The sequence below is a fragment of the Streptomyces sp. NPDC090798 genome, assembly GCF_044768965.1.
In the GTDB taxonomy this organism is placed as follows: Bacteria; Actinomycetota; Actinomycetes; order Streptomycetales; family Streptomycetaceae; genus Streptomyces.
In genome coordinates this window covers 339061-396731 of sequence record NZ_JBIVXA010000009.1, presented here as the reverse complement: position 1 = coordinate 396731, position 57671 = coordinate 339061, and the positions used below count along the sequence as shown (strand labels likewise).

Here is a 57671-nt window from a genome sequence, read left to right as displayed (position 1 = left end):
GCAGCAGACCGTCCTTGCCCGGGAGCAGGGACACGAACGCGCCGAAGGTCGTCGTCTTCACGACGGTGCCCAGGTAGCGCTCGCCGACCTCCGGCATGGTCGGGTTGGCGATGCCGTTGATCGTGGCGCGGGCGGCCTCGGCGGCCGGGCCGTCGGCGGCACCGATGTAGATGGTGCCGTCGTCCTCGATCGTGATCTCGGCGCCGGTGTCCTCCTGGATCTGGTTGATCATCTTGCCCTTGGGGCCGATGACCTCACCGATCTTGTCCACGGGGATCTTGACGGTGATGATCCGCGGGGCGTTCGGGGACATCTCGTCCGGCGTGTCGATCGCTTCCATCATCACGTCGAGGATGTGGAGGCGGGCGTCGCGGGCCTGCTTGAGGGCCGCGGCCAGGACGGAGGCCGGGATGCCGTCCAGCTTGGTGTCGAGCTGGAGGGCGGTCACGAACTCCTTGGTGCCGGCGACCTTGAAGTCCATGTCGCCGAAGGCGTCCTCCGCACCGAGGATGTCGGTGAGGGCGACGTAGTGCGTCTGGCCGTCGATCTCCTGGGAGATCAGACCCATGGCGATACCGGCGACGGGGGCCTTCAGCGGCACACCGGCGTTCAGCAGCGACATGGTGGAGGCGCAGACCGAGCCCATGGAGGTCGAGCCGTTGGAGCCGAGGGCCTCGGACACCTGACGGATCGCGTAGGGGAACTCCTCGCGGGTCGGCAGGACCGGCACGATCGCGCGCTCGGCGAGCGCGCCGTGGCCGATCTCGCGGCGCTTCGGGGAGCCGACGCGGCCCGTCTCACCGACGGAGTACGGCGGGAAGTTGTAGTTGTGCATGTAGCGCTTGCGGGTCACCGGAGAGAGGGTGTCCAGCTGCTGCTCCATGCGGAGCATGTTGAGGGTGGTGACTCCCAGGATCTGGGTCTCGCCACGCTCGAACAGCGCCGAGCCGTGCACGCGCGGGATGGCCTCGACCTCGGCGGCGAGCGTACGGATGTCCGTGACGCCGCGGCCGTCGATACGGACCTTGTCCTTGATGACGCGCTCGCGGACCAGCTTCTTGGTCAGCGCGCGGTACGCGGCGGAGATCTCCTTCTCGCGACCCTCGAACTGCGGGAGCAGCTTCTCGGCGGCGATCTCCTTGACGCGGTCCAGCTCGGCCTCGCGGTCCTGCTTGCCGGCGATGGTGAGCGCCTGGGCGAGCTCGCTCTTGACCGCGGCGGTCAGGGCCTCGAGGACGTCGTCCTCGTAGTCGAGGAAGATCGGGAACTCGGCGGTCGGCTTGGCGGCCTTCGCGGCGAGGTCCGACTGCGCCTTGCACAGGACCTTGATGAAGGGCTTCGCGGCGTCGAGGCCGGAAGCCACGACCTCCTCGGTCGGCGCCTCGGCGCCGCCCTTGACCAGCTGGATGGTCTTGTCGGTGGCCTCGGCCTCGACCATCATGATCGCGACGTCGCCGTCCTCCAGGACGCGACCGGCGACGACCATGTCGAAGACGGCGTCCTCGAGCTCGGTGTGCGTCGGGAACGCGACCCACTGGCCGTTGATCAGCGCGACGCGGACGCCGCCGACCGGGCCGGAGAAGGGCAGACCGGCCAGCTGCGTGGACGCGGAGGCGGCGTTGATCGCCACGACGTCGTACAGGTGGTCGGGGTTGAGCGCCATGATCGTGGCGACGACCTGGATCTCGTTGCGCAGGCCCTTCTTGAAGGACGGGCGCAGCGGGCGGTCGATCAGACGACAGGTGAGGACGGCGTCCTCGGAAGGACGGCCCTCGCGGCGGAAGAAGCTGCCGGGGATCTTGCCGGCGGCGTACATCCGCTCCTCGACGTCCACCGTGAGGGGGAAGAAATCGAGGTTGTCCTTGGGCTTCTTGGAAGCACTGGTGGCCGACAGCACCATGGTGTCGTCGTCCAGGTACGCCACGGCGGAGCCGGCGGCCTGCTTGGCCAGGCGGCCCGTCTCGAAGCGGATGGTGCGGGTGCCGAAGGAACCGTTGTCGATAACGGCCTCGGCGTAGTGGGTCTCGTTCTCCACTAGCGTTTTCTCCTCGTCTTCGTCCCGTCCTGCCCGTGTGGCAGGGGGACGGTGGCGGAGAGGCGCTCCGTCTGGTGCGGGCCGGTCTTCGATCGAAGCACCCGGGATCTCATTCCCCCGGGGGCCACTACCGAGGACCGGCGGCGGCGAGGTGCGCGTCTCCTCGTTCGTTGACGTGACGGTCCCTACCCGGCGGGTACGGAGTCATCACGCTGTGTCGTACGTGCTGTGTCCTGCGTATTGCGTTGTGCTACCACACTACAAAGCGTCGGTGACACTCCGCACGTACAGAGACGTACGGCAGTGCTTGCGGCAATGCTCACGGCAGCGGCACGTACGGCAAAGGGAGCGGCTCCCAAGAGGTGGGAACCGCTCCCTTCACGGCGTCTTACTTGGCGCCCGCCGCACCGCGGCGGATGCCCAGGCGGTCGACCAGCGCACGGAAGCGCTGGATGTCCTTCTTGGCCAGGTACTGCAGCAGCCGGCGGCGCTGACCGACCAGGATCAGCAGACCACGACGGGAGTGGTGGTCGTGCTTGTGGGTCTTGAGGTGCTCGGTCAGGTCCGAGATGCGGCGCGAGAGCATGGCGACCTGGACCTCGGGGGAGCCGGTGTCGCCCTCCTTCTGGCCGAACTCACTGATGAGCTGCTTCTTCGTAGCGGCGTCGAGCGACACGCGTACTCCTCGTAGTCTTTGATGTGCCACCGAGTGCCCCTGGTCCACATCTCAGGGGAGCTTCCGTTACTCGGGAGGCGGGGATCCGCTGGGCGCGGCCTCCAGAGCCATGGGCTCCGGGGGTGCGTACACAAACGGCCGTCACACAGCGTACCAGCCTGGCCGGATGCGTCTGTCCGGGTCCCCGAACCTTCCTGGTGACGCGGACCTGGCCACTAGGGTGACCGCACAGGTCATTCGTACGTGGGGAAGGGGCGCTTGAACATGGCCGAGGCAGCGGACGCAGCGGGCGTAGCGGACAAGGACATCGCGGCGGAGACGGACGCCGACGTCAAGGCGCGCAAGGAGCGGGAGAAGGACGAGCTCTACGCCCTGGACATCTCCGACGTCGAATGGCACAGCGCGCCGGGTACGGAGGAACACGAGGAGCGGGTCGAGATCGCGTACCTCCCCGAGGGCGCGGTGGCCATGCGTTCGTCCCTCGACCCGGGCACGGTCCTGCGGTACACGGAGGCGGAGTGGCGGGCCTTTGTGCTGGGCGCGCGGGACGGGGAGTTCGATCTGGAGCCGGGGCCGCACAACGGGGGGCTCGCGGCGCAGTAGATGACGTCCTGAGGGACGGAGACGGGGGGGGGGGGGGGGGGGGGGGGGGGGTGGGGGGGGGGGGGGGGGGTGGGCCCCCCCCCCCCCCTCCCCGTTCTCGGCTCGGTGATCAGCTGGTCATGGACCGGGCCGCGCCGTACACGTCGAAGACGGCGAGGGCCAGCGGAATCAGGGTGAGCAGTACGAAGCCTTCGGCGATTTCCAGGAAGCGGCCCCAGAACGGGGTGAGGCCACCGCGCGGCAGGATCAGGCCGAGTGCGGTGACCAGCGCTGCCGCCGCCGCGATCGCCGCGACGAGCCAGATCGTGCGGATGTCGAGGTCCGTACGGTCGCCGGTGAGGGCGTCGCGCATCAGAGCGTGCGGCGGGTTGAGCGCCAGGCCGAGGCCGAGCAGGACGAGGGCGCCGAGGCCTGCGGCCAGGACGGGCGCGACCTGGGTGGTGTAGCGGAAGAGGTGGGCGCGCATCAGCATGGCGACGCCGGTGGCGAAGGCGAGCAGCTGTGCCCAGACGTCGTCGGAGAAGCCGAGTACCGCCGAGGCGCCGACGGCGAGCAGCGCGCAGCCGCCCACGAGCCCGACGAGGAGTTCCTGGCCGCGGCGGGCCTGCGCCTCGATGCGTTCGGCGTCGACCGGCTCCGGCGGGGCGGGATCGGCGGCGTACGCGCTGCGCGGAGTGGCGTTCGGCGGGTCGAAGCCGATCGGCAGGCGGGCAAAGCGCATGGACATGCCCGGCAGGAAGGCCAGCGCTCCCACGGCGACGGGTGCGCACAGCGCGGCGATCTCGGTGGGCGTCCAATGCACGAGCAGTGCCACGAACACCACGACCAGGGCGATGGCAGAGGCGAACACGAAGGCGACGAAGGGGCCGTCCCCGCGCGGCGAGCACAGGGTGAGGACCACCGAGGCCACCAGCACCGCGGCGCAGGCGAGCAGGAACTGCAGCTTGCCGATGCCCTCGCCGCCCGCCAGTGACAGCAGCCCGGAGCCCGCCACGCCCACGTTCGAGAGCGCGCCGAGTCCCAGCGCGACGGCGGAGGCCCGGTCGTCGTAGATCCGCGCACGGATCGCGGCGAGGACGACGAGGAGTACACCGGTGACGCCCGCGAGGATGCCGGGCAGGCTGTGCATGTCGTGGCGCGGGTCGGCGGTCCAGGCGACGAAGGCGAGCAGCGTCGGCAGGACACCGCCACCGACGAGCCCCGCGGCGCGCGTCAGGTCGCCGCTCCACAGGGTGCGTTCACGGGTGACCGCGGATGCGACCGCCTCTGACACGTCGTCGAAGACGGCGGGGGGCAGCGACTCGGAGAAGGGGCGCAGGGTGAGGAGTTCGCCGTCGAGAATCCGCTGCGCGGCGAAGGAGCGCGAGCTGTCGAGGACAGCGCCGTCGCGGCGTACGAGGTGGTATCCGACCGGAGCGCCCTGGGCGGGACTCTGCTGGGAGAGCCTGAGGATCTCCGGATAGATGTCGGCGACCGGGATGTCGTCGGGCAGCGCCACGTCGATCCGGCTGTCGGGCGCGACGATGGTGACCCGGCAGAAGCCGAGGCCCGTGCCCGCCCCGTGAGGGGCCCCGGGTCCCGGCCCTGCGGCTCCGGTGGTTGTCGCGGAGGCCGTCATGCTCACCTGCTGCTCCCCCTCAATGATGGTCCTGCGTCTGGGATCTCGGTCATGCTCTCGCGTCCGCGCCGGTTCCGCGGACGTGATGGCGCCGCGGCTGCGGTGGTTGTGCGGACACGGTGTGAAGGTCCTGCGTCTCTTTGTCCGGACCGCCCGGCCGGCGGTGCGGCAAGGCGGCGGAACGAGGTCCGTGCGGCCGGTTCTTGGGCTCCGCACCCCACCACATCGCGCGGAATGCCCTGTTTTTCCGGCCCCGTTCGCGTGTGCTCGGGCGAACATCCGGCACCTTACCGCCCACCCGTCTCCCATGAAGTCAGTAGTAAGTCAGTAGGATCACGCGGCGGCCTGCGTCCGCCTGACACGGGGCGGCGGGCGGAAGACCCTGGGGCCGGCAAGGGAATTGGTGAGCAGTGAGCCAAATCATCGTCAAGCGCCCACCTCGGGCGCTGCCGTCGGAAGTGCCCACGGAAGAGGTCGTCCTGCAGCCGCCGCCGGAGCTTCCGCGCGGGCATCAGGAGAGCGTCCTCATGCAGTTGCTGCCGACGCTCGGCATGGGCGGCTCGGTGGTCTTCTTCTTCACGAACGGGCAGCCGTTCATGAAGATCATGGGCATGGTGATGATCGCGTCGACGGTGGCCATGTCCATCGCGATGGTGGTCCGCTTCCGTCGCGGCTCCCAGGGCCAGCTCGCGGACATGCGCCGCGACTATCTGAGCTATCTGTCGCAGATCCGACGCACGGCCCTGGACACGGGCAAGGCGCAGCGCGACGCCCAGTACTACCTGCACCCCTCCCCCGAGCAGCTGTGGGCGCTGGTCGCCGAGGGCAGCCGGGTGTGGGAACGGCGGCCGGGGGACGAGGACTTCGCCCAGGTGCGCATCGGCCTCGGACCGCAGTCGCTGGCCACCCCGCTGGTCTCCCCCGAGACAGGTCCGGTCGAACAGCTCGAGCCGCTGACCGCAGGCGCCATGCAGCGTTTCGTGGCCACCCACGGCGTCCTGGACTCGCTGCCGATGGCAGTCTCGCTGCGCGCCTTCTACCACGTGACGGTCAGCGGTGATCCGCAGTCCGTACGTGCCTCGGCGCGTGCTTTGGCCGGTTCGCTGGCCTCGCTGCACTCGCCCGACGACCTGACGATCGTGGTCGCGGCCGGGCGTGAGGAGCTCTCGCACTGGGAGTGGGCCAAGTGGCTGCCGCACGTGCAGCTCTCCGACGCGGTGGACGGCGCGGGCAGCCGCCGGCTGATCGGCAGTGACTCGCGCGAGCTGGAACAGCTGCTGGCCACCCGGCTGACGGGGCGCCCACGCTTCCACCCGAACGCCACCCCGCTCCCGGACGAACCACACATCGTCGTCGTACTCGATGGCCTGTCGCTGCCGCCGGACTCCGTCCTGGCCGCCCCCGAGGGACTGCAGGGGGTGACGGTCGTCGAGGTCGTCCCCGACGACCTGTCGGGAGCCCGCGGTGACCTCTCCATCGTCGTGCAGCCGCACGCGCTGCATCTGGAGTCCGGGCACGGCATCGTCTACGAGGGCACACCGGACGCCCTCTCCTACGAGTCCGCGGAGGCGCTGGCGCGGCAGCTGGCGCCGCTGCGCGTGGCCTCGGGCGGGGACGACGACGAACCGCTGCTCGCCAACCTGGAGTTCACGGATCTGCTGAACCTCGGAGACGCGGCCTCGGTGGACACCAAGCGCACCTGGCGGGCGCGTTCGCTCGCCGAACGGCTGCGCGTGCCGATCGGTGTCGGCGAGGACGGGCGGCCCGTGATGCTGGACCTCAAGGAGGCCGCGCAGGAGGGCATGGGCCCGCACGGGCTGTGCGTGGGCGCGACGGGTTCGGGCAAGTCGGAGCTGCTGCGCACGCTGGTGCTGGGTCTGGCGGTGACGCACTCGTCGGAGACGCTGAACTTCGTCCTCGCGGACTTCAAGGGTGGTGCCACCTTTGCCGGGATGGCGCAGATGCCGCACGTGGCAGCCGTGATCACCAACCTGGCGGACGACCTGACGCTGGTCGACCGCATGGGCGACTCCATCCGCGGTGAGCTCAACCGCCGCCAGGAGATGCTGCGCGACGCGGGCAACTACGCGAACATCCACGACTACGAGAAGGCGCGGGCGGCCGGGGCACCGCTCCAGCCGATCCCGTCCCTCGTCCTGGTGATCGACGAGTTCAGTGAACTGCTGACCGCCAAGCCGGACTTCATCGAGATGTTCGTGCAGATCGGCCGCATCGGCCGTTCGCTGGGCGTGCATCTGCTGCTGGCCTCGCAGCGCTTGGAGGAGGGCCGACTGCGCGGTCTGGAGACATACCTCTCGTACCGGATCGGCCTGCGGACGTTCTCCGCCGCCGAGTCGCGTGCTGCACTGGGCGTCCCCGACGCGTACGAACTGCCGAACGTGCCCGGTTCCGGCTTCCTGAAGTTCGGCACCGACGAGATGGTGCGTTTCAAGGCGGCGTACGTCTCCGGGGTGTACCGCACGGGTCCGACCCGGTCCTCGCTCGGCGGCGCGCTGCCGGTGGACCGGCGGCCGGTGCTGTTCACCGCGGCGCAGGTGCCGGTGCGGTACGTCGCCGTGCCCCAGCAGCGCGAGGAGACGCCGGAGACGGACGACGCCCTGGCCGACACCGTGCTCGACGTGATCGTGCGCCGTCTGGAGGCGCAGGGCCCGGCGGCTCATCAGGTGTGGCTGCCGCCGCTGGACAGCCCGCCGTCGCTGGACGGCCTGCTCCCGGGACTGGCCGCGGTGCAGGGACGCGGGCTCACCCAGCCCGGCTACGAGGGGGCAGGACGACTCGTCGTACCCGTCGGTCTCGTCGACAAGCCGTACGAGCAGCGCCGCGACCCGCTGTGGGTCGACTTCTCGGGCGCGGCCGGCCATATGCAGATCGTCGGCGGTCCACAGTCCGGCAAGTCGACGCTGCTGCGTAGCCTGATCGCCTCCTTCGCCCTCACCCACACCCCGCACGAGGTGCAGTTCTACGGCCTCGACTTCGGCGGTGGCGGCATGGCGGCGGTGGCCGGACTGCCGCACGTCGGCGGCGTGGCCTCGCGCCTCGACCCGGAGAAGGTGCGGCGTACGGTCGCCGAGGTGTACGGCGTCATGACGCGCCGCGAGGAGTACTTCCGCTCCTCCGGCATCTCGTCGATCGCCGAGTTCCGCACGAAGCGGGCGCGCGGTCAGATCTCCGTGACCGACCAGCCGTGGGGTGACGTCTTCCTGGTCATCGACGGCTGGGGCAACTTCCGTGCGGATTACGAGGCCGTGGAGAGCGTCGTCCTGGACATCGCCGCACGGGGCCTCGGCTACGGCATCCACCTCGTCCTGACCGCGTCCAGGTCGATGGAGGTCCGGGCGAACCTCAAGGACCACCTGATGAACCGCCTGGAGCTGCGCCTCGGCGACACGATGGACTCCGAGCTGGACCGCAAGGTGGCGGTGAACGTCCCCACGGGCGTGCCCGGCCGCGGCCAGGCGCCGGGGAAGCTGCACTTCATGGGCGCCGTTCCGCGCATCGACGGTCTGACGTCGGACACGGACCTCGCCGACGCGACGGCGGCGCTGGCGACGGAGGTGTCCCGCCACTGGCAGGCGCCCGGCGCACCCGAAGTCCGGTTGCTCCCCCGGGAGTTCCCGGCGCAGCAACTGCCTCCGGGCGGCCACTCCCCGCGGCGTGGGGTGGCCTTCGCGCTCGACGAGGACAATCTCGAACCCGTCTTCGTGGACTTCGAGCAGGACCCGTTCTTCCTCGTTTTCGGAGAGAGCGAGTCGGGCAAGTCGAACCTGCTGCGCCTGCTGATCAAGCAGCTGACCGAGCGCTACTCGGGCGACGACTGCAAGCTGTTCGTGGTCGACAACCGGCGCTCACTGCTGGATGTCACACCGTCGACGCACCTCGCCGAGTACATCCCCATGTCCAACGCCATGGACCACCACATGAGCGCGCTGGCGGAGCTGATGCAACGCCGGACACCGACGGCAGACGTGACCGCACAGCAGCTGCGGGAGCGGAGCTGGTGGCGCGGCCCGACGGTGTACGTCGTGGTCGACGACTACGACCTCGTGTCCACGTCGAGCGGGAACCCGCTGGGCGGGCTGACCGAACTGCTTCCGTTCGCACGGGATGTGGGCGTGCGGTTCATCATCGCCCGGTCGAGTGCCGGCGCGGGGCGCGCTGCGTACGAGCCGTTCATGCAGCGGATGAGGGAGCTGGGTGCGCAAGGTGTGGTGCTCGCCGGCGATCCGGGCGAGGGAGACGTGCTGGGCGGCGTGCGGCCTCGGCCGATGCCTGCCGGGCGGGGCGTCTTTGTCTCTCGTAGGCGGGGAAAGCCTCTGGTTCAGACCGGGTTGATGAGTGTGGAGTACTGATGAAGCGCACGCGAAAGTCTTCGCACTCGACAGCTCCGAGGCGACAGATCTGCTCCATTGGTACGTTGAAGTAGCCCGGCGGCCGTCGGCGCGACGGCCGCGCGCACGGGGACAACGGGGAGGATTCGAACGTGGCTTGGGACGAATGGGAGCGGCTGAAGAACCAGGCAACACAGAAGCGATCCGCGCGCATGCAACTCAATCAGCTGCCGGCCGACGGTGGCGGTGGCAGCACCCCGCAGGGTGATCTGACCGTTGACCAAAAGGATCTCGCCGCGATCGGCGACCGAGCCTTCAAGCTGTGGGAAGACTTGGGCCGGTATGGGCGTGACGCCTGGTCCAGCAGCCAGACAGCGGCGTCGGACCTCAAGACCCAGGGCTTCGAACTGGGTGGGGCTGTCGATCGCGTGCAGATCCGCTGGGAAGAACAACTGACGTCGCTCCTCGACGCCTGCGCCCATATCTCCAACCATATGGACTTCACGAAGAAGGCCCATCAGGGCGACGAGTACTACATCGGCGGCCAGATCAGCAGCATCTCCACGCTCGACGAGGGCTTCGACGGGGGGAAGGGGCACTGATGGATCTGGATACGCTCCGTTTCGGGAACTTCGCGTCGCTCAGTACCGCCATAGCCGACTGGACTCGGGTTGTGGGGAACCTGGAGACCCTCGAGAAGAACGCCCGTGAAGGACTCAAAGGCCTGGCGGACAAGGCCAATTGGGCCGGCGTGAACGCCACCGTTTCGCGCGAGTTCATCACCAGGACGGCGGGCGAGTTCACTGACGCCCACACCGAGGCCAGCACCATCCGTAACATCCTCAAGGACACCCACGAGGAGCTCGTCAGCTACCACGAGCAGCTCAACGAGGCGATATCTCGTGGGCTCAGGAAGAACCTCACGGTGATGGACACCGGCAACGGCTCCTTCACCGTCACCATGAACGTCCATCCCGATCGCGCGGCCAAGGGAACCACGGTCCCTGATCACAGCGAACAGGACGTGACCGAGCTCCGCGACGACGTTCAGCGCATTCTCGGCAGAGCCACGCACAGCGACGAGACAGCGTCCGAGGCGCTCCGCGCAATCGTCGAGCTGGCCGAGTACGGGTTCTCCGGCGCCTCGTACGGTGACAGGGATTCGGCGACCAAGGCCCTGGAGGACGCCGAGAAGTACGCGAATCTCATCAAGAACAAGGGAGATTCAATGTCTCCTCAGGAATTTGATGAACTCAACCGGAATCTCGCCGGATACAAGAACGACCCCCTCTTCCAGGAGAGGTTCGCCACCACGCTCGGCCCGAAGGGGACTTTGGACTTCTGGGCCGACCTCTCCGATCCCTCTGACGGCGGCGATCTGCAGCGGGCGCGCCTCGATCAGCTCGGCGAATTCCAGAAGAATCTCAGTCTCACTCTCGCAGGAGCGACACAGTCGGATTCCCCTGCGATGCGGCACTGGGAGGACGACATGGTCCAGCTGGGTGACGATCGCATCCAGACCCGCGGAACACAGGTCTACGGTTTCCAGCTGATGAGCAACCTTATGCGAGTCGGGGATTACAATGACGCGTTCTTGAACAAGTACGGTGACGCCCTGGTGTCAACCGAGAAGAAGATGAAGCTACCGGACCACTACTGGAACGGTGGCGTGGGCGGGCCTCCGATGCCCAAGATGAACTTCATGGGCGACGATTTCGGCCGGGATCCGATGACCGGATTCATGACAGCTCTCTCGAACAGCCCTGACGCCGCCACCGACTTCTTCGACAGGACTGAGCCCCAGGACAACGCCGAATGGGTCCTCAAGGATCGCCCCACCTTCGACGACACCCCCTTGAACAGCGACGACGGAAACCAGTCGCGTGACGCGACAGGGAACGCTCTCGTCGCCGCGGCCACGGGTGTGAACCCCAACGACCCCCACGCCGTTCCAGTGGAGCACACGGCCGAGAACCGGCACGTCCTCGATCGCTCACTGAAGATCATCTCGGGTGTGGGCGACGACTTCGCTCCCGAGATGCGTGATGACATGGCCAAAGTGCTGGTGAACTATGGCGACGAGGTCAATCACACCGCAAGTTCTCTCGCAGATGACCACAGCGATCCAAGACAGCTCGATCGGCATCAGCTGTTGGAAGTGACGAAGCAGGTGTCACGTGATCAGAACGCCTACGGAATCCTCAACGACGGCCTGAACCGGGAAATGGTGCGCGACATCTACGCGGACCATCCGAGCGACCCGAAGGAAACGCTGCTCCGGGCGGGGCACACCGTCGGCTTCCTCGAAGAAGCCCGCTACCAGGCCTTGAAGACGGACAAGCACGACCCCTCGTGGGACGCCAAGTGGCTGTATCACGGCTTCGGCGGTGCCGTGAACTTCATCCCGGTTGTCGGTGATGCCGCACAGCGAGGCGTCGACGCCCTTGCCTACCAATGGCAACTGGACGAGCAGGCACGCATCAACGAGGAGGCCGCCCGGCAGAACGGCGAAGTCTTCACCGCGCGGGAGAACCAACTGCAGAAACTGGCCGACCTGTGGATGGACGCCAACCCGAACTACGACAACAACAACCGGTACACGATTACATCCGAGATCAACGGCGCCGCCTTCGACGGTAATGGCCGTGCTCAGGGACTGGCAGGCGATCAGTGAACAACTGCACTTCTCTGCTTCTGGGGCGGCTCGCGGTACATACGGGCGGATCGCGACGCCGTACGCGACATGCCGCTGCCGCTGTGACCGTAGTCCTTCTGGCGGCGACAGCATGTTCGGGATCTCGCGACTACGCGGTCCCGGACAAGGCATGCGGTGTGGCCGTCGATTCCGACTCGCTGTCCACGCTCCTTCCGAACGGCAAGAAACTCACCGAGAAGTCATACGACGCCGGCCCGGAGAGTCCGCGCTGCCGCCTGCTGGTGGACCAGAAGCTGGTCGTCTACCTTTCGGGAGACGTCGTCGCCGGCGACACCGACCCCATCAAGGTCCAGGACCAGGCACTCGTACGCCTTGGGAGTCCCGCCGCTGCCGACATCGGCGACGACGCCGTGATCGCCGACCGTGGAGCGATGGCCGTCGCCGACTGCACCTACAAGGGAAAACGGCAGAAGTTCGCCGTGCTGATTCAGCTTCAGAAGAACGTTCCTGAGAAGGTTTCCGAACGGCGCAATGCCCTGCGCTCCTTCCTCCGTTCCTATTTCCCGAAGGCCACGGAGAAGCAGGGATGCCGGTAGCGGAGCGCGCGAAGTGCCGCGAGTGACCACGACTCACGCTTCGAAGGACGCCATATGTGGCGCCGCGCCCCCACGGCCGACGTCACCGCTTATCTCTCCGTCGTCCACGTACACCGTGTTCACCTGGGTGTCACCGCAGGTCACAGCAATTCGCCCTGGCCACAGGACCCATCTCGGCTGTGTGCGTGTGAGCGCCGGTGGCTGCCGCTGTGGGCGTCAGCGATAGCGGATGACGTGCAGAGCACGGATTCCGACCTGGTCGAACGCCACGGCAGAATCCGTGGAACCGTCGACCAGCATCACGCCCCGCGCCGTGTGCACCGCGTTCAGCAGCCGGCCGACGGACTCCCGGCCGCGCGCGTCGACTCGACGGACCCAGATGACGGCTCGGGCTTCGACCGGGAAACCCGAGAGTTCGTCCATCACCGTTGCCCAGTCCGCGTGTTCGGTCGCGGAGAGCACGGGCCCCAGGCCGGACAGCGTGGGTTCGAACCATGCCGCGTGACCGGGAGGCGGCGAGACGGGGAATCCCGCGGATCCGGGAGTCTCGCCGGCGTCCCAGCGTTGCAGCCAGTTCCATGGGTCGGAGTTGGGAAGGCCGAACGGAGCGGCTGCTTCCCTGGGTACGACCAGCGCGGCGTCGAGCATGGCGTCCTGCCAGCGTCCGTCGCGCAGATGGCGTTTTGTGTTGCACGCGAAGACCCAGCCTCGCCGGATCTCGTCCTGCGGTGCGGGATCGACCAGTTCGGCTTCTCCGTGATACGCCTGGTCCAGCCAGAGCTGCGCCTTGCGGAGCGCGGACGCGTAGTCGTATGCCTCCGCTTCCCAGGGCCAGCGCGGGGGGTGTGCCCGAGGCACGGCTCGCATGAGGACCAACTCGCGCAGCCCGGACGGGTCGAGCTTCGCCAGACCCCCTACCTGGGCGTCCAGGAACACGACCTGACCCTTGTGATTGTGCGCGTACAGCAGATTGCCGGTCGCCTCGGCGCCGCCCAGTTCCCGGCGGACCCAGACCAGGCCTCGGGTGTCCGGGCCCGGTTCGGCCACCGCCCTGATCACCGAGTCCCAGTCGCTCACCGCCACCTGCTCGAAGGCCGGGAAGTAGCGCCGCGTGAGCCTGGCCCACCAGCCGGGGGCCTCGTCGGACGGCTGCCAGGGCAACGGGGTCGACTGAGCGCCGTCGATGGCGGAGTGCACGGTCACCACGCAACCGCGCGCGTTGATCCTGCGGGCCTGGTCGGCGACCCTCGCGGCCACTTTCTGCGGGCCGGCCGGGTCCAGGTCCGCCAGGGGGTCGCTGGCCGAAGGGTGGAACGGCGAACTCCCGTCCCTCGGGACGACGACCGAGGCCGCCAGCATGGGCGTGCCGGGGTAGCCCGGCTGGGCCAGGGTGCGGCAGGCGAACATCCAGGCGGTGGAGGTCTCGTGCACCGGATGGGGGACGGACAGTTCGACGAGGCCGCGGTAGGTGTGGGCCAGCCAGGCCGCGGCCCGCTGGTCGGGGCGGTCCATGTCAGCAGCCCCCGGAGCGCCGGTCGGCGCCCGGCCAGTCGCCCACCTCGCGTCGGCGCATGTACTCCGCGACGGGAAGTGCGGTCGGCGGCCAGTGCGCCGCCTCACCATGGTGCGGCACGACGACGACGGAGGTGAACGGCGCGTCCATGGGATTCCCGCTCTCGAGGTGCTCCTTCCAGTCGAACCGAATGGCCCAGCCGAAGCCGTGTTCCTCGCACTTGTCCGGGAGCATCACCAAGGAAGCCACCTTGTCCGGATACATCGCCTTGACGAATTCGGCGGCCAATTCGACTGCTTCGGACTTGCTCAACATTTACTTGACTCCGTCGCGATATGGAATATGGCCGATCGACGACACATTCTTTTCGAGTACTCCCAGGGTCCCGGACTGGCCGTCGAGGAAAACCACTCCGTGCGGGGTGTTCACCGCGTTGAACACATGCGCCGAACCATCGGGACGGCTGATGTACATGACGCTCCTCGAGCCCTCTCCCCTGGCCTGCAGGTCGCGAATGATGTCATCGTAGCTCTTGACCATGTCGTAGTGGCCCTTGGGCCTGTCCTTGAGCCCGAGCACCTCCGGCGGCACGTGATCGGGACTCTGCTTCGGGGCCGCGCTGACCTGTTCGCCGTCCAGGTTCCTGTTCACGGCATCCACATTGTGACTGCAGTTCTGGGTGTAGCCGGAATGTCCCGTGTGATTGACATCCTTGAGCCAGGGAAACTGATCGTCGGTGAATTCCTGAGCGAGTTTCGGATCCACCGAGTCGGCGTGGATCGCCTTTTCGGACACATGGTCCGTGCTGCGGGCGAGATTGCTCCAGTCCTTCGGCGCGGCGGCGAGTTCGTCGCCGTACTTCAGCCCATTGGTGGCCATGTTCGCCGCACCGGTCTCCACCCCCTCCCTGACCGCGGTCCGCAGGCCACCTACCGCCAGCCCCGCGCCGTCGGTGCCGATGAGCTGAGGAACGAGCCTGCCGAGGGCTTCCGAGGGGTCCTTCTTGAAACTGTCGATGAGGGCTTCGGGAACGCGCTCCGGGTGCGCGACCGTCGAGACCAGACCCGACAAAGTCATGCTGACGTGCTGCAGGTAATCGGCCGGGTGAGTGATGTTGTAAGGGTCTTCGGGGTTCAGGCCGCGGACGAAGTTGATCAGCCCCGCGCTCCCCTTGATCAGTCCGCCTGCGAAGTGGAGGACCTCGGTGTTGAGCGCGCCGTAGCCGTCGAGCGCGTCGGACTCCAGCCTGTCGAGCGGCGGCGGCTCGGCGGGGGCGTGCTTCAAGGCCGCGGTGATCGCCTGCGTGGCGACCCGACCGGCTTCGTCCCGCTGGCGGCGCGCGTCCGCCAGGATCTGGCGGGCGCTCTGGATGTCGCCGCGGCCGGGGTCCTTGAACTGCTCCAGGGGAGGTCCGGGGTCCTTGTCCGCCTTGATTGCGGCGTTGTACGCGTCGACGCGCTTGTTGTACGCCTCCACCGCCTGCTCGGAGGCCTTCTTGCCCTTCTTGTACAGGTCGATGGCGTCCTGGGCCTGACCCTGCGCCCACTTGACCGTGTCCGCGTAGCTGTCCAGCGCCTTGCCCGCGGCCTCGCAGGCGTCCGCGGCGTGCAGCCACTTGGGGGGATGCATGGCGAACTTCTCGCGGAAGGTGTCGGCAGACTCGCCCTTCCAGTGCGAGGAGTCCAGCGAGCGCATGCCCTGGCCGACCGAGTCGAAGGCGGTGTGAAAGCCCGTCAGGTGCTTGGCGGCGGCCCGGATGGACGCCGGATTGCCGTGCACCAGCTCGTTCGCCTGGTCGGTCTGGCCGAGCTGCTGCTCTCCGACGCTCGCGCCCAGGTCGGAGGCGATGTTGTCGCCGATGTCCTCGACCTTGTCGGCCCAGCCGTCGGCCCCGACGGCCTCCAGACCGTCTCCGACCTTGTGGGCGCCCCACTCGACGCCCTCACCGACGAGCTTCTTGCCCGCGTCGACGCCGTCCTCGAGCTTGCCCAGCCCGGCGTTGACCAGATCCCCGAGCCCCATCAGCCGGCGCTCCCGCCCTGCTGTGCCTGCTGCTGAGCCGCCGCCTGGGCCCGTTCCTCGGGCGACGGGCCGAAGGTGTCGTCGAGCACCTGGTTGTACTCGCTGTCGCTCACCCCGAACGCGCTGTGCAGGTTCTCAGGGTTCAGTCCCATCGGCCCCAGCGTGTGCGAGGTCATCACGTCCCGGCCGGCGTCCTTCCAGCCCTGCTCACTGTTCTGCAGGGCCTGATCGAAGGAATCCTTGCTGTAGTCGGCGTGCGCGAGCGCGTTGTTCCGGGCCAGCTCGCCCCAGCTCATCCGCGTGATCTCGTCCTCGGAGGCGTTCGGGTTGCCCACCAGCGAGTTCGCGCCGACCTTCAGCGTGCCCTCGACGTACTGGTCAGTCTCGTACAAGGTGCCGGCCGAAAGATCCACGGCCTGGGCGAAGTAGTTGCCCTCACCCACCAACGCCCGCACACCCCATTCCCAACGCTCGCAGAACGACTTGAAGGCCGACGTCAGCCCGTCGTGGCCCACTTCCAGCCCGGACAGCTCCAGGTTGGAGAAGCCTCGGCCGAACCCGGCCGCGCTGTCGACGCCCAGTCCCTTGAGCTCGCTCAGGGTCAGCGTGATGCCCTGCGCGATCTCGTCCAGCCCGGTCGCCTTGATGTCCTTGCCGGCGCCGTTGTTCACCACGGTCGTTCACCGCTTCCGTTCGCTTCCGCGTCCACCGCCGCCGCGTCCGGCACGATCCCCACCACCGGCGGCAGGAGCACGCCGTCGTCGCCGCTGCCTACGTCCAGGGCGACACCGCACGGCACGCCCATGGCCGGGATCACCACGTCCAGCAGACGCCACCCCCGCACCGCCATGAAGTCTCGCCGGCCCTTCAGGGCGTCCTGCGCCTCGTCGAACCGGGCGGCGGCCAACTCGTCGGTGAAGACATGGATCCACCGCACGCCGCCGAAGTCGGCAGTCAGGAATCCCTGGCCGCCGACGTCGAGCGGAACGAGGGGGACCAGGACCGTGGTGTCCCGGAAGCGGTCGATCGTGTGCCTGATCCGGTCCATCCGCCGCGCAGCCCCGAATCCGTCGGGCTCGGCCGTGTCGGAGCGGACGGGTCCGGTGGCTGTCTCGGCCTCCGGGGAGTCGCCCGTGAGGTGCGCCTCCGGCTGCCGCCGGGCGTCCCCGGGCTCTTGGGCGGTGCCTTCCCGGATGGCCCCGGTCACATGGTCCGGGGCGGGTTCGGCGCGCTCAGCGGCCTGCTTCTTCAGTTGCTCCCACTCGTCCCAAGCCACGTGTGGATCCTCATGACGTTTCGAAGGTGACGGCTAGTCCGGAAGGGGCCTCGATGTCGCAACGCGGGGTGGGCACCTCCCGTGCGTGCCCACCCCCGGTGCCTCCAGCCAGCCCGTCTCACTCGAAGAAGCTGGCCGCCTTCTTGTCGCCGCCGCGGTAGTCACCGCCGGCCTGGTGCACCTTTTGCGTGATGGAGAGCAGCGCCTGATGGATGGCGCTGGTGTGGTTGTCCCATTCCTTCGACTTCCGCTGGAAGGCGTCGTAGGCGTCGCCGGCCCAGCCCTCTGCCGCGTTGTGGACGCCCTGCTTCAACTGGGTGAGATCGCTCTCGAGTTGCTTGGCCAGGCCGCCGAGTTCAGTGGCGAGCGCGTCCAGGACGCCGTACTTGACGGAAAGATCCTGGAGGTGTGGCGTGCCGGTCATGTTTCCTCATCTCCTTGACGATGTGAGAAGGACCTCACGGTCCGGGGGTGCGACTCGAACCCGTCAGTACAGGTTGAGCGCCGAGGTCTTCGCGCCGGCGTCCACTTCGATGCTGGAGATCGTGGAGTGGAGTTCGTCCTCGAGCCTGTCCTTGTCCTGCTTGGTGAGGTGGATTCCGTTCAGGAAGTCGTCGAGCATACGGCCGATCCCGGCCATGTGCTCGTTGATTTCGTGCTGCTTGGTCTTGAACGCGTTGGCGCCGAAGCCCGTCCAGTTGGCCTCGATCATGTCGATGCATCCCTGGAGCTGCTGAAGGTGCTTCTTGACGTTGTCGTACCGGTCGATGACGTTCGTCTGGAGCTTTTGTACGTGTGCGTCGTCTAGCTTGCGGCCGTCAGCCATCTCGGCACTGCCTTTCGTGAGAAGGATTTGTGTTCCTGGCGCTACACCGGGTGGTGAGGCGCTCGTTCATTGCGCGACCCGTTGTCCCTCACGGGAGGTGGGCCATGACAGTCATACGCCTCGTCGTGAGCGAATCACCGCGAAGGCCCCGCCGCCGATCACCACGACCGCCGCCGCGGCTCCGAGAGCGACCCACAGCGTGGTGTTGCCGGACGAATTCGAGCTTGATCCTGCCGCTGAAGTCTGGCCGCCTGAAGTGGAGTTCGCGGCTTGTGACGAGGTTGATGCGGAAGCCGAGGGCGAGGTGCCGGTGCCGACGGACAGGCCGGGCGTTTTCTTGTTCGTGACGGGGTCGACGTCGGCGGCTCCGGGAACCCCCTTGCCCTTCAGGAGAACCTGCGCCGGACGGATCGTGCCGTACCCGAGGTACCGGCTCGGGGTGCTCTTCGGCCAGTCCCGGCCGGCGGTGTCGATCATCACGCGGAGGACCTGGTTGGCGGTCCACTTGGGGTGGGCGGCCCAGATGAGGGCGGCGGCACCGGAAGTGATGGCGGTGGCTTGGCTGGTGCCATTGCTCTGGGGGCAGTAGGACTTGAACGTCTTGTCACACCAGGTCGGTACGTCCACGCCTGGCGAGGCCAGGTCCACGTACGCGCCGTCCTGCGAGAACTTGGCTACCTCGCCATTTTCGTTGATCGCCGAGACTCCGACCACACCGGGGTACTTGGCGGGATAACCGATGTAGTTCTTTGCGATATCGGCAGCGTTACCCACAGCGGCAATGAGCAGCTTCCCCTTGCTCTGCGCGTACTGCACGGCTTCACGTTCACCGTCGTCCTCAGAATACGTACCGAACGACATACTGATGATCTTTGCGTCGGAATCGGCAGCAGCTCGGATGGCCTTCGCTGAAGTATCACCCTGCTCCTCACCCTTCTTGCCGATTCCGAGGAGTACCGTGCGGATTGGGATGATCTTGGCCCCGGGCGCCACTCCCTTGAGCCCGCCACCCCGGCCGGTCCCTGCGATCAACTCGGCCATCGACGTGCCGTGACCGGTGTAGTCGTCCGTTTCATCGCCGGTGGTTCCCGTGGCGTCGACTCCAGGCAGCACCTGGCCCTTCAACGAATTCGTGTCCGGGTTCACGCCAGTGTCGACGACCGCGACCGAAATGCCCTTGCCTGTGCTGACCTTCCACAGCCCCTGGGCGTTCATCGCGTCCAAGTACCACTGCTGCGCCTGGATGTCGTCGGCAGCCGCGGCAGGGGCCAGCCCAACAGACATGACGGCCAGAGCACCCAGCGTCGCGCCCACGGTGGTCATATGTCTCCGGGCATGCCCAGCCCACAGCGCGGCCCGCACACGGCGTACGCCAGTCCCTGACTTCATGCTTCTGTACGTCCTCGGTCGTTTCGGTCAGTCGGTCGCCGACGGCGCATCGCCGCGCCGCGCGTCATCACGTGAGCGCTCCTTGTCCTCGGCGGAGTGCTGCTGACGCTGCGTTCTCCCACCGGCGGCACGATCAGGGCTGCGGCCCTCCGCGGAACCGGACACCAGGCCAGAACCACCGGACGCGGCTCCGTTGCCCCTGCCGCCGGCCCGACTCGCGGGCGCGCCGACCACACGGTCCGCATTACCTGGAGACCGGCGCTGAGACTGTCCTTGCCCCGTGCCCGACGCCGGGTTGTTCGCACCGATCACTCCGCGCTGCCCCGGCCTTTCACCCGCTGCGCGAGCGCCGGTTGCGCCCTCGCCGCCGATGACCGTGCCGCGTGGAACTCTGGCACCAGTCCCACTCGGGCCCGCTTCAGAAGTGGGCCTGCCTCCGACCACGCCGCCCGTACGCGCAGCGCCCGTGGCTCCGGGGCCCGTCCGTGCCCCAGGCTGACCGGGCACGCCGCCCACACGCCCGCCCGGCGTGCCGCCGGTGCGTGAACCAGTCGTACCCCCGCTTCTGGGCATGCCGCCGGTGACACCCCGCCCCATGGGCGACCTGCCCGTCGCGGACGCAGGCCCACGGGCACCCTGCTGGCCAACCGCGGATGCGCGGCCCAGCGGTCCCGCGGGACCGCGTCCCGTACGGCCTCCGGCAGTGGTTCCCTCAGAGGTGCTAACCCGCCCTTGAGTCGATCCGGGAGTCCTGCCGCCCGCTCCTCCGCCAAGTCCGACAGCGCGCGCGACCGGGCCTCCGAAGGCGGGAGGTACCACGCCGGTCCCCATGGGCGGGAGCATTCCCCCAGAAGGCGCACTGGGTCCCGTTGCTGTGGAAGGGGGGAGAACTGGCGTCGGCTTCGCGGTTTCTGGCGGCAGCGTGCCAACGCTGTTGATCTCCGTACCGACAGTGGGGCGATGCAGATCGACACTTGTGTCCACGGCTGGATGCGCAGAGGGAAGACGGCCGTTCCCGGAATCGCCCTCGCTGTGGGACACATGGCTGCCTTCGCTCGCACCCGCAGCCGCTTGGTGGACTGAGCTCAGGTTCGAGTGGCGCGTGTGCTCATTGGCACCTCCACTCGGTGCCTCGGACGCAGGCGGCATCCCCACATCCGGCATCGACCGAAAAGCCGGCGGGTCCAGCTTCGCCAGTTCGGACCCGGACACCGAGTAGAAGGAGGCGAGGCGATTCATCTGGTTGATCGCCTCTTGCCGGTCCTTCTCGACCCGGACCGCCTCGGCATACTGCTTGTTGCCCTCGAACTGCTGGAGTACCGGGAGCTGCCCCGGCTTCTTCTGGTCAAGGGCAGGGCGCGGGTCCCGGGGTGGCAGCGAGCTGCGCACGGACGCGAGCCCCGTCGCGGCGGCTGTGACCTGCACCCCGGCGCCGTCGGCGTACGTGGCCAGGCTCTCGGTGTGCGTGGCGAGGCCCTCTCCCCACGTCTGGAACGCCTTGCCGGCCTCGCCCTGCCAGTCCTCACCCGCATGCTTGAGGTGACGTCTGAGCTCCACGGCGGCGTCGCTGATCGCCTTGCTCGCCTTCGCCAACGTCTCGCCGGCATGCTCCAGGTCGGCGGGGTTCGCCTGATGGACCAGGTCGATCATGGCGTTGAGCTTGTGGTCCTCGAAGTCCGTGACCTTCCCGTACGTCAGGAGGCGGACGCGCTTGAATCCGAACGCGTCGTGCATCACGTTCGACACCCCGGACACCGCGTCGACCTGGCCGACCTGAACGTCGACGCGCTGCTGGTCAGTCAACTCCTTCGGCGCCTTGTCGTCGCCGCTCACTACTGGAGTCCCTTCGTGGACTTCTTGGCGTCACTCAGCTTCTTCTCACCCTCGCCGGACTTCTCCTGCTGGGCTTCGCTGTACAGGCGGTCGGTCTCGATCTGGATCTCCCAGAAACGGCGGCGCTGGTCGTCATCGAGGCTGTCGAAGCCGTTCTGCGCGCCCTGCGTCGCGATGCCCATGGCCTCGATCTGGAGCCCCAGCGTCTTGGAGAGCTGTGTGATGTGCTCGTGAACCTGCTCGTACTGAGCGAACAGGGCGTCCGCCTCGTGGAAGGGGCTGCCGTGCCCGCTGAGAGAAGTCCGCGAGACGCGGTGCGCACCCACCTTGGAAGCGCTGCCCGCCGAGTCCCCGAACTCGGACAGGAGTTTGTCGATGCGCTGCTTGAACGTCATCAGCACGCCGGCGCCGACCTTCAGGTCCGCAGCTGTGCTTGGCGACGCCCCGCCTGTCATGTCCGCAGGAAGCATGACGCCTTCCCTCCCCGTTTTGTCGCCCGCTCCGGGCGACTGCACCCCTCAAGCGTTCATATCCGCAACGACATCACTCTAGTCGTTTCCTATGACAGCCCCAACTGCTATATGCAACAGCTGTGCTACCACCCAGCGAAGCTTCACTGCTTCTTCACCGCGCCCTCGCGCTCGCCTGAGCCCGTGCCGCCACTCGACACTACGTGGCCCACAGGGCCGCGGACCTGAGTACTCCTACTCATTCGGCGTTGCTGTGTAGCCATTGCGAACTGGCAAGGGACGGGCACCCGTTCGACGATCTACCCCGCACTCCCCACCCCAAGAACCAGCCACTCCCAGGCCTTCTCCTTGGCATGGCTCGGCCCGCTCGCCTGCTTCGTGCCGAAGAAGATCCGTCCGTTCTGCACGACGATGTCGTTCAGCGTCGGGTCTGTGAGCGTCCAGGCTTCGGTGGGCAGATCGAAGTAGAGGTACGGGGTTTCCTTGCCGGTTCGCGGGTTCAGGCTGACGAGTCCCATGGGCGTGATGTGGTCGCTGCTCTCGCGAAGTGCCAGGAGCTGGTCACCGCTCATCCGCAGGGGATGCAGCAATTGGTCGTGACCTGATTCGAACTTCTTGACCGTCTTCCCTGTCGCGAGGTCGAATCCGATGATCCAGTTGGAGTTGTTCACGATGGTTCCGTCGGGGTCCTCCCTGCTCGTCAGGAAGACCTGGCCGTCTCCGACCACGATCGTCGGGCAGTTGTCCACCGCCCCGTCCTCCTCGTCATCGACACAGTCGGCGACGTAGTGGCCCCCTTCGACGCGTATCGTGACGCGGTACTTGCCGTGTTCGTCGAGGGAGATCAGGTCGGTGATCTCGACGTCGCCCGCCGCCACGGCGAGGACGGCGGGTTCGGCGGACACCAGGTAGACGCTCCGGACACCTTTGGCGACCTGATACGTCCAATCGACCTTGCCTGTGCGGGGGTCGACCTTCCGGACCCGATACGACCCGGCGAGGCTCTTCTCGTCGAAGCAGTCGGTCCGGATGAGCAGGGCACGTCCGCCGGCCAGGCCCCCGTCCTTGCACTTGGGGGGAGGGGTACTCGTCCAGAGGAGTTTTCCCTGGTCCATGGCATACGCCTGCGAACCCTTGCCCCACGCCACAGCGACCGTGGCACGCGTCATGGTCACACTCGGCGTGTCGTAGAGGGCGTTCACCTTGGAGAACCGGGCCTCCCAAAGCTTCTTGCCCGTGTCGAGGTCGACGAAGGCCACGTGATCGCACGGAGCGTGGGTGTCGACACCGGACCGGAACAGGACCGCAGTGCGGTCCCCAACGGTCACATGACGCGTCGTACCGCAGATCGGTCCGGCGAGTCTGATGCGCCAGCTTTCGTCGCCCGTGGTGGCATCCTTGCCGACCTTGAAGCCCACGAGGGTTCTGTTGATGCCTTTGGCGAGGATCTTGTCCGTCGCCCACATGCCCGGCATGGCGTGCGACTCGCCGGCCCGCATGTCGTCGGCGGAGAACCTGAAGGCCATGCGTCCAGCCGCGTTCGCGGGACGGCTCTCGACCGTCTCCCGGATGTCGCGCGGACCCTGTTCGGCACTGGCCGACGGTTTGCCGGCTGTCTGCGCCGAGACACTGCCACCGTGCCAGAGGAGCCAACTGCCTACGCTCAGCGCCCCGATCAGGAGGATCGCCACGCCACCGAAGAGTTTCCAGCGGCGCTTCTTTTGTCTGCCGTCCGCTGTCAGAGCGGACTGTGTGTACATGGAAGGAGGTGGGCCGAAGCTCACGCGGAGAGGTCCTTTCGATGACCGCGATGGATGTCTGACCAGTCAGTGGCCAGGCATCGGAGATGTTGAGAACAGCCATGTGTCCAGGCCGTCACTCCGCCACCGCCACCCGCCGCTTCCTCCGCCGCGCGTCCCGCACCGCCACCGCCACCCCGCTGAGCCCCGCCAGCAAGACCGCCGCCCCCACAGCCACATACGTAGCCAGTCGTGCGTTCCGTTCGTCCGGGGTTTCGCCCAGTTGCAGCTTTGCCGGGGTCGGGGCCTCGGCCTTCGAGAGACCCTCATGAGGGTCGGGGGATTCGATGGGGTGGTCGTCCTCCGTCAGGGCTCGGACCGGGTCGACCACGCCCCAGCCGACCAGGCGGTCGTGGCCCGCCACCGAGCGTTCCGCGGTCTGTTCGATCTGGGCCACGATCTGCTGTTGGGTCCAGTCGTGGTGCTTCGCCTTGATCAGAGCGGCGACTCCGGCGACGTACGGGGCCGAGAAACTGGTGCCGTTGTCGGAGCAGTGGCCACCCTTGGGGACGGTGGAGATCATGTCCACGCCGGGGGCCGCCACGTCCACGAAATCGCCGGACTGCGAGAAGGAGGCGCGTTCGTTGTTGCGGTCCGAGGCGGCGACCGCCAGGACGCCGGGGTACGAGGCCGGGTAGGTGTCCTTGTCGTTGCCGCCCAGGCCGTCGTTGCCCGCCGACGCGACGACCACGACGCCGGCGGCAAGCGCCTCGTCCACCGCCCGTTTCAGGTCCGGGGCCGGTTCCACCGCGTTCGAGGTGTCCTGGGAGATGTTGATGACGTTGGCCTTGGCCCGGATCGCGTCCCGGATCGCCGTGGCGAGCGTTTCCGCCGTGCCGTGGCCCTCGGCGTCGTTCTGCTGGATGGGGATGATCGTCGCCTCGGGAGCCAGGCCCACGAATCCGGTGCCGGAGATGGGCCGGGCCGCGATGATGCCCGCCACGCGGGTGCCATGGCCGACCGTGTCCGTCGTGCCGTTCTCCTTGCCCCGTGCGATCGGGTCTCCGTTGTCGTCCTTCAGTTTCTTCGGGAGGAGGTTGAGACCGGCCGCCGTGTCCACGGCGCGGGTGAGCTGCGGGTTCTTCACGTCCACGCCCGTGTCGATCACAGCAACCCGTACACCCTTACCCTTTGACTGGCTCCACAGTTCGTCCAGCAGGACGCGTTGCAGCGCCCAAGGGCGGCCCGCGTACTTCTTGTTCGGGAAGGTGCACTGGTCCGTGGACGTGTCCGCGGCCGCGAGCGGTGCGAGGGCGACGGTGGCAGTGGAAGCGAGCAGCGTCGCGGCCATGACGACCACGGTACGAAGAGGCCTTGCGGCCGGTGCGTACGACATGGACTCCCCCTTACGAGCCCTGCGGCTGGCGTGCCGCCGATGTCGACAGGCGGGGGCCGGTGGGCAGGAACTGGGACCAGGCAGCCGGGATGGGCGCCGGGTCCACGTCGGAGTAGCCCAGGCTGATCTGGGCCAGGTGGGCCTCCTGCTCGAGTTGCTTGCGCTCCTTGGCCGTGGTGCCGACGCCCGGGGCGTTCGTGGCGCTGTCGTCGTTGGACTGCATCGCATAGCGCAGGCCGGTGTCGGTGACCAGGAAGACACCGCCCGCCGTCGTCTCCTCGCCCTGGAACTGGCGGTAAAGCTGACCGGAGCCAGGAGTGACGTACGCGCTGGAGGAACCGGTCGGGAGGGTGGCCGGGAAATCCGTGGCCGCCCAAGTGCTGAGCGTCGTCCCGCCCTTGCCCTTGTCGACGTCGCGCAGGACGTTGCACACGGTGTTGCGGTGCCCGTCCGTTGCGTCCGCCTCGTTGACGGGAACAGGCATGCGGCTCGGCCAGGTGTGGTCCGTGGCGAACCCGGCCGTGCTGGGCACGAAGGCTCCGGCGCTGACGTCGAGAGCCTTGCCGGCCTGGCCGAGGCCGACCAGGTCGCTGCTGTTCAGAAGCAGCTTGGCGGTGAAGTCCGAGACAGGAGCCACCTTTCCCCGCTCGACGACGTAGTACTGCTCGGTCGCGCCGTTGGGCGCCTTGAGTACCATGCCGACCTTGTTCGCCGCGGCGGACAGGCTGCCCTGGACACCCGCGGCGGTGCCGATCTGCCCCTCGACCTTCGGGAAGGTGACGGGGTCGCCCGTGTGCAGGGTCTCCAACCACTCCTTGGACACCCGCTGTGGTTCGCGGCCGGAGCCGACGAGCGTGCGCAGCAGCAACTCGTCGTTCTTGTCCACCTCGTACGACGTGCCGCTCGCGTCGACGATGTAGCGGGTCTTGTCCGGGCCCACGACGTACAGCAGTTCGCCGCCCCCCAGCTTCTGCTTGCTTCCCTCGGTCTTGTCCATGTCGCGTGAGGCCAGGACGAACGCGGCCTTCTGGATGGACCTGCCGCCCGCGCTCGGGCGTTCGCAGACGGCCCAGCGCTTCGCGGAGCCGGCCTCGGAGGCGGCGGGAAGCCGGTCGGGAGCGTAGGGGATGCCGATGGTGACCCCGCGCGGGATGGTGCCCCTGTCGAGGATGGACTCGTCGACGGTGACGACGTCGCCCTTGCCCGTCTTGAGGAGGAGCTTCGCGGACGCCATGTTGAGGACCGGGTGCAGTTGGACCTTGCCGTCGGTCTTGAGGACCACGTAACGGGTGGTGGACTTGCTGGCGATGATCACCTTCTCGCCAACGGCGTTCCAGCCCTGCGGGGCAGTCGGTTTGAACATCCCCCACGCCCCGAACGCGGCCATGATGATCACGCCGACGAGGGTGCCCGGCAGCACCGCCCGCAACGGGCGCGGCGCCCCTTCCTCCGAACCGTCGGGAGACGACTGGACGAAGGACGCGAGCATGCGTCGCTTCGCGAAGGTGTAGGCGTTGAGCTGGTCCCGCCGAGATGCCATGTGTGCCTGTTTCTCCCCGTGTATCGCCTGGCGGCGCTCGGGGGTACAACGTCCCCCGCCCTCCGTTGTCAGACCGGCCCCCTACTATGCCTGGTAAGGGATCGGTCTTGTGGAGCGGGTAGGGTATCGGGGCCTTCAAGGGCCCTGTGTGGTGGCGTTGTTCCAATGAGTTGTGAGGAAAACGGGGGGATGCAGTGATGGCTTCCGGAACGCGGTTCCGGTCGCGTGACCGGTCGCGGGAGCAGGGCTCCTCGGCACCCCGGTCGCAGCGGTCCGCGGCACCCGCGAGGGCTCAGGGACAGACGGGGGCGCTGCATCTCAAGGTGCGTCCCGGGCAGTCGGGGTCGTTCCGGTTGCAACGGATCGTTCTGTTGGAAATCGCCGCCGCCGCGCTGCTCGTCGGATGGATCGTCGGTCCGTTCGCGCTGATGCCTGCCGCTGTCGTCGCGGTCGCACTCGTCCTCCTCGCCTTCGTACGGCGCCGGGGCCGCTCGTTGCCCGAATGGCTCGCCACGGCACGGGCGTTGCGGGCGCGCCAGCGGCGCGCGGCGAGTACGCCGATACCGCCCGGGACGGAGCCCGGTCTCGCCCCGGCCGTGGAGTGCGATCCGGGCCTGCGGACCTCCGCGTACAGCGCGCAGGACCGGCGACCCGTCGGCGTGATCGGGGACGGTACGTTCGTGACCGCCGTCCTTCAGGTGGAGGCCGACGCGACCGCGCTGCGCGCCGAGCGGAGCCGCCAGCCGCTCCCCCTGGGGCTGGTGCGGGACACGCTGGACGTGGACGACATCCACCTGGAGTCGGCGCAGATCGTGCTGCACACACAGCCCGCGCCCGCGCTGCACCTGCCGCAGCAGTCCGTGGCCGTCAGCAACTACGCACCGCTCCAGGAGCAGACCGGGGCGCCCGCCGTGCGCATCACCTGGATCGCGTTGAAGCTCGATCCGGAGCTGTGCCCGGAGGCGGTGGCCGCGCGCGGGGGTGGACTCGTCGGCGCGCAGAAGTGCGTCGTGCGCGCCGCGGACCACCTCGCGAGTCGGCTCACGGGGGCGGGCTTTCGTACCACGGTGCTCAATGAGGAGGAGTTGACGGCCGCGGTGGCGACCTCGGCGTGTGCCAACCCTCTGGTGACGGCCGAGGCGGGACGCACCGACCTGCCCGCGCGGCGGACCGAGGAGTCCGGCCGCAGCTGGCGCTGCGACAACCGCAGACACACGACGTACTGGGTGCGACGCTGGCCCCAACTGGGCGGCGGCGGGCCTTCCCTGCCGCAACTCGTCGCGCTGCTCACGGCCGTGCCCGCGCTGGCCACCACTTTCAGCCTGACGCTGCGGCGCGGAGAGCGCCAAGAAGTGTCGGTGTGCGGGCACATGCGGGTGACCGGCCGCAGCGACGACGAACTGGTCGCGGCGCGCCGCTCGTTGGAGCACGCCGCCCGCCAGGCCGGCACGGGGCTGGCCCGGCTCGATCGCGAGCAGCTGCCCGGTGTGCTCGCCACGCTGCCTCTCGGGGGTGTTCGCTGATGGCCATGACCACAGGTGGAGCCACCGCCTCGGGGGCGTACGGGAACGGGAACTCGGGTGGGTTCGGGGCTTCGGGGCCGTACGGGGCCTCAGGGGATCCGGGAGCTCGTGGAGCTTCGGGGGCCGGATCGGCCGGCTCCCCCAACTCGGTCGCGGAGCGGGGGCGTGGGCGTCTGCGCAGCGGGTTCGGGCTGATCGGGCCTCGGCACGGGCGGCACTCGCTGTCCGTGGAGCAGGTCGACTCGCTCGCGCTGCCCATCGGGGACGACGGGGTCGTCATCGGGGTGGACGCCGAGGGGCAGCCCGCCGTGCTGGGCCTCAACCGGCCGACGCCGTACGACGTCGTCCTGATCGGCGGCCTCTGGACCGCGCAGGTGCTCGCGCTGAGAGCGGCGGCCACGGGGGCGCGCGTGGCCGTGGAGACGGGACGGGCGCCGGCCTGGATGCAGATGGTGCACGCCATGGGCGGCGGGCAGAACGGCATGAGCGTGCACGACGTGGGGCGGGTTCCGCCGCAGGGCTCCTCGGCCGGCAACCCGGTGCTGGTGGTGCGAGACTGCGGGATGCGGCCGCCGCGCGGGCGTGTGGTCTCCGGCCCCTGGCAGTCGGTGCTGACGCTGTTGCCCTATCTCAGCCCGGTGGCCCCCCGGTTGCTGCGGCAGGCGCGGCTCGTCGGCGTGCAGCGGGTCTCACCGGACGAAGCCGCCGAAATAGGGCGGGCGTTGGCGCTGCCCCGAGGCGATGTGGACTCACTGCCCACGCTCGCCGACGGGGTCACGCTCTGGTGCGCGGACCGCGACCGGCAGTACGTGATGACTCAGCCCACGGACGCCGAGACCGGATTGTTCGGTACGCCGCGCAGGATGGACTGACCGAGCGTCCCCGAGCGTCGCCGACTCAACACCGGTCCACAATTGGACCTTTGGGAACGATTTCCCCCTTGTCGTGCCCGGCTTGTTCACCACGATTGCCCGTTTTGTTCACTCGCTTGATGCGTGCGTACGCCGCTTCTGGGCAAGGTGTGACGGAGCGGACCCGTGCGGAGGGGCGGACGGGCCTGCCGTCGTGGCGCTCGTGGTGATTAGGCTGGGACCGGGCGCGACCCGTATCCCTCGACCCACCCGTCGACGGACCCGCCCGCGCTTCGCACGAAGAGACGCGAAGTCAGACGCGAAGCGAACGGTCGCGTCAGCACGGCATTGAGGGTGCTTGACCACACCAGGAGGAATTGTGAACAGCGATCGGGACGGGATCCGCGGGGGCTGGGCCACACCCGGCGATGACCAGTCCGACGCGGAGTCCGCCGTCGAGGCGACGGGCGAGTTCACCATCGACTACGCGCCGCCCGCCTGGTACACGCAGAACGCGTCGGGCCATTCGGCCCAGGCCTCGCAGACTCCGCCTCCCCCCGCTCCGCCCGCGCCGTCCGCTGCGCCGGTGTCGTTCGACCCGGCCGTACCGGTTCCTCCGGCGGCGCCCGTTGCCCCGGCCGTGCCGGTGTCTGCGGACGTGCCCGCGTCCGGACCGCAGCCCGCCTGGACGCCGCCGACCGTGGCGGCCGACGAGTCGGGTCTCGGGAACGGTGACATCGAAAGCGGCGCGACCATGCGGTTCTCCGCCGCCGCGCTCAAGCGGGAGTTCGCGGAGCGGGAGGCCGCGGCCCGAGCCGCCGAGGAAACGTCCGCCGGCCCTGCCGCGGACACTGCTGTCGCCGAGGGCGCGCCCGTCGGTGACGGACCGGACGGCGAGGACACGACCGGCGGTGACTTCGAGCTGAGCGCGCCCGCCGTGCCGGCCGGGGAGCAGCAGTCCGCCGATGCCTCCGGTGAGGCCGCGGCAGGCGGGGCGGCGCCCTCGCCGACTGAAGGCGCCAACGCGGGCACCAGCGAGCACGTCGGCGCCGGCGCCGCTCCTGTGGGCGACGACTCCGACAACAGCCCCGTGGGCGACGGCTCCGACTCCGCCGCGGGACACGGGCAGGAGTCCACGGACGCCGCGACCGACGTGACGGACGAGACCGGTGGCGAAGACGGCCCGCACGGTGAGGTCGAGGCCTCGGAGGTTCCGGCCGACGCGGGTGACAACGACTCCGAGGACGCCGCAGCCATAACCTCAGCCTCAGCCTCAGCTGATGGTGGCTTCAAGGAGCCCGCGAGTGCCTCTGACGGCGACGTCGAGGGCGCCGAGGGCGCCGCCGACGCGGAGGGCGAACGGCCCGTAGCCGCCGCGACGGCGGAGACCGCGCCTCAGGACTCCACTCCTGAGGCTCCCGTATCCCAGGACGCGGCGGCGCAGGAAGCCGATGTCTTCGACGACTGGCCCCAGGACATCGCGCCGGACACCTCGCCGGACGCCGGGACCCACGTATCGCAGGACGCGCAGGCGGCCGCACCCGCCTGGACTCCCCCGCCCCCGCCGATGCCGCAGAGCGGACTGCCGCCGCTACCGCCCGCCTACCAGCCCGCCGCCCCGGCCCCGGCGGCCCAGTGGCCCTCGCCCCAGCCGGTCGTGCCACCGCAGCCCGGGCCCCCGCAGCAGCCGCAACCGACGGCCGCGCAAGGGCAGGCACCCGTCCCGCCGCAGTCCACCGCCGCGCAGGGACAGCCGCCCCTGCCGCCCCAGCAGGGTGGCTACGGCTTCCCCCCTCAGCAGCCCCAGCAGCCTCAGCAGCAGCCCCACCCGGGACCGCCGCCCGCCCAGCCGTCGGTGCCGCCGCAACCGCCGGTGGCCCAACCGCAGCCGCCGTTCCAGCCGCAGGCTCCGCAGCCCGCGCCCGCCGCCTGGCATCCGCAGGGGCCGCCGCCCGCGCCGGGCCCCGTGGCCCCTCCGGCCGCCGACGCTCCCGTACCCGCGCCGCCCGCGCCGCAGGACGGTTACGGCTTCCCGCACCCCGGGATCCCGGCTCCCGCCGCGCCCAACCCCCCGGCCCCGCCGACCGGTTACGGGTTCCCGCAGCCCAGTGCGCCCGTCCCGCCCCAGCCGGGAGCGCAGCAGAGCGGCTACGGGTTCCCGCAGACGAGCGCCCCCGCTCCCCAGCCGATCCCGCCGCAGGCCAACGCGCCACAGACCAACGCACCGCAGGCCAACCCGCCCCAGCCCCCCGTACCGCAGGCCCCCGGCCCGCAGTCGGGCTACGGCTTCCCGCAGCCCCCGGCTCCGAACGCCCCCCAGCAGAGCGGCTACGGCTTCCCGCAGCAGCCCCACCCGGGACCGCAGCCGCAGCCCCAGCCGCCGGTGGACCCCCGTACCGGAGCCGCCTGGCCGCAGCCCATCCAGCACGACCAGCGTCAGCCCACCAACCCGGCCGTCGCCCCGCTCGGGTACACGGCCGCGGTGGAGTTGTCCTCCGACCGACTGCTCAACAACAAGAAGCAGAAGGCCAAGAGCGGTCGCCCCTCAGGCGGCTCCTCGCGGTTCAAGCTCGGTGGGAAGAAGGAAGAGGCCGAGCGGCAGCGGAAGTTGGAGCTGATCCGGACGCCGGTGCTGTCGTGCTACCGGATCGCCGTCATCAGCCTCAAGGGCGGTGTCGGCAAGACGACGACCACCACCGCGCTCGGCTCCACGCTCGCCACCGAGCGACAGGACAAGATCCTCGCGATCGACGCCAACCCGGACGCGGGCACGCTCGGGCGCCGGGTGCGCCGCGAGACCGGGGCCACCATCCGTGACCTGGTGCAGGCGATCCCGTACCTCAACTCGTACATGGACATCCGGCGGTTCACCTCGCAGGCCGCCTCCGGTCTGGAGATCATCGCCAACGACGTCGACCCGGCCGTCTCCACGACCTTCAACGACGAGGACTACCGGCGCGCGATAGACGTGCTGGGCAAGCAGTACCCGATCATCCTGACCGACTCGGGCACCGGACTGCTGTACAGCGCCATGCGCGGTGTGCTCGACCTCGCCGACCAGCTCATCATCATCTCGACGCCGTCCGTCGACGGTGCGAGCAGTGCCAGTACGACCCTGGACTGGCTGTCGGCGCACGGGTACGCGGACCTGGTGTCGCGGTCCCTCACCGTCATCTCCGGTGTGCGCGAGACCGGGAAGATGATCAAGGTGGAGGACATCGTCAGCCACTTCGAGACGCGCTGCCGCGGTGTCGTGGTCGTGCCCTTCGACGAGCATCTCGCCGCAGGTGCCGAGGTCGACCTCGACATGATGCGGCCCAAGGTGCGTGAGGCGTACTTCAACCTCTCCGCGATGGTCGCCGAGGACATCGTGCGCCACCAGCAGTCGCACGGCCTGTGGACGAACGACGGCAACCCACCGCCGGTGGCCGCCCCGCCGATGCCGGGTCAGTACCCCTACCCGCAGGGCCAGGGAGCGCCGATTCCCGGGCAGCAGCCCCTTCCCCAGCAGCCGGGCCAGCCGTACGCGGCGCCTCCGCAGCCCGGCCAGCCCTATCCGGGGGCTCCGCAGCCGGGCCCGCAGTTCCAGCCCGGTCAGCCGGGCCAGCCCGGTCAGCCCTATCCGCCGTACCAGGGCCAGCCGCCTCAGACCCCTCCCCCGCCCGCACCCCCACAGCAGTAACCGGACATCAGTAACCCGATCGGGCCCTTCAGGGGCACCGTTTCTCGCCGAGGCCCGCGCCCTTCCTCCAGGACGCGGGCCTTCGCGTGTCCAGGCACGAAACAGGGCGTCACCCCCTGGCCAGGAGGGCTTCACCGGTCTGAACCAATGAGCGAAAAATCCGCGCCAACTCGTTATTTCCGCAGGCCACACGGGGTCCACGCGCCGTTGACGCGCCGAGACCGCCGCTGATAGACACACACATCAATCCCGCCGGCGTCCCCCGATCACCCTGATCCAGTAGGTCAACCAGCCATCCCTGTGCGAGCGATGACGCGAGGTCACCGACCCATGAACAGACACGATCAGCCCAACAGAGGACGTCTGCGCCCCCGGCTCCTCGCCGCCGCAGCCGCCGCCGCGCTCACCCTCACCGCCGGTCTCGCGACCCCGCTCAACCCGGCCCCGCAACAGGCCCAGGCCAAGGGGAGCCAGCAGGCCACGGAGAGCAAGAAGGAAGGCAAGAAGGTCCTCACCGTCGCGGTCGCGCAGAGCGTCGACTCGCTGAGCCCCTTCCTGGCCTCGCGCCTGCTCAGTACGAGCATCCACCGGCTCATGTACGAGTACCTGACCAACTACGACCCCGCGGACAACCACACCGTCCCGGGCCTGGCCACCAAGTGGGAGCCGTCCGCCGACAAGCTCACCTGGACCTACACGATCCGCTCGAACTCCAAGTGGTCGGACGGCCGGCAGGCCACCGCCGAGGACGCGGCGTGGACGTTCAACAAGATGATGACGGATCAGGGCGCGGCCACCGCCAACGGAAGCTTCGTCACCAACTTCAGGAAGGTCACCGCGCCGAGCCCCACCCAGCTCGTCATCGAGCTGAAGAAGCCGCAGGCCACGATGGGTGCGCTCGACGTGCCGATCGTCCCCCAGCACATCTGGGAGAAGGTCAAGGACTTCTCGAAGTTCAACAACGACCAGAGCTTCCCGATCGTCGGCAACGGGCCGTTCGTCCTGACCGACTACAAGGCCGACAGCTACGTGCGGCTGAAGCCGAACAAGACCTTCTGGCGCGGCGCCCCCAAGTTCGACGAGCTGGTCTTCAAGTACTTCAAGGACCAGGACGCCGCGGTGGCCGCCCTGCGCAAGGGCGAGGTCTCCTTCGTCGCGGGCTCCCCCGCGCTGACCCCCGCCCAGGCGGCGTCCCTCAAGGGCGAGCCGAACATCAAGGTCAACGACGCTCCGGGCCGTCGCTTCTACGCCCTCGCCACCAACCCCGGCGCCCAGTCCAAGGACGGCAAGCACTTCGGTGACGGCGCCGAGTCGCTGCTGAACCAAAAGGTGCGCCAGGCGCTCTTCATGGCGATCGACCGGAAGACCATCATCGACAAGGTCTTCCAGGGCCACGCCGTCGAGGGCGCGGGATACATCCCGCCGCGCTTCTCCACGTACTACTGGAAGCCGTCGGCGAGCCAGGAGCTCGCGTACGACCCGGCCAAGGCGGCCCAGCTCCTCGACACGGCGGGCTACAAGAAGAACGCCGACGGCAAGCGCGTCGAGAAGAACGGCAAGCCGATCAACTACCGGATCCTCTGTCACGCCACCGACCCGAACGACAAGGCGGTCGGGCAGTACGTGAAGGAATGGTTCGGCAAGCTCGGCATCGGCGTCACCCTCAACTGCCTCGACAACGTGACCGACCCCTGGCTGGCCGGCAAGTACGACCTGGCCTTCGACGGCTGGTCCGTCAACCCGGACCCCGACTTCGTGCTGTCCATCCACACCTGCGGGGCGCTGCCCGCCACCCCCAAGGACACGGGCGCGACGGACAACTTCATCTGCGACAAGAAGTTCGACGAGCTGTACGACCAGCAGCTCGCCGAATACGACACCGCCAAGCGGGCGGACATCGTCAAACAGATGGAGTCGCGGCTCTACGACACCGGGTACATGAACGTCATGGCGTACCCGAACGCGGTCGAGGCCTACCGCACCGACCAGATCAAGTCGATCGAGACGATGCCCAGGGCCGCGGGCAACATCTACGGCCAGGACGGCTACTGGAGCTGGTGGTCTGCGGTTCCGGCCGACGCCTCCGGTGCGTCCTCCGACGGTTCGAGCTCGACGGGCGTCATCATCGGCATCGTCGCGGGCGTCGTCGTTCTCGTGGGCGTCGGGGCGTTCTTCGCGATGCGACGCCGCGCCACGGCCGAGGACCGCGAGTAGACCTCCCCGTCCCCCGTTCCCCCGCCCCCGACACGCGTCTCCCGTCACCCACGGGGCACCCCATGAACGTACGAGCGAATGAGTAGTTCATGACCGCTGAGGCAACACCCTCGCTGGTCGAGGCGACCGACGGTCCGGCTCAGGCCGGGCCGTCGGTCCGCGGGCCACGGGCGCGCACCACCACCGCGTATCTACGGTATGTGGCGGGCAAGTTGGGCGGCGCCGCCGTTTCGCTGCTGGCCGTCCTCGTCACCAGCTTCTTCCTCTTCCGGCTCATCCCCGGCGATCCGGTGAAGTACATGACGGGCGGCCGTCAGGTCTCCGCCGGGCAACTCGCCCACTACCGCGAGGAGTTCGGGCTCGACCTGCCGCTGTGGCAGCAGTTCACCGACTACTGCGGCAAGGCGCTCACCGGCGACCTGGGCACCTCGTACCAGTTCCGGGCCCCCGTCATCGACAAGATCTCCGAAGCGCTGCCGAACACCCTCCTGCTCACCGGCACGGCGTTCGTGCTGTACACCGCGCTCGGCATCTTCCTCGGCACCCGCTCCGCCTGGCGGAGCGGAGGCACGAGCGACCGCCTCAACACCGGTCTGGCCCTGACGCTGTACTCGATCCCGTCCTTCTGGCTCGGTCTGCTGCTCATCATCGTCTTCTCGGTGGGCATGGGCCCGATCCCGGGCCTGTTCCCGACCGGCGGCATGGAGTCGGGGGGCAAGGAGGGCTTCGCCTACGTCCTCGACGTCGCCCACCATCTGATCCTGCCGGTGGTGACGCTGGTCGCCGTCGAGTACGGGCAGACCCTGCTGGTCACCCGCTCGGCGCTGCTCGACGAGATGGGCAGCGACTATCTGACGACGGCGCGTGCGAAGGGCCTGCGGGACGATCTCGTCCGCCGCCGGCATGCCGTGCCGAACGCGCTGCTGCCGACCGTCACCCTCATCTTCATCAACCTCGGCCGGACGGTCGCGGGAGTGATCCTCGTCGAGACCGTCTTCTCCTGGCCGGGCCTGGGCGGGCTCTTCTACCAGGCGCTGAGCGTGCCCGATCTGCCGCTGGTCCAGGGGCTGTTCTTCGTCTTCGCCTCGGCGGTGATCGTGATGAACACCCTGGCCGATCTGATCTATCCGCTGCTGGACCCACGGGTGGGCCGATGACAACCGAATCCACGGCGGCCGAGACCGCCGCCGCGACCACGGCGAAGGGCCCGCGCACCCTCGCCCGGCAGCGCCGCCGCCACTCCGCCGCCCGCTTCTGGCGGCAGTACCGCACCCACCGGGCGGGCGTCTTCGGACTGGCCGCCCTCGCCCTCTTCGCGCTGATCGCCCTGACCGCGCCGCTGACCGTCGGCTCCGACGTGCAGAGCGTGACCGACGCGCCGGGCGGCCCGATGGAGAGCCCCAGTACCCGATTCCCGCTCGGAACCGACCAGTTCGGGCGCAATCTGCTCGGGCTCGTGGTGTGGGGTGCCCGGGTCTCGCTGCTCGTCGGGCTGCTCGCGGCCGTGCTCTCCGTCGCGATCGGCGCGCTCATCGGGATCACCGCGGGCCACTTCCGCGGCTGGTACGCGACCGTCATCATGCGGATCACGGACTGGTTCCTGGTGATGCCGACGCTGGTGCTCGCGATCGCGCTGATGACCGTGATGTCGCGTTCGATCGGCACGATCATCCTGGCGATCGGCGTCACGACCTGGCCGACGACGGCCCGCCTGGTGCGGGCGCAGACCCTCGCCGTGGAGTCGCGGCCCTACATCGAGCGGGCGAAGGCACTCGGCGGCGGCCACTGGCACATCATGTCCCGGCACGTGCTGCCCAATGTGATGCCGCTGGTGCTGGCACAGACCACCCTGATCATCTCCTCCGCGATCCTCGCCGAGGCGACCCTCGCCTTCCTCGGTCTCGGCGATCCGACGGTCGTGTCCTGGGGCGGGCTGCTCCAGGACGCACGGGAGGCGGGCGCGGTCAGCGCGGGCAAGTGGTGGTACCTGGTGCCGCCGGGGGTCGCGATCGCGGTGGTGGCGCTGGCGTTCACGCTGTGCGGACGCGCGGTCGAGTCGGTCCTCAACCCCAAGCTGGGGGTGACCCGATGAGCACTCCGGTGAAGCGGCGTCTGCTGGAGGTCAGGAACCTCGAGGTGACGTACGCGGGCGGGGCTGCCGCGGTGCGCGGCGTGGACCTCTCCCTCGACGCGGGCCAGAAGCTCGGTATCGCGGGCGAGTCCGGCTGCGGCAAGTCCACGCTGGCGCTCGCGCTGCTGCGGCTGCTGCCCACGGGCACCCGTACGAGCGGGGAGATCCTGCTCGACGGCGAGGACGTGCTGACCATGAAGTGGGGGCGGGTACGGGCGGTCCGGTGGGCGGGCGCCTCGATCGTCTTCCAGGGCGCAATGCACTCCCTCAACGCCGTGCACCGCATCGGCGACCAGATCGCCGAGCCGATCGTGCTCCACAAGAAGGCGACCCCGGCGGGCGCGAAGACGAAGGCCGGCGAACTGCTGGAGCACGTGGGTCTGCCCGCCGCCCGCGCGAACGCCTACCCGCACGAGCTGTCCGGCGGGCAGCGCCAACGCGTCATGATCGCCATGGCCCTGGCCTGCGACCCCCGGCTCGTCATCGCCGACGAACCGACCACCGCCCTCGACGTGATGATCCAGGCCCAGATCCTGCGCCTGATCGAACAGCTCGTCGCCGAGCAGGAGTTGGGCCTGATCATGATCAGCCACGACCTCGCCGTGCTGGCCGACACCTGCGACCGGCTCGCGGTGATGTACGCGGGCCGTGTCGTCGAGGAGGGCCCGGCCCGGCAGGTGTACGAGGCGGCCCGGCACCCGTACGGCAAGGCGCTGTCGGCGGCGTTCCCGCGCATCGGCGACGCCGCCTCGCGGTTCGCGCCGCGCGGACTGCCGGGCGATCCACCGGACCCGTCGGCGCTGCCGTCCGGTTGTACGTTCCACCCCCGGTGTGCGGTGGCTCTGGACAGCTGTGCGACCGAGGATCAGGCACTGCGGGAGGCGGGTGCGGGGCGGTGGGCCGCCTGTGTGCACGCCGGCGCGACCGTCCCCGAGCCGGGCACCCCGGCGGAAGAAGCCAGGAGCAGCGCCCCATGACCACCACCCCTGTGACCTCGCCCCCCGTGACCGCGGCTCCCCTGCTCCGGGCCGAGGGCCTGCACATCGCCTTCCCCGGACGTCACGGCGCGGCTCGCGCGCGTGCCGTCGACGGGGTCGACCTCGACATCCGCCCCGGCGAGATCGTCGCCCTGGTAGGCGAGTCGGGCTGTGGCAAGACGACACTGGCCCGCTCCCTGCTCGGTCTGGTCCCGCCGACGGACGGCCGCGTCACCTTCGACGGCAGGCCGCTCGACTACTCCGCACGCGCCCTCAAGGCCTACCGCAAGCGCGTCCAGCTGGTCCTGCAGGATCCCAGCGGCTCGCTCAACCCCCGGCACACGGTGTACGACGCGGTGGCCGAGGGACTGCGCATCCACAGGTACGGCGGCGACGAGCGGGCGGCGGTCGCCGAAGCCCTCTCCCGGGCCGGTCTGCGCCCGCCGGAGCGCTTCTTCCTGCGCTACCCGCACGAGCTGTCCGGCGGCCAGCGCCAGCGCGTCGTCATCGCGGGCGCGCTGGTCCTGGAGCCCGAACTCATCGTCGCCGACGAGCCGGTGGCCTCCCTCGACGCGTCGGTACGGGGCGAGATCCTCGCCCTGCTCCTGCGGCTGCGCACCGAACTCGGCCTGTCCGCCCTGGTGGTGACCCACGACCTGGGGCTGGCGTGGAACATCGCCGACCGGGTCGCGGTGATGTACCTGGGCCGGATCGTGGAGACGGGCGAGGTGGAGAAGGTCCTCACCGCGCCCCGGCATCCGTACACCCAGGCCCTGTTGTCCGTCCTGCCGGAAGCCCCGGGCGACCCGGTGGTCCTCACCGGCGAACCCCCGGACCCCTCCCGCATCCCCGCCGGCTGCCGCTTCCACGCACGCTGCCAGATCCTGGCGAGCGGAGAGGCCGAACGGGCGGGCGTCGCGGACGCGTGCCGGGGCGAGGACCTGGAGGTACTGAACGGCAGCGGCGAGGCACAGGTGGCGTGCCACTGGGCGCGGCTCGGTACGTGAAGCCAGGTGGCGTGCGGCTGGGCAGTCAGGCAGTCAGTACGTGAAGCAGGTGGCGTACCGCTGGGCCCTCAGTACGTGAAAAGGGGCGCCCGGTGCCTTTGAAGCACCGGCGCCCCTGCCCCGTACGACGAGTCACTCCCCGTCGTACGCCTCGATCAGCTCGCGCGAGCGCTTCACATCGTCGGCGATGGCTTCCAGCAGCGCCTCGATGGAGTCGAACTTGGCCATGCCGCGGACGTAGGCGAGGAAGTCGACGGCGACGTGCAGGCCGTACAGGTCGAGGCCGACGCGGTCGATGGCGTACGCCTCCACCGTGCGCTCGGTGCCGTCGAACTGCGGGTTCGTGCCGACGGAGATCGCGGCGGGCATCGCCTCGCCCCCGACGTGCAGCCAGCCGGCGTAGACACCGTCGGCGGGGATCGCGGTGTGCGGGAGGGTCTCGACGTTGGCGGTGGGGAAGCCGAGCTCGCGGCCGCGCTGGGCGCCGCGGACGACGATCCCCTCTACGCGGTGCGGGCGGCCCAGGATCTCGCGCGCGCCCTCGACATCGCCCTCGGCGACCAGCCGCCGGGTCAGGGTCGAGGAGAAGGGCTCGCCGCCCCCGGCGGAACCACTCACGTACAGCTCCACCACCTCGACGTCGAAGTCGTACGTCTTGCCCTGTTCGCGCAGGAAATCGACATTGCCGGCGGCCTTGTGGCCGAAACGGAAGTTCGGGCCCTCGACGACGGCCTTGGCGTGCAGCTTGTCGACGAGGACCTTCACCACGAAGTCGGCGGGCGACAGCTTCGAGAACTCGGTGGTGAAGGGGAGGATGAGCAGCGCGTCCACACCCAGCTCGGCGCACAGCTCGGCGCGGCGGTGGTGCGGGGCGAGCAGCGGAGGGTGGCTGCCGGGGCGCACGACCTCGCTCGGGTGCGGGTCGAAGGTCACCATGACGGAGGGAACGCCCAGCTCACGGGCGCGGTCCACGGCATGCTTGATGATCAGCTGGTGTCCGCGGTGCACCCCGTCGTAGGAACCGATGGTGACGACGCTGCGCCCCCAGTCCTCGGGGATGTCCTCCAAGCCACGCCAGCGCTGCACTGTGACCGCTCCTTGTCGAACCCGTGTCCGTGATTGCCTCATTCGCAGCTCTAAGGGTGCCATGCCGAGTGCGCTCGGTTCGCATCGGCATCGGGGTGTGACGCATCGCGCACGGTTCAGGCCGGAACCCGTATCCCGGCGAGGTTCTCGATCATGCGGCGGGCGCTCGGGCCGACCACCCCGGCCCACTCGTCGGGGGAGCCGGTCAGCCAGCGCGCCACCAGGGTCGCGAAGCCGGGAACCTGACGGGCCAGCTCGACCAGGCCGCGGTCGAATCCGGTGGCTCCGGCCGGGGTGCGGACCAGGAGCAGGCCCGTGCGGTGCACCAGCTCACGGGTGGGTTCCTCGCCCCGGCGGGCCGCGCCGTCGGCGGCGGCCCGCAGCAGGGTGTCGAGGACGGCCGGGTCCTGCTCGTGCGCGAGCAGCAGGTCCAGCAGCTCGCGCCGCAACGGGCCGCAGTCCCGTCTGCCCGGCGCCGCCAGGACGGCCGCGAGAGCCGCCCGCACCGTAGCCGGACAGCCGACCAGCAGACCGGTGACCAGCGGGAAGAGGACGGATCGTGCCGCGGATCCGTGTTCGAGGCGCCGGTCGACGTACGCGGCCACGTGCGCGGCTGCATCGGGGCACAGCTCCACGACTTCCCTGACCAGCACGCCGACCCGGCGGGCGAGCGCGGGCGTCGTGACGTCGGCGAGCGTGCGCAGCGCCTCCGAGGTGTCCGCGCCCGGCTGTCGCAGCCGGACCCGAAAGGCTTCGAGCACCGGGTCGGGATGCGTGTTCAGGGCAGTGACCAGCGCGCTCGCGGGCAGCTGCGGATCGCCCGCGGCGAAGCGCTCCAGCGCCTGCGGCAGGTACCGGGCCCGCGTCCACGGGTCCCGTACGAGCAGGCCGAGCGCGCCGCCGTGCAGCGTGCAGTCGGCGGGGCGGGCGAGCAGGGTCAGCGCCGCGTAGCGCAGCAGCTCGCGGTCGGCCTCGGTGCGCACATGCGGCGCGGCGCGCAGCCCGTACGTCATCGCCGCCACCCGCCGGGCCGGCCGCTCGTCGTGCGCCCACCGGTCCACCGCCCTGCACACGGCCGAGGGCTCCTCCTCGGCGAGCGCGGCCAGCAACTCGTCCCCACGCCGGTGGGCGCGGTCGACCAGGGCCTCGGCGAGCTCGTCCAGGGCGCGCCGCCGGTGCGCGTAGAGCAGGGCCTGAGCGGCGGTCGCCACGGTCGCGTGGGGCGTCGCGGGCAGCGGCCGGTCGTCGTCGAACCAGGGGGTGAGGTGGGGTTGTACGGCGGTGGGGTCGGCGGCGAGGAGTCGGGCGACGGCGTCCAGGTAGCGCGGGGCCTCCGGGGGGCGGCGGCGGTGGGCGCCGGAGGCGGTGCGGGACGCCTCGGCCGGGCTCGCCTGTCGCGGTGCCCCGTCCACGACGACCAGGCGCCTGAGCAGATCGAACCGCTCCGACTCCGGCAGCGGCAGCGCCTCCCAGAAGGGGGGCCCGAACTCCGCCGGCACACCCCGGCCTTCGGTCCGCCACGCCACGATCCGTTCGGCGAGCAGCCGCAGCACCCTGACGTACGGGGTCGCGTCGGGCACGCGCACCAGGACGTCGGCCAGGAGGTGGGTGGCCCACCAGGTGCCGTCCCCGGTCGGGGTGCCGTCTCTGGCCGGGGCACCGTCTCTGGCCGGGGTGCCGTCGCCGGTCGGGGCGGACTCCTCCGTCAGCAGGTCGTCGACGGCCTCGACGAGGTCTTCGAGGCGGCGGGCCAGCGCACCGGCGCCCTGGTGCCGGGCCAGCAGGAGGAGGGCCTGCACGACGGGGCCGATGCGGTGGCGCGGGACGGGTACGGAACGGCTCTGGACGGAGGGGCGAGCGGGCGTCCGCTGGGCCGGTACCCGCTCGGTGCGCCAGGCTGCGCGGCGCTGGTGGACCAGGGCGTCCAGGGCCGGGTCCAGATCCAGGTGGGTGCCCTGGATCCAGTCGGCGAGCTCCTCGTGGGCGAACCGGTAGCCGCTCCCGGCGGGGACCAGGAGGCCCTCGGTGAGGACGGCGGAGGCCCAGCCGGTGGTACGGCCCGGGCGGCGTCCCGGGGCGGGCCCCCAGGGGAAGACGGCCTCGAAGGACACGCGGTCCAGCTGGCCCTGGCCGGGCCCAAGACAGCGCCGCGCGGCCTCGTGCACCTGGCCGGAGACCTGGGCGGCGAGCCTTCGCACGGCCGTGCCGCGCAGCCCGTTCGCCGCCGCGAGCCGGACCGCGACGCGCAGGCACATCAGGTCCAGATGGGCGGCGAAGACCTCGTCCCGGTCGAGTGGCCGGGTCGGCGCGTCAGGCAGCGCGGCGCGCACCTCCGCCAGCAGCCGCAGCGTCAGCGGATGCCGCGCGTCGGCGGCCACCAGCGCGTCCTCGGGGATCCCGGTCCGCGACCGGACCCGCCGCGCCTCCTCCTCGGTCAGCTCACCCAGCCGGACGCAGGGCGGAAGCGACGGCTCCGGGTCGGCGCCGGCCCGGTGCAGCGACTCCGCCGGGAACTGGGATCCGGCCTGCTCCCAGTACTCGGCGCGGCAGGCGACGACGAGCCGCGCGCCGCCGGCCCGCAGCCACTCGGCCGTGCCCGCGGTCCACTCGGGCAGCCGGTGGGCGAGGTCCGGCGGCATCTCCTCCGGTCCGTCGAGGAGCAGCAGCAGTGGCCGTCCGGCGGCCCTCGCCAGCCGGGCCAGCCGGTCGGGACCGATGTCGCCGAGCTCTCCGTCGTACCCGCCGGGCGGCAGCACCCCCGGCTCCCGGCGCGCCCCCTCCTCCGGGGCCGCCACGATCCGCCCCGCCCGCTCCAGCGCCCGGGTGGCCGCGTCGGCGACGGAGGTGTCCGTGGCGCGGAGGTCGGCGCCGCGCAGCCAGAGCGTGGGGGCCGGCTCGGGGTCGCGGGTGCGGCGGGCGGCGAGCGCCGCGAGTTCCGTCGTACGGCCGCTGCCGGGTGGGCCGACGAGTCCGAGGACGGCGGCCGGGCCGCGCTCGAAGGCCGCGAACTCCCTTACGACGGCGGCCCGTTCGACGGCGGCGGGCGCCGCGCCGCCGGTGCCCGCCGAGGTCGCGGCCCCGGGGCCGTCCGAGCCCAGCGAGGTCGCCGTGAGTTCGAGTACGCCTGCCGGATTGAGATCGGCCCCGTACACGGGGACGGTGGTGGCGTTGCGGTCGAGGAGTTCGGCGAGCGGGCCCGTGACGCCGGGGGTGCGCAGGAGGACAGCGAGACCCGCCGTCCGGTGCTCGGTGTGCAGCGCGGTGCCGAGCACCCCGATCACCGCCCCGGTCGAGGCGTCGAGGACCGGTCCCCCGGCCGCCCCGCCGCCCAGCCGGAGCGCGTCCGCGCCGGCCGTGCCGATCGCCAACTCCAGTGCCTCGTCGAGGAGATGGAAGCGATCGGTCGCCGTGTACGTCACGGTGGTGCTGCCCAGCACCCGGGCCTCGCGCCAGCCGCCCGCGGGGATCCTGACATACGTGCCGGTCCCGACCCTCTCGCGCACGGTGACGGGGAGCGGGTCGAGGCCGAGGCCCTCGGTGCGTACGAGCGCCAGATCGGTTTCGGGGAGGTGGGTCACGGCGTCGGCGGTCACCACACAGCTGCGGCCGCCGGGGGCGTGCAGCACGAGGCGAGCCAGACCGTCGACGGCCTCGTGGCTGGTGATCACCGTGCCGTGGTGGTCGGCGACGAAACCCGTGCCACGTGGACGTCCGGCCAGGTCGCAGACGCGCACCAGGCTCTCGTCCCGCGCGCGGCGGTCGTCGTCCGGTGTCTGCTCGTTCCCGGTCCGCGGGCCCCGTCCCGCCATGCTCGAACCTCCCCGCCGTGCTCCTTCTCCCGACGGTAGGCGCCAAATGATCAGCGGGACAGATCACGTGAGAAACGCGCCCCCTTCCGCTCCCTCGGTTCACTCCGAGCGCCTGCCCGAAGGGGTGAATAGGGCAGGGCGGATGGATACACCCTTGGGTGGGGGAACCGAGGGGGGACCGTGGAGCGGCGGGCACGAAACCCCGTGACCGCCGCTCCACGGACAGGTGCCCGAGCATGAACGGGCGTCGGCCTCAGCCGAACACGGCGAGGCTCTTCGCCTTGCCCTTCTCTTCCTCCACCAGCGCGAGGAACTGGCCCTCGGCGTCGAACACGGCCACCGCGCCGGCGCCGGCGTACTCCTCGGGGATCTCCAGGCGTACGCCGTTGAGCAGCAGCCTGGCCCGCCTGGCGTCCACGTCCCAGCGCGGGAACGCGGCCGCGGCGGCCTCGGCGACCGGCATCACGGTCAGCTCCTCCTGGAGCTGGTCGAGGGTGCGGGCGGAGTCGAGCTTGTACGGGCCGACGCGGGTGCGGCGCAGGGCGGTGAGGTGACCGCCGACGCCCAGGTCCGCGCCCAGGTCCCGGGCGAGCGCCCGGATGTACGTCCCGGACGAGCAGACCACGGAGACGACCAGGTCGAGCACCGGCGTGCCGTTCTCGGCCACGGCGTCCCGGATGTCGTACACCGCGAACGAGGAGACCGTCACCGGGCGGGCCGGGATCTCGAAGTCCTCGCCCTCGCGTGCCCGCTTGTACGAGCGCACGCCGTCGATCTTGATGGCGCTGACCTTGGACGGCACCTGCATGATCCGGCCGGTGAGCTTGGCGATCCCGGCGTCGACGGCCTCCCGGGTCACCCTGGAGGCGTCGGTGGACGAGGTGATGTCGCCCTCGGCGTCGTCCGTCAGCGTGTCCTGGCCGAGCCGGATGGTCCCCAGGTACTCCTTCTCGGTGAGCGCGAGGTGCCCCAGGAGCTTGGTCGCCTTCTCGACGCCGAGGACGAGCACGCCCGTCGCCATGGGGTCGAGAGTGCCGGCGTGTCCGACGCGGCGGGTCCTGGCGATCCCGCGCATCTTGGCGACCACGTCGTGCGAAGTGAAGCCCGACGGCTTGTCGACGATGACAAGCCCGTCGGGCGTCTTGGTCTTCTGCGTCATTCCGCGGCGTCGCCGTCCGTCTCGTCGTCCTCGCCCGGCTTCTTGTACGGGTCCGCGTCACCGGCGAAGGTGGCACCGGCCGAGACCTCGCGCACCTTCGCGTCCGAGGCCCGCGCCTTGTCGAGCAGGTCCTCGATCGTCTTGGCGGTGTCCGGCAGGGCGTCCGCGACGAAGGTCAGCGTCGGCGTGAACTTCACGCCCGCCGCCGCGCCGACCGCCGAGCGGAGCACGCCCTTGGCGCTCTCCAGGCCCGCGGCCGCGGCCGCGCGCTCCTCGTCGTCCCCGTAGACCGTGTAGAAGACGGTCGCCTCCCGGAGGTCCCCGGTGACCCGGGTGTCCGTGATGGTGACATGGGTGCCGAGCCGCGGGTCCTTGATCCCACGCTGCAGCTTCTGGGCCACCACCTCTCGGATGAGGTCCGCCAGCCTCTTGGCACGCGCGTTGTCGGCCACTGGTCCGTCTCCTTCTTCGCCTTGCTTGTTCCGTCAGTCTTCGTCTGTATGAAGTCTGCGCCGTACCGACAGCAGCTCCACCTCCGGTCGCGCCGCGACGAGCCGCTCGCACCGGTCCAGTACGTCGGTGAGGTGCTCGGTGTCTCCGGAGACCACCGCCAGGCCGATCTCGGCCCTGCGATGAAGGTCCTGGTTGCCCGTCTCCGCCACGCTCACCGCGTACTTCCGCTGGAGTTCAGCGACGATCGGCCGGACGAGAGAGCGTTTCTCCTTGAGCGAGTGCACATCGCCGAGGAGCAGATCGAAGGACAGCGTCCCCACATACATGTGTAACCGGATGTCCCGCCGGTACGGGGTAGATGGCCTGCCAAGGCACTTGGCAGGGACATCAGAACCGTACAACGAACCCCTGGCTCGCTCGACGGAGTTTCCGCCCCCGCACCGGTGGGGCCCGTTCGCGCAGTTCCCCGCGCCCCTGAAAAGGGGCACGGGGAACTGCGCGATCTTCCAAACGGCAAGCTGGCCGACGGTGAGTAGTCACCGTCGGCCAGCTCAAGCCACTGCGTTACGCCCGCGGCTTCTCGCGCATCTCGTACGTCGCGATGACGTCGTCGACCTTGATGTCGTTGAAGTTTCCGAGGTTGATACCACCCTCGAAGCCTTCGCGGATCTCGGTGACGTCGTCCTTGAAGCGACGCAGCCCGGAGATGTTGAGGTTCTCCGCGATGACCTTGCCGTCGCGGACGAGGCGCGCCTTGGTGTTGCGCTTGACCTCGCCCGAGCGGACCAGGACACCGGCGATGTTGCCCAGCTTGGACGACTTGAAGACCTCGCGGATCTCCGCCGTGCCGAGCTCGACCTCCTCGTACTCCGGCTTGAGCATGCCCTTGAGGGCCGCCTCGATCTCCTCGATGGCCTGGTAGATCACCGAGTAGTACCGGACGTCGACGCCCTCGCGCTCCGCCATCTGCGCCGCGCGGCCCGCAGCGCGGACGTTGAAGCCGATGACGATCGCGTCGGAGCCGGTCGCCAGGTTGATGTCCGACTCGGTGACCGCACCCACACCGCGGTGCAGGACACGGATGTCGACCTCGTCGCCGACGTCGAGCTGGAGCAGCGAGGACTCGAGAGCCTCCACCGAACCGGACGCGTCGCCCTTGATGATGAGGTTGAGTTCCTGCACCAGACCGGCCTTGAGGGCCTCGTCCAGGTTCTCCAGGGAGAACCGGACACCCCGGCGGGCGAAGTTGGCGTTGCGCTCACGCGCCGCGCGCTTCTCGGCGATCTGACGCGCCGTGCGGTCCTCGTCGACAACCAGGAAGTTGTCGCCGGCGCCCGGGACGTTGGTGAGACCGAGGACGAGGACCGGGGTCGAGGGACCCGCCTCTTCCACGTTCTCGCCCTTGTCGTCGAGCATCGCGCGGACACGGCCGTACGCGTCGCCGACCACCATGGTGTCGCCGACCCGCAGGGTGCCTCGCTGGACCAGGACGGTCGCGACGGCGCCGCGGCCACGGTCGAGGTGGGACTCGATCGCGATGCCCTGCGCGTCCTGCTCCGGGTTGGCCCGCAGGTCGAGCGAGGCGTCCGCGGTCAGGACCACGGCCTCCAGCAGCTCCTCGATGTTGAGGCCCTGCTTGGCGGAGATGTCGACGAACATCGTGTCGCCGCCGTACTCCTCGGCCACCAGACCGAACTCGGTGAGCTGACCGCGCACCTTGGTCGGGTCGGCACCCTCGACGTCGATCTTGTTGACCGCGACCACGATCGGCACGTCGGCCGCCTTGGCGTGGTTCAGCGCCTCGATCGTCTGGGGCATCACACCGTCGTTGGCCGCCACCACGAGGATCGCGATGTCGGTCGACTTCGCACCACGTGCACGCATGGCGGTGAACGCCTCGTGACCCGGGGTGTCGATGAAGGTGATCTTGCGCTCTTCTTCGTTGACCTGGGTCGTGACCTGGTACGCACCGATGTGCTGCGTGATACCGCCGGCCTCGCCCGCGACGACGTTCGTCTTGCGGATGGTGTCGAGGAGGCGGGTCTTACCGTGGTCGACGTGACCCATGACGGTCACGACCGGCGGACGCGCGACGAGGAACTCCTCGCCACCCTCGTCCTCGCCGAACTCGATGTCGAAGGACTCGAGCAGCTCGCGGTCCTCCTCCTCGGGGCTGACGATCTCGAGGACGAAGTTCATCTCGTCCGCGAGGAGCTTCAGCGTCTCGTCGGAGACGGACTGCGTGGCAGTGACCATCTCGCCGAGGTTCATCATCACGCCGACGAGCGACGCCGGGTTGGCGCCGATCTTCTCCGCGAAGTCGGTGAGGGACGCACCGCGCGACAGGCGGACGGACTGTCCGTTGCCGCGAGGCAGCATCACGCCGCCGACCGACGGGGCCTGCATGGCCTCGTACTCCTGGCGCCTCTGCCGCTTCGACTTGCGACCACGACGCGCCGGACCGCCGGGACGGCCGAACGCACCCTGCGTGCCACCACGGCCACCGGGACCACCCGGACGACCGCCGAAGCCGGGACGGCCACCGCCGCCACCGCCGGGACCACCGGGACGACCGGCGAAACCGCCGCCGCCACCGCCGGGACCAGCCGGACGACCGGCGAAGCCGCCACCGCCGCCACCGGGACGACCGGCGAAGCCGCCGCCGCCCGGACGACCGCCGCCGCCACCGGGACCACCGGGACGACCGCCGCCGCCACCGGGACCGCGGCCACCGGGGCCACCACCGGGACGGGGGCTGCCCGCAGCGGGACGCTGCGGCATCATGCCGGGGTTGGGACGGTTACCGGCGGGGCCACCGCCGGGACGCGGAGCGCCGCCCTGCGGACGAGGCATGCCGCCCGGAGTCGGACGGGCACCGCCCGGACCGCCCTGCGGGCGCGGAGCGCCGCCGGGACCGCCCTGGGGACGGGGACCACGGTCCTGACCCGCGCCCTGCGGACGCGGAGCGCCGCCGGGGCGGTCACCGCCGGGACGCGGGGCACCGCCCGGACGGGGCGCCTGCGGGCGCGCCATGCCGGTGGAGCCACCAGAGGTGAACGGGTTGTTGCCCGGACGCGGGCCGGCCGGACGAGCGCCGGGACGCGGGGCCTGGCCGCCGGGACGCGGGGCGCCCTGACGGTCGCCGCGCTCGGGACGGTCGCCACGACCCTGACCACCCTGGCCGGGACCACCGGCCGGACGGGCACCGCCGGGACGCGGGGCCTGGCCACCGGGACGCGGAGCGCCCGGACGGGGACCTGCGGCGGGAGCCGCGGGAGCCGACGGGGGCGCGGTGAACTCGGCCGCGACCGGAGCCGGAGCCGCCGGAGCGGGCTTCGGGGCGGGCTTGGGACCCGGGGTCGGGCGCGGACCCGGCGCAGCCGGAGTGACCGGAGCCGCCGGAGTGACCGGAGCAGCGGCGGGGCGCTCGGCCACGGCCGGCTTCGGGGCCGGCGGGCGCGGGGCGGCCGGACGGGCAGCCTGCGCCGGAGAGGGGGCACCCGGCTTCGCCGGGGCAGCCTTACGTGCGGGGGCGGGCTTGCCGCCACCGCTGCCCTGCTGGAGGGCGTCAGTCAGTTTGCGTACAACGGGCGCCTCGATCGTCGAGGACGCCGAACGGACGAATTCACCGAGCTCTTGGAGCTTGGCCATGACGACCTTGCTCTCAACCCCGAACTCCTTGGCGAGTTCGTATACCCGGACCTTAGCCACTTCGCTCCTTTTAGGTCCGGGTTGCGTCCGGACCGTCGCTACTTCATGGGCGTACTCATCGCGTGCTCATCGAGTGCTCATCGCAATCTCGACCTACTTCCAACTCGCGGGGTACCAGGGCCGCACGGGGGTTCCGTACGACGCTCCTTACGGTGTTACCTGCTCGACGTAGAGGCGCAACGCCGCTGTGTCGAGCGGTCCCGGGGCACGCAGCGCCCGTGGGAACGCCCGGCGGCGTACCGCCAGGTCGAAACAGACCAGGGCGGGGTGCACATAAGCGCCCCGGCCGGGCAGCGTACCGCGATGATCGGGGACGCATTCACCCTCGACCGCCACGATCCGCAGCAGATCAGTCTTGGCCGCTCGCTCCCGGCACCCCACACAGGTGCGTTCAGGGCATGCGCGGGCTCGCGTCCGGCCAGACACCCTTAAGTCTACCTCCCCGCACCGACCTCACCCCTTTGGGGCAGGAATCGAACACTTGCCGCGCGTATAACTGACGTGATCTAAGCCACTTGCGGCTCAGAACTATTCCCGGTGCTGGTCCGCGCCGCGCCGAGCGGTCTCGTCGGACGGCTGCTCGGTGTCCGGACGGATGTCGATGCGCCAGCCGGTGAGGCGGGCCGCGAGGCGGGCGTTCTGGCCCTCCTTGCCGATCGCCAGCGACAGCTGGTAGTCCGGGACGGTCACGCGCGCGGAGCGGGCCGCGAGGTCCACGACCTCGACCTTGGAGACGCGGGCCGGGGAGAGCGCGTTCGCCACCATCTCGGCCGGGTCGTCCGACCAGTCGACGATGTCGATCTTCTCGCCGTTCAGCTCGGCCATCACGTTGCGCACCCGGCCGCCCATGGGGCCGATGCAGGCGCCCTTGGCGTTCAGACCCGAACGGGTGGACCGGACGGCGATCTTCGTACGGTGACCGGCCTCGCGTGCGATCGCGGAGATCTCGACGGACCCGTCGGCGATCTCCGGAACCTCCAGTGCGAAGAGCTTCTTCACCAGATTGGGGTGCGTACGCGACAGGGTGACGGACGGACCGCGTACGCCCTTCGCCACCCGAACGACGTACGAGCGCAGCCTCAGCCCGTGCTGATACGTCTCTCCTGGGACCTGCTCCTGCACCGGCAGGATGGCCTCCAGCTTGCCGATGTCGACGAGCACGTTCTTGGGGTCGCGCCCCTGCTGTACGACACCCGTGACGATGTCGCCCTCACGCCCGGCGTACTCACCGAGCGTCGCGTCGTCCTCGGCGTCCCGCAGGCGCTGCAGGATGACCTGCTTGGCGGTGGTCGCGGCGATCCGGCCGAACCCCGACGGGGTGTCGTCGAACTCGCGTACCTCCTGCCCCTCCTCCAGGTCCTCGGGGTCCTCCTTCGCCCACACGGTCACATGGCCGGTCTCCCGGTCGAGCTTGACGCGCGCGTGGCGGCGGCTTCCCTCGGTGCGGTGGTAGGCGATGAGGAGGGCCGACTCGATCGCCTCGACCAGCAGGTCGAAGGAGATCTCCTTCTCCCGTACCAAGCCCCGCAGGGCACTCATGTCGATGTCCACGGCTACGCCTCCTCTGCGTTCTCTTCGTTCTTGTTCTTACGGTTGAACTCGACCTGGACGCGGGCCTTGGCGATGTCCTGGAAGGCGAGCCGCTTGGCGGTGGGCTTGCGCCCCTTCACGCCCGGCACCTCGACATCGACTCCTTCGTCGTCCACGTCGAGGATTCTCGCGACCAACTCGCCGTCGTCCTCCAGCTGGAACTTCACCAGGCGGTCTGTGGCGCGTACGTAGTGACGGTGCTCCTTGAGCTCGCGCTCGGCACCGGGGGTTCCGACCTCGAGGGTGTACTCGCCCTCGCCCATCGCGTCCGTCTCGTCGAGCTTCGCCGAGAGCGCGCGGCTCACATCGGCGATCGCGTCCAGATCAGCGCCTTCGTCCGAATCGACGACTACACGCAGCACTCGCTTGCGTCCGACCGAGTCCACTTCGACCTCTTCGAGGTCGAGTCCCTGAGAGCTGACGAGCGGTTCCAGCAGTACTCGCAGCCTCTCGCTCTGGGTGGTGCTCATCCGGGTGACTCCTCGGCCGCGTGTGCTGTTGTGGGTTGGTCGTGTGTCTGGTCAAAGGGTATCCGGTCGCAGAGGGTGTTGCCGTCCACCGTCCCTCGCCCCCGCCGCCCCTACCCGTCCCATCCCCCAGGGGCTCCGCCCCTTCAACCCCGAACCCCCACATCGGCCTGAACGGCCTCGTCCTCAAACGCCGGACGGGCTGAAGACGCGGGCCGGGGCTTTCAGGAGCGCGAGGAACCGCGCGACCAGCCCCCACCCGCCCGCAGCCGAAACGGCCCCACGCGGACGGGGATCCGGGGCGAAGTCCCCCGGCCCGGGGCGCGGGGACATCGCGCGACCAGCCCTCACCCGCCCGCGAGCCGAATGAACGCCCGACGGGCCTGGGGCTGGGTCGTGGTGGCGAGCCCCTGGGGGGTGATCGGGTGGGGCACGGGTACCGTGATCACGGGCGTGCCGCCCTCCCTTTCGTACGAGCCTTCCGAGGACGTCTGCCGTGCCGTTCACCCTGCCGCCGCGCACCCCCTCGGGGCCGCGCCGAAGGAGCCTGCTCGCCTCCGCCGCGGGCGCCTTCGTGCTCGTGGGCTGTACCGCCCCCGAGCCGTCCACCGACACCACGGTCGCGACTCCCTCGGCCGCGGACCGCGCCCGCGCGCGTGCGGCCCGCGACAGCGAGTCGCTCGCGGCACGCTACGCCGCCGTGATCACCGCCCATCCCCCACTGGCGGCCCGGCTGAAGCCACTGCGGACGGAGGTCGAACGGCACGCGAAGGCGTTCGGGGGCAGCGCAACCGCCGGCAGCCGGCCCTCCGCCTCCGGCTCACCGTCGGCTTCCGCCCCGGCGCACCCCAGCCCCTCCCCCACCGTGCCCGCCCAGGCGAAGGACGCCCTCGCCGACCTCGCCGCCGCCGAACGCACCTTGGCCGAGCAGCGGACGAAGACCCTGCTGACGGTCCCGGGCGAGCTGGCCAGGCTGCTCGCCTCGGTGGCCGCGGCCGGCGCCGCACACGCGTTCCTGCTGACGGAGGGTGCCAAGTGAGCACGACCGAGGACACAAACAGCACCAAGGGAGCCAAACAAGCCGAACTCGGCGCGTTGCAGGCCGCACTCGCCGCAGAGCACGCCGTCGTCTACGGGTACGGAGTCGTCGGCGGCAGGATCGACGAGAAGCGCCGGGCCGAGGCCCGGTCGGCGTACGACGCCCATCGGGCGCGGCGCGACGAACTCGCGCGCGCCGTACGGGACCTGGGCGGCAGGCCGGAGGTCTCCGCGGCGGCGTACGCGCTGCCGTTCGCCGTGCAGGACTCCGCCGCGGCCGTACAGCTCGCGGCCGACTTGGAGGAACGCGTGGCCGGGGCGTACTCCGACCTCGTACGCGCCTCCTCGGGCGATCGGCGGCGCACGGCCGCCGAGGCGCTGCGGGAGGCGGCGGTGCGGGCGGTGCGCTGGCGCGGGGAGAGCGTAGCCTTCCCTGGTCTCGCCGAGCGGGCGGCCCCCTCGGCCACCCCTGCCGCGGCGACGCCGTCACCCTCGTGACGCGCCCCTGACGACCCGGACGAGACGACCTGGACGACCAGGACGACTTGGACGACCAGGACGACTTGGACCAGCTGGAAAGGAACACCTCGCGCAATGGACTCGCGCATGGCCTTCGAACCGCCGCGGCGCCTGGTACGGGCACTCGGCGAGACGCAGCGGAGCGGGTCCAACGGCTCCGGCGGGTCCGACGGGACGGGCGAGTGGCTGGACAAGCTGCCCGTGCTGGCGCAACAGGCGGTCGATCTACGCGAGTTGACCGTGGAGCGGGTGCAGGCACCCGGCGGCCGCAGCAGCCTTGTCCTGCTCGTCCGGCAGGCCGACGGGACGCCCGCCGTGCTGAAGCTGGCGCCGCCGCGGGCCCGTCCGGAGAGCGAGCGGGCCGCGCTCGCCCACTGGGACGGACGGGGCGCCGTACAGCTCCTCAACCCCGCCGACGCACAGGGCGACACCCACGGCGTCCTGTTGTTGGAGCGCTTGCGTCCCGATCTGTCCGTGCGTTCGCTGCCGGAGGCGAAGGCCCTGCTGGAGGCGGCCGGGACGCTGCGGCGGCTGTGGGTCGAACCGCCCGCCACCCACGTCTTCGAGACCGTCGCCGAGCGGACCGGGCGGCAGGCCGAGGCGATGCGGGCGGCGGCGAGCGCCGACACCGAGGTCGCGCCACTGGTCGACGCGGCGCTCGCGGCCCGCGAGGAGCTCCTCGCCGGCCCGCCCGAGGAGCGGCTGCTGCACGGCACCTTCCGGCAGAGCAAGGTGCTCGCCGGTGAGCGCATGCCCTGGCTGGCCGTGGGCCCGGACCCGGTGGTCGGCGAGTGCGCCTTCGACCTGGCCCGGCTGGTCCGGGACCGGGTGGAGGACCTGATCGCGTCCCCCTCGGGGGCGTCGATCACACGGCGCCGGGTGAAGCGGCTCGCCGAGTCCCTGGAGGTGGACCAGGAGCGGCTGCGGGGCTGGACGCTGTTCCGGGCGGTCGAGTCCGGCGTACGGGCGGGGCGGGTCGGGCGTCCGCAGGACGCTGAGCTGCTGCTGGAGTTCGCGGGCTGGCTCTGACCGCCGCCGCGGCGGCCACCCGCTGGCTGCCTGTTCATGGCTGCTCCCCTCCGGATGACGCTCTGTCACGTCCCACGGTCGGGGAGCAGCCTGGGAGAAGTCCGTGAGGCACCCGTACGCCTCGGAAGAAGTCTCCGGGGGAGACGCCTTTAGTTACAGACTTCAAGCACTTCCGCTACTCGGCCGGTTCTGCTACTCGGCCGCCAGGCGGGCGATCGCCTCGTCCACGGTCAGCTCCTCGCGCTCGCCGGTGCGGCGGTCCTTCAGCTCGAGGACGCCCTCGGCCGAGCGGCGCCCGGCCACCAGGATCTTCGGTACGCCGATGAGCTCGGCGTCCGTGAACTTCACGCCCGGGGAGACCCCCGCGCGGTCGTCCACGAGGACGCGTACGCCCGCCGCGCCCAGCTTTTCCGACACGTCGAGGGCCAGCTCGGTCTGCAGGGCCTTGCCGGCGGCGACGACGTGGACGTCGGCGGGAGCGATCTCCTTGGGCCAGCACAGCCCCTGCTCGTCGGCCGACTGCTCGGCGAGCGCCGCGACCGCGCGGGAGACACCGATGCCGTACGAGCCCATGGTCACGCGGACCGGCTTGCCCTGCTGGCCGAGGACGTCGAGCTGGAAGGTGTCGGCGTACTTGCGGCCGAGCTGGAAGATGTGGCCGATCTCGATGGCGCGGTCCAGCTTGAGGCCGGTGCCGCACTTGGGGCACGGGTCGCCCTCTTCCACCACGACGACGTCCAGGTAGTCGTCGACCTCGAAGTCGCGGCCGGCGACGACGTTCTTCGCGTGCGTGTTGACCTTGTTGGCGCCGGTGATCCAGGCCGTGCCGGGGGCCACCCGCGGGTCGGCGATGTAGCGGACCTTCTCCAGGCCCTGCGGGCCGACGTAGCCGCGGACGAGGTCGCCGCGGCCCTCGAAGTCCTCGGCGGTGACGAGTTCGACGACGGCGGGGGCGAGGTGCTCGCCCAGCTTGCCGAGGTCGACCTCGCGGTTGCCGGGGACGCCTACGGCGACGATCTCGCCGTCGATCTTGACCAGGAGGTTCTTGAGGGTGGCGGAGGCCGGGACGCCGAGGTGCTCGGCGAGCGTCTCGATGGTGGGGGTGTCGGGGGTGTCCAGCTCCTCGACCGGGCCGACGCCGGAACCGTCCACCGGCTTCAGGGCGAAGGTGACGGCCTCCGTGTTGGCCGCGTAGTCGCAGGACGGGCAGTCCACGAAGGTGTCCTCACCGGCCGCGGCGGGCGCGAGGAACTCCTCCGACGCCGAGCCGCCCATGGCGCCCGAGACGGCCGACACGATGCGGTAGTCCAGGCCCAGGCGGGCGAAGATCTTCTGGTAGGCGGCGCGGTGCAGCGCGTACGACTCCGCGAGGCCCTCGTCCGTCGTGTCGAAGGAGTAGGAGTCCTTCATCTGGAACTCGCGGCCGCGCAGCACACCGGAGCGCGGGCGGGCCTCGTCGCGGTACTTCGTCTGGATCTGGTACAGCATGACCGGCAGGTCCTTGTAGGACGCGACCTGGTCCTTCACGACGAGCGTGAAGATCTCCTCGTGGGTCGGGCCGAGCAGGTACTCGCCGCCCTTGCGGTCCTTCAGGCGGAAGAGGAGGTCGCCGTACTCCTCCCAGCGGGCGGAGGCCTCGTAGGGCTCCTTGGGCAGCAGGGCCGGCAGGAGGACCTCCTGCGCCCCGATGGCGTCCATCTCCTCGCGTACGACCCGGGAGATGTTGTCGAGGACCTTCTTGCCGAGCGGCAGCCAGGTCCAGATGCCGGCGGAGTTGCGGCGCACGTAGCCGGCGCGGACGAGCAGCTTGTGGCTGAGCGTCTCGGCGTCCGCCGGGTCGTCACGCAGTGTCTTGACCATCAAACGGGACATGCGCTGGACCTGGGCCATGGTTCTCGACTCCTGCTGCGTAAGGGTGATGGCTAGGAGGTTAGCCGGGCGGCCCATCCCGGTGGAAATCGGTTGGCGCCCGGGTCTGCCCTCCGGCCGGGCGCTCAGCGCCTGCGCAGAGGCAGCGGGGCTCCCATGACGGCGTACGGCTTGGGTGCGCTGGGGAAGAGAACCTGCCGCGCGAGGTCCTCGTACCCGAGCGAGCGGTACAGGCCGCGGGCCGGGCTGTCGGTGTCGATGGCGGAGAGGATCGAGCGGGGTTCGGTGGCGCTGTCCGTGATGCCGGTGATCAGGTTCCGGCCCACGCCGTGGTTCTGGTAGTGCGGGTGGACGTGCAGCTCGGTGATCACGAAGGAGTGGTCGAGCCAGGCGTCGCGTCCCTGGGCGCGCAGATACGGTTCCACGACGGTGGACCACCAGTGGGTGCGGTCGTTGGGCATGCCGTAGACGAAGCCGACGAGCCGTCCGTCGACCGTCGTCGCGCCGAGTGCGCGGGCTCCTGGATAGGTGAGGTGACGCAGCACGATCTGACGGCGTACGGCGATCTCGTCGGCGCCGAGCCCGAAGGCGAGGGCCTGCACGGCGAGCGCCTCGTCGACGCGCGCCGCGAGATCCAGCGGGCCGACGACCACGTCGTCGGGGTTGCGGGGGCCCTGACCGGGAAAGCGCAGCATGCCGGGGAGACTACCGGGGCGCTTAGCCGGATTGCGCCGGGACTACGGGAGGTTGTGTCCGGTGCGGCCCGGTCGGGGGCCGATCGGGAGTCGGCGTGGGGCCGGTCGAGGGCCGGTCTGAGGTCGGTCGAGGAGTTCCCCGGGCCCCTGCGAGCGCGACAGGGCCTAGAACAGCACGCTCATGAACGCGCCGACCTCCTGGAAGCCGACACGGTGGTACGTCGCCCGGGCCGGGGTGTTGAAGTCGTTGACGTAGAGGCTGACGAGCGGGGCGACGTCGGCGAGGGCGTAGCGCATGACGGCCGCCATGCCCGGGGCCGCCAGCCCCTGTCCCCGGTACTCGGGGGCGACCCACACCCCCTGGACCTGGCAGGCCTGCCGGGTGGCGGCGCCGATCTCCGCCTTGAAGACGACCTTGCCGTTCTGGTCGAGACGGGCGAACGAGCGGCCGGTGCCGACGAGTTCGGCCACCCGCGCCTGGTAGAGCAGGCCGCCGTCACCGGCGAGCGGTGAGACGCCCACCTCCTCGGTGAACATCGCCACACACGCCGGCATGATCGTTTCCATCTCGTCCTTGCGGATGCGGCGGACGTACGGATCCGGGGCGATGTCGGCGGGGAGCCGGTCGGTGACCATCAGGGGCTGGTGGGCGCGGACCTCGCGGGCCGGGCCCCAGCTGGGTTCGAGCAGCCGCCACAGCTGGGCGGTGGCCTCGACGGGGCCGACGATCGAGGAGCAGCGGCGGCCGGCTCTTCTCGCCCGGTCGGCGAAGCCGCGGACGGCGCGGGGGGTGGCGCAGATCGGGACCAGGTTGGCGCCCGCGTAGCAGAGGGACCGCAGCATGCCGTCCTCGTACCAGCCCCACATCTCGCCGCCGAGCCGCCAGGGGTCGAGGCCCGCGACCTGTACCCGGGACGCGACGAATGCGTTCGCGACCGGGTCGCGGTCGAGGACGGCGAGCGCGGCGTCCAGGTCACTCGGTTCGAGGACCCTGGTGGTGGTCTGGGTCAACACGTGCGGGGGCCTCACCATACGGTCTGCTGATCTCCGCACTGTACCTGGCGAGGTTGTGCCTCGCCGCCCCTTGTACCGGCCGGGCTTCGGCCGCGGGCCGGTGGGCACGGTTCGCGCAGTTCCCCGGGCCCCTGGCCCGGGGCTCCGCCCCTGATCCCCGCTCGTCCGGGGTCGTTTGTCTGCGGGCGGGCGGGGGCCGGTCGCGCAGTTCCTCGCGCCCCTGGGGCGGGGCTACGCCCCGAATACCCCGCCCGCCCGAAGTTGATAGTCCGCGAGTGCGTGAGGGCCGGGCGCGCAGTTCCCCGCGCCC

The 57671-nt window shown here is 70.1% G+C and carries 44 protein-coding genes (1 of these 44 running past the window's edge); 16 read left to right on the top strand and 28 right to left on the bottom strand.

Translation table 11 applies throughout. The features are described from left to right. On the bottom strand, positions 1–2035 hold the 5' portion of the coding sequence (locus ACIQTP_RS22130) for a polyribonucleotide nucleotidyltransferase (RefSeq protein ID WP_384923332.1). Its footprint begins 182 nt before the window's first position; only the first 2035 of its 2217 coding nucleotides appear in the window; the start codon lies at positions 2033–2035; the stop codon falls past the left edge of the window. Between the two features lie 388 nt (positions 2036–2423). Further along, on the bottom strand, positions 2424–2711 hold the full coding sequence (rpsO, locus tag ACIQTP_RS22125) for a 30S ribosomal protein S15 (RefSeq protein WP_019064787.1): 288 nt from the start codon (positions 2709–2711) through the stop codon (positions 2424–2426). A 264-nt stretch (positions 2712–2975) separates the two neighbouring features. On the opposite strand from rpsO, the gene ACIQTP_RS22120 reads away from it, so the two are divergent. Continuing rightward, positions 2976–3314 (top strand): DUF397 domain-containing protein, encoded by a 339-nt coding sequence (locus tag ACIQTP_RS22120; RefSeq protein WP_403401992.1) that lies wholly within the window; start codon positions 2976–2978, stop codon positions 3312–3314. Positions 3315–3423: 109 nt separating this feature from the next. Here the strand turns inward: ACIQTP_RS22120 and eccD are convergent, their stop codons facing one another. Continuing rightward, positions 3424–4932, bottom strand: coding sequence for a type VII secretion integral membrane protein EccD (eccD, locus tag ACIQTP_RS22115; protein ID WP_403402035.1), 1509 nt, complete (start codon positions 4930–4932; stop codon positions 3424–3426). 410 nt (positions 4933–5342) lie between these two features. Between eccD and eccCa the strand changes: the two genes are divergently transcribed. From eccCa to ACIQTP_RS22095, 4 genes are all read left to right on the top strand, one after another. Continuing rightward, positions 5343–9302, top strand: coding sequence for a type VII secretion protein EccCa (eccCa, locus tag ACIQTP_RS22110; protein ID WP_403401991.1), 3960 nt, complete (start codon positions 5343–5345; stop codon positions 9300–9302). A gap of 131 nt (positions 9303–9433) precedes the next feature. Then, positions 9434–9883, top strand: a complete 450-nt coding sequence (locus tag ACIQTP_RS22105; RefSeq protein WP_403401990.1) for a hypothetical protein — start codon at positions 9434–9436, stop codon at positions 9881–9883. Then, positions 9883–11955 carry a hypothetical protein gene (locus tag ACIQTP_RS22100; RefSeq protein WP_403401988.1) on the top strand — a complete coding sequence of 691 codons (2073 nt, stop codon included), beginning with the start codon at positions 9883–9885 and terminating at the stop codon, positions 11953–11955. Before ACIQTP_RS22105 ends, ACIQTP_RS22100 begins: the two co-directional genes overlap by 1 nt. A 158-nt stretch (positions 11956–12113) precedes the next feature. Beyond that, entirely contained in the window at positions 12114–12533 is a 420-nt protein-coding gene (locus tag ACIQTP_RS22095; protein WP_403401986.1) for a hypothetical protein, read from the top strand. A gap of 216 nt (positions 12534–12749) precedes the next feature. Here ACIQTP_RS22095 and ACIQTP_RS22090 read toward each other — a convergent pair whose 3' ends face one another. The 13 genes from ACIQTP_RS22090 to eccB all read right to left on the bottom strand — a co-directional run bounded on the left by ACIQTP_RS22090 (position 12750) and on the right by eccB (position 26537). Next, positions 12750–14045 (bottom strand): YrhB domain-containing protein, encoded by a 1296-nt coding sequence (locus ACIQTP_RS22090; RefSeq protein WP_403401984.1) that lies wholly within the window; start codon positions 14043–14045, stop codon positions 12750–12752. A gap of 1 nt (position 14046) precedes the next feature. Then, positions 14047–14361: a serine protease gene (locus tag ACIQTP_RS22085; RefSeq protein WP_403401982.1), complete on the bottom strand. Its 315-nt coding sequence runs from the start codon at positions 14359–14361 to the stop codon at positions 14047–14049. Next, positions 14362–16068: a putative T7SS-secreted protein gene (locus tag ACIQTP_RS22080; RefSeq protein ID WP_403401981.1), complete on the bottom strand. Its 1707-nt coding sequence runs from the start codon at positions 16066–16068 to the stop codon at positions 14362–14364. Next, entirely contained in the window at positions 16068–16742 is a 675-nt protein-coding gene (locus ACIQTP_RS22075; protein ID WP_403401979.1) for a hypothetical protein, read from the bottom strand. Before ACIQTP_RS22075 ends, ACIQTP_RS22080 begins: the two co-directional genes overlap by 1 nt. Continuing rightward, complete coding sequence (locus ACIQTP_RS22070; protein ID WP_403401977.1) at positions 16736–17344, bottom strand: hypothetical protein; 609 nt, start codon at positions 17342–17344, stop codon at positions 16736–16738. The genes ACIQTP_RS22075 and ACIQTP_RS22070 overlap by 7 nt, the downstream gene beginning before the upstream one ends. Before the next feature lie 118 nt (positions 17345–17462). Continuing rightward, positions 17463–17768: a WXG100 family type VII secretion target gene (locus tag ACIQTP_RS22065; RefSeq protein WP_390933486.1), complete on the bottom strand. Its 306-nt coding sequence runs from the start codon at positions 17766–17768 to the stop codon at positions 17463–17465. 63 nt (positions 17769–17831) lie between these two features. After that, positions 17832–18170 carry a WXG100 family type VII secretion target gene (locus ACIQTP_RS22060; RefSeq protein ID WP_402049868.1) on the bottom strand — a complete coding sequence of 113 codons (339 nt, stop codon included), beginning with the start codon at positions 18168–18170 and terminating at the stop codon, positions 17832–17834. 111 nt (positions 18171–18281) lie between these two features. Beyond that, a complete protein-coding gene (locus tag ACIQTP_RS22055; protein WP_403401975.1) occupies positions 18282–19493 on the bottom strand; it encodes a S8 family serine peptidase in 1212 nt (403 codons plus the stop codon). 93 nt (positions 19494–19586) lie between these two features. After that, positions 19587–21209: a WXG100 family type VII secretion target gene (locus tag ACIQTP_RS22050; protein WP_403402033.1), complete on the bottom strand. Its 1623-nt coding sequence runs from the start codon at positions 21207–21209 to the stop codon at positions 19587–19589. Between the two features lie 182 nt (positions 21210–21391). Then, positions 21392–21862, bottom strand: a complete 471-nt coding sequence (locus tag ACIQTP_RS22045) for a hypothetical protein (protein ID WP_403401973.1) — start codon at positions 21860–21862, stop codon at positions 21392–21394. A 299-nt stretch (positions 21863–22161) separates the two neighbouring features. Next, a complete protein-coding gene (locus ACIQTP_RS22040) occupies positions 22162–23622 on the bottom strand; it encodes a PQQ-binding-like beta-propeller repeat protein (RefSeq protein ID WP_403401971.1) in 1461 nt (486 codons plus the stop codon). A gap of 115 nt (positions 23623–23737) precedes the next feature. Continuing rightward, a complete protein-coding gene (gene mycP, locus ACIQTP_RS22035; RefSeq protein ID WP_403401969.1) occupies positions 23738–24952 on the bottom strand; it encodes a type VII secretion-associated serine protease mycosin in 1215 nt (404 codons plus the stop codon). 55 nt (positions 24953–25007) lie between these two features. Then, positions 25008–26537 (bottom strand): type VII secretion protein EccB, encoded by a 1530-nt coding sequence (gene eccB / locus ACIQTP_RS22030; RefSeq protein WP_403401967.1) that lies wholly within the window; start codon positions 26535–26537, stop codon positions 25008–25010. Positions 26538–26734: 197 nt separating this feature from the next. On the opposite strand from eccB, the gene eccE reads away from it, so the two are divergent. The 8 genes from eccE to ACIQTP_RS21990 all read left to right on the top strand — a co-directional run bounded on the left by eccE (position 26735) and on the right by ACIQTP_RS21990 (position 38922). Beyond that, complete coding sequence (eccE, locus tag ACIQTP_RS22025; RefSeq protein ID WP_403401965.1) at positions 26735–28060, top strand: type VII secretion protein EccE; 1326 nt, start codon at positions 26735–26737, stop codon at positions 28058–28060. Positions 28061–28065: 5 nt separating this feature from the next. After that, a complete protein-coding gene (locus ACIQTP_RS22020) occupies positions 28066–28932 on the top strand; it encodes a hypothetical protein (RefSeq protein ID WP_403401963.1) in 867 nt (288 codons plus the stop codon). A 358-nt stretch (positions 28933–29290) separates the two neighbouring features. Next, entirely contained in the window at positions 29291–32593 is a 3303-nt protein-coding gene (locus tag ACIQTP_RS22015; protein ID WP_403401961.1) for an SCO5717 family growth-regulating ATPase, read from the top strand. A gap of 330 nt (positions 32594–32923) precedes the next feature. Beyond that, positions 32924–34807 (top strand): ABC transporter substrate-binding protein, encoded by a 1884-nt coding sequence (locus tag ACIQTP_RS22010; protein ID WP_403401959.1) that lies wholly within the window; start codon positions 32924–32926, stop codon positions 34805–34807. 89 nt (positions 34808–34896) lie between these two features. Next, complete coding sequence (locus ACIQTP_RS22005; RefSeq protein ID WP_179436423.1) at positions 34897–35964, top strand: ABC transporter permease; 1068 nt, start codon at positions 34897–34899, stop codon at positions 35962–35964. After that, positions 35961–36899, top strand: a complete 939-nt coding sequence (locus ACIQTP_RS22000) for an ABC transporter permease (protein WP_403401958.1) — start codon at positions 35961–35963, stop codon at positions 36897–36899. Before ACIQTP_RS22005 ends, ACIQTP_RS22000 begins: the two co-directional genes overlap by 4 nt. Beyond that, entirely contained in the window at positions 36896–37915 is a 1020-nt protein-coding gene (locus tag ACIQTP_RS21995) for an ABC transporter ATP-binding protein (RefSeq protein ID WP_403401956.1), read from the top strand. The genes ACIQTP_RS22000 and ACIQTP_RS21995 overlap by 4 nt, the downstream gene beginning before the upstream one ends. Beyond that, positions 37912–38922: an ABC transporter ATP-binding protein gene (locus tag ACIQTP_RS21990; protein ID WP_402049829.1), complete on the top strand. Its 1011-nt coding sequence runs from the start codon at positions 37912–37914 to the stop codon at positions 38920–38922. Before ACIQTP_RS21995 ends, ACIQTP_RS21990 begins: the two co-directional genes overlap by 4 nt. Positions 38923–39054: 132 nt before the next feature. On the opposite strand, the gene ACIQTP_RS21985 is transcribed toward ACIQTP_RS21990, so the two are convergent. From ACIQTP_RS21985 to rimP, 9 genes are all read right to left on the bottom strand, one after another. Next, the gene (locus tag ACIQTP_RS21985; protein WP_402049826.1) at positions 39055–40008 is read right to left on the bottom strand and encodes a bifunctional riboflavin kinase/FAD synthetase; all 954 of its coding nucleotides are present in this window, start codon (positions 40006–40008) and stop codon (positions 39055–39057) included. Between the two features lie 116 nt (positions 40009–40124). Then, entirely contained in the window at positions 40125–43817 is a 3693-nt protein-coding gene (locus ACIQTP_RS21980) for a trypsin-like peptidase domain-containing protein (RefSeq protein ID WP_403401953.1), read from the bottom strand. 253 nt (positions 43818–44070) lie between these two features. Continuing rightward, the gene (truB, locus tag ACIQTP_RS21975) at positions 44071–44976 is read right to left on the bottom strand and encodes a tRNA pseudouridine(55) synthase TruB (protein WP_403401951.1); all 906 of its coding nucleotides are present in this window, start codon (positions 44974–44976) and stop codon (positions 44071–44073) included. Next, positions 44973–45428 carry a 30S ribosome-binding factor RbfA gene (gene rbfA, locus ACIQTP_RS21970; RefSeq protein WP_054232827.1) on the bottom strand — a complete coding sequence of 152 codons (456 nt, stop codon included), beginning with the start codon at positions 45426–45428 and terminating at the stop codon, positions 44973–44975. The genes truB and rbfA overlap by 4 nt, the downstream gene beginning before the upstream one ends. A 33-nt stretch (positions 45429–45461) precedes the next feature. Beyond that, positions 45462–45755, bottom strand: coding sequence for a DUF503 domain-containing protein (locus ACIQTP_RS21965; RefSeq protein WP_402049817.1), 294 nt, complete (start codon positions 45753–45755; stop codon positions 45462–45464). Between the two features lie 238 nt (positions 45756–45993). Beyond that, positions 45994–49140: a translation initiation factor IF-2 gene (gene infB / locus ACIQTP_RS21960; protein WP_402049814.1), complete on the bottom strand. Its 3147-nt coding sequence runs from the start codon at positions 49138–49140 to the stop codon at positions 45994–45996. 147 nt (positions 49141–49287) lie between these two features. Beyond that, complete coding sequence (locus ACIQTP_RS21955) at positions 49288–49566, bottom strand: YlxR family protein (RefSeq protein ID WP_403401949.1); 279 nt, start codon at positions 49564–49566, stop codon at positions 49288–49290. Between the two features lie 102 nt (positions 49567–49668). Continuing rightward, a complete protein-coding gene (gene nusA, locus ACIQTP_RS21950; RefSeq protein ID WP_101400981.1) occupies positions 49669–50691 on the bottom strand; it encodes a transcription termination factor NusA in 1023 nt (340 codons plus the stop codon). A gap of 2 nt (positions 50692–50693) precedes the next feature. Next, complete coding sequence (rimP, locus tag ACIQTP_RS21945; RefSeq protein ID WP_403401947.1) at positions 50694–51200, bottom strand: ribosome maturation factor RimP; 507 nt, start codon at positions 51198–51200, stop codon at positions 50694–50696. A 493-nt stretch (positions 51201–51693) separates the two neighbouring features. Here rimP and ACIQTP_RS21940 point away from each other — a divergent pair, with 493 nt between their 5' ends. The 3 genes from ACIQTP_RS21940 to ACIQTP_RS21930 all read left to right on the top strand — a co-directional run bounded on the left by ACIQTP_RS21940 (position 51694) and on the right by ACIQTP_RS21930 (position 53783). Then, a complete protein-coding gene (locus ACIQTP_RS21940) occupies positions 51694–52236 on the top strand; it encodes a hypothetical protein (RefSeq protein ID WP_403401945.1) in 543 nt (180 codons plus the stop codon). Next, a complete protein-coding gene (locus tag ACIQTP_RS21935) occupies positions 52233–52733 on the top strand; it encodes a ferritin-like domain-containing protein (RefSeq protein WP_403401943.1) in 501 nt (166 codons plus the stop codon). The genes ACIQTP_RS21940 and ACIQTP_RS21935 overlap by 4 nt, the downstream gene beginning before the upstream one ends. A 108-nt stretch (positions 52734–52841) precedes the next feature. Next, positions 52842–53783, top strand: a complete 942-nt coding sequence (locus ACIQTP_RS21930; RefSeq protein ID WP_403402031.1) for an aminoglycoside phosphotransferase family protein — start codon at positions 52842–52844, stop codon at positions 53781–53783. A gap of 192 nt (positions 53784–53975) precedes the next feature. Here the strand turns inward: ACIQTP_RS21930 and ACIQTP_RS21925 are convergent, their stop codons facing one another. The 3 genes from ACIQTP_RS21925 to ACIQTP_RS21915 all read right to left on the bottom strand — a co-directional run bounded on the left by ACIQTP_RS21925 (position 53976) and on the right by ACIQTP_RS21915 (position 57361). After that, positions 53976–55673: a proline--tRNA ligase gene (locus tag ACIQTP_RS21925; protein ID WP_402049798.1), complete on the bottom strand. Its 1698-nt coding sequence runs from the start codon at positions 55671–55673 to the stop codon at positions 53976–53978. A 104-nt stretch (positions 55674–55777) separates the two neighbouring features. Further along, positions 55778–56347: a GNAT family N-acetyltransferase gene (locus ACIQTP_RS21920; protein WP_402049795.1), complete on the bottom strand. Its 570-nt coding sequence runs from the start codon at positions 56345–56347 to the stop codon at positions 55778–55780. 165 nt (positions 56348–56512) lie between these two features. Beyond that, a complete protein-coding gene (locus ACIQTP_RS21915) occupies positions 56513–57361 on the bottom strand; it encodes a GNAT family N-acetyltransferase (RefSeq protein WP_099920390.1) in 849 nt (282 codons plus the stop codon). Positions 57362–57671: the final 310 nt, after the last annotated feature.

What these genes read in the sequence shown, in the direction of transcription:
- ACIQTP_RS22085 (WP_403401982.1), bottom strand. Translation starts at nt 14,361, where the DNA reads ATGTTGAGCAAGTCCGAAGCAGTCGAATTGGCCGCCGAATTCGTCAAG.
- ACIQTP_RS21980 (WP_403401953.1), bottom strand. Translation starts at nt 43,817, where the DNA reads ATGGCGGGACGGGGCCCGCGGACCGGGAACGAGCAGACACCGGACGAC.
- ACIQTP_RS22080 (WP_403401981.1), bottom strand. Translation starts at nt 16,068, where the DNA reads ATGGGGCTCGGGGATCTGGTCAACGCCGGGCTGGGCAAGCTCGAGGAC.
- ACIQTP_RS21990 (WP_402049829.1), top strand. Translation starts at nt 37,912, where the DNA reads ATGACCACCACCCCTGTGACCTCGCCCCCCGTGACCGCGGCTCCCCTG.
- eccB (WP_403401967.1), bottom strand. Translation starts at nt 26,537, where the DNA reads ATGGCATCTCGGCGGGACCAGCTCAACGCCTACACCTTCGCGAAGCGA.
- ACIQTP_RS22090 (WP_403401984.1), bottom strand. Translation starts at nt 14,045, where the DNA reads ATGGACCGCCCCGACCAGCGGGCCGCGGCCTGGCTGGCCCACACCTAC.
- ACIQTP_RS21925 (WP_402049798.1), bottom strand. Translation starts at nt 55,673, where the DNA reads ATGGCCCAGGTCCAGCGCATGTCCCGTTTGATGGTCAAGACACTGCGT.
- ACIQTP_RS22060 (WP_402049868.1), bottom strand. Translation starts at nt 18,170, where the DNA reads ATGGCTGACGGCCGCAAGCTAGACGACGCACACGTACAAAAGCTCCAG.
- eccE (WP_403401965.1), top strand. Translation starts at nt 26,735, where the DNA reads ATGGCTTCCGGAACGCGGTTCCGGTCGCGTGACCGGTCGCGGGAGCAG.
- ACIQTP_RS22050 (WP_403402033.1), bottom strand. Translation starts at nt 21,209, where the DNA reads ATGATCGACCTGGTCCATCAGGCGAACCCCGCCGACCTGGAGCATGCC.
- ACIQTP_RS22065 (WP_390933486.1), bottom strand. Translation starts at nt 17,768, where the DNA reads ATGACCGGCACGCCACACCTCCAGGATCTTTCCGTCAAGTACGGCGTC.
- rimP (WP_403401947.1), bottom strand. Translation starts at nt 51,200, where the DNA reads ATGAGCACCACCCAGAGCGAGAGGCTGCGAGTACTGCTGGAACCGCTC.
- ACIQTP_RS22020 (WP_403401963.1), top strand. Translation starts at nt 28,066, where the DNA reads ATGACCACAGGTGGAGCCACCGCCTCGGGGGCGTACGGGAACGGGAAC.
- ACIQTP_RS22010 (WP_403401959.1), top strand. Translation starts at nt 32,924, where the DNA reads ATGAACAGACACGATCAGCCCAACAGAGGACGTCTGCGCCCCCGGCTC.
- ACIQTP_RS22045 (WP_403401973.1), bottom strand. Translation starts at nt 21,862, where the DNA reads ATGCTTCCTGCGGACATGACAGGCGGGGCGTCGCCAAGCACAGCTGCG.
- ACIQTP_RS22005 (WP_179436423.1), top strand. Translation starts at nt 34,897, where the DNA reads ATGACCGCTGAGGCAACACCCTCGCTGGTCGAGGCGACCGACGGTCCG.
- ACIQTP_RS22000 (WP_403401958.1), top strand. Translation starts at nt 35,961, where the DNA reads ATGACAACCGAATCCACGGCGGCCGAGACCGCCGCCGCGACCACGGCG.
- mycP (WP_403401969.1), bottom strand. Translation starts at nt 24,952, where the DNA reads ATGGCCGCGACGCTGCTCGCTTCCACTGCCACCGTCGCCCTCGCACCG.
- ACIQTP_RS21965 (WP_402049817.1), bottom strand. Translation starts at nt 45,755, where the DNA reads ATGTATGTGGGGACGCTGTCCTTCGATCTGCTCCTCGGCGATGTGCAC.
- ACIQTP_RS22040 (WP_403401971.1), bottom strand. Translation starts at nt 23,622, where the DNA reads ATGTACACACAGTCCGCTCTGACAGCGGACGGCAGACAAAAGAAGCGC.
- ACIQTP_RS21995 (WP_403401956.1), top strand. Translation starts at nt 36,896, where the DNA reads ATGAGCACTCCGGTGAAGCGGCGTCTGCTGGAGGTCAGGAACCTCGAG.
- ACIQTP_RS22100 (WP_403401988.1), top strand. Translation starts at nt 9,883, where the DNA reads ATGGATCTGGATACGCTCCGTTTCGGGAACTTCGCGTCGCTCAGTACC.
- ACIQTP_RS21930 (WP_403402031.1), top strand. Translation starts at nt 52,842, where the DNA reads ATGGCCTTCGAACCGCCGCGGCGCCTGGTACGGGCACTCGGCGAGACG.
- ACIQTP_RS22055 (WP_403401975.1), bottom strand. Translation starts at nt 19,493, where the DNA reads ATGACCACCGTGGGCGCGACGCTGGGTGCTCTGGCCGTCATGTCTGTT.
- ACIQTP_RS21920 (WP_402049795.1), bottom strand. Translation starts at nt 56,347, where the DNA reads ATGCTGCGCTTTCCCGGTCAGGGCCCCCGCAACCCCGACGACGTGGTC.
- truB (WP_403401951.1), bottom strand. Translation starts at nt 44,976, where the DNA reads ATGACGCAGAAGACCAAGACGCCCGACGGGCTTGTCATCGTCGACAAG.
- eccD (WP_403402035.1), bottom strand. Translation starts at nt 4,932, where the DNA reads ATGACGGCCTCCGCGACAACCACCGGAGCCGCAGGGCCGGGACCCGGG.
- ACIQTP_RS22120 (WP_403401992.1), top strand. Translation starts at nt 2,976, where the DNA reads ATGGCCGAGGCAGCGGACGCAGCGGGCGTAGCGGACAAGGACATCGCG.